Source organism: Chitinophaga tropicalis, from assembly GCF_009758205.1.
GTDB lineage: Bacteria > Bacteroidota > Bacteroidia > Chitinophagales > Chitinophagaceae > Chitinophaga > Chitinophaga tropicalis.
On sequence record NZ_WRXN01000017.1, the window covers coordinates 57672 to 115342 of the forward strand.

Annotated in this window: 46 protein-coding genes (2 of these 46 cut by a window edge); 43 read left to right on the forward strand and 3 right to left on the reverse strand. The window is 46.3% G+C overall.

Going from position 1 to position 57671, the window contains the following annotated elements; all coding sequences use genetic code 11:
- From GO493_RS26930 to GO493_RS26965, 8 genes are all read left to right on the forward strand, one after another.
- Window positions 1-2234 carry the 3' portion of a beta-mannosidase gene (locus GO493_RS26930; protein ID WP_232539127.1) on the forward strand. Its footprint begins 337 nt before the window's first position, so only the last 2234 of its 2571 coding nucleotides appear in the window; its start codon lies beyond the left edge, outside the window; it ends in the stop codon at window positions 2232-2234.
- Window positions 2235-2236: 2 nt separating this feature from the next.
- Entirely contained in the window at window positions 2237-3694 is a 1458-nt protein-coding gene (locus tag GO493_RS26935) for an alpha-L-fucosidase (RefSeq protein WP_157309341.1), read from the forward strand.
- A gap of 287 nt (window positions 3695-3981) precedes the next feature.
- A complete protein-coding gene (locus GO493_RS26940) occupies window positions 3982-4701 on the forward strand; it encodes a response regulator transcription factor (RefSeq protein ID WP_157309342.1) in 720 nt (239 codons plus the stop codon).
- A gap of 71 nt (window positions 4702-4772) precedes the next feature.
- The gene (locus GO493_RS26945; RefSeq protein ID WP_157309343.1) at window positions 4773-5498 is read left to right on the forward strand and encodes a 2'-5' RNA ligase family protein; all 726 of its coding nucleotides are present in this window, start codon (window positions 4773-4775) and stop codon (window positions 5496-5498) included.
- A 207-nt stretch (window positions 5499-5705) separates the two neighbouring features.
- A complete protein-coding gene (locus GO493_RS26950) occupies window positions 5706-7958 on the forward strand; it encodes a RelA/SpoT family protein (RefSeq protein WP_157309344.1) in 2253 nt (750 codons plus the stop codon).
- Window positions 7959-8171: 213 nt separating this feature from the next.
- Entirely contained in the window at window positions 8172-9461 is a 1290-nt protein-coding gene (locus GO493_RS26955; RefSeq protein ID WP_157309345.1) for an adenylosuccinate synthase, read from the forward strand.
- A 143-nt stretch (window positions 9462-9604) separates the two neighbouring features.
- The gene (locus tag GO493_RS26960; protein ID WP_157309346.1) at window positions 9605-10057 is read left to right on the forward strand and encodes a hypothetical protein; all 453 of its coding nucleotides are present in this window, start codon (window positions 9605-9607) and stop codon (window positions 10055-10057) included.
- A 111-nt stretch (window positions 10058-10168) separates the two neighbouring features.
- Window positions 10169-11374: an anthranilate synthase component I family protein gene (locus GO493_RS26965; RefSeq protein WP_232539128.1), complete on the forward strand. Its 1206-nt coding sequence runs from the start codon at window positions 10169-10171 to the stop codon at window positions 11372-11374.
- 10 nt (window positions 11375-11384) lie between these two features.
- Here the strand turns inward: GO493_RS26965 and GO493_RS26970 are convergent, their stop codons facing one another.
- A complete protein-coding gene (locus tag GO493_RS26970) occupies window positions 11385-12302 on the reverse strand; it encodes a TIGR01777 family oxidoreductase (RefSeq protein ID WP_157309348.1) in 918 nt (305 codons plus the stop codon).
- A 208-nt stretch (window positions 12303-12510) separates the two neighbouring features.
- Here GO493_RS26970 and GO493_RS26975 point away from each other — a divergent pair, with 208 nt between their 5' ends.
- The 19 genes from GO493_RS26975 (at window position 12511) to GO493_RS27065 (ending at window position 40255) form a co-directional block, all read left to right on the forward strand.
- The gene (locus GO493_RS26975) at window positions 12511-14019 is read left to right on the forward strand and encodes a hypothetical protein (RefSeq protein ID WP_157309349.1); all 1509 of its coding nucleotides are present in this window, start codon (window positions 12511-12513) and stop codon (window positions 14017-14019) included.
- A 71-nt stretch (window positions 14020-14090) separates the two neighbouring features.
- Window positions 14091-14555, forward strand: a complete 465-nt coding sequence (locus GO493_RS26980; protein WP_157309350.1) for a hypothetical protein — start codon at window positions 14091-14093, stop codon at window positions 14553-14555.
- A gap of 209 nt (window positions 14556-14764) precedes the next feature.
- Complete coding sequence (locus GO493_RS26985) at window positions 14765-15322, forward strand: RNA polymerase sigma-70 factor (protein ID WP_157309351.1); 558 nt, start codon at window positions 14765-14767, stop codon at window positions 15320-15322.
- A gap of 96 nt (window positions 15323-15418) precedes the next feature.
- Entirely contained in the window at window positions 15419-16381 is a 963-nt protein-coding gene (locus GO493_RS26990; RefSeq protein WP_157309352.1) for a FecR family protein, read from the forward strand.
- Between the two features lie 206 nt (window positions 16382-16587).
- A complete protein-coding gene (locus tag GO493_RS26995; protein WP_157309353.1) occupies window positions 16588-20178 on the forward strand; it encodes a SusC/RagA family TonB-linked outer membrane protein in 3591 nt (1196 codons plus the stop codon).
- Window positions 20179-20198: 20 nt separating this feature from the next.
- Window positions 20199-21809 carry a SusD/RagB family nutrient-binding outer membrane lipoprotein gene (locus GO493_RS27000; RefSeq protein WP_157309354.1) on the forward strand — a complete coding sequence of 537 codons (1611 nt, stop codon included), beginning with the start codon at window positions 20199-20201 and terminating at the stop codon, window positions 21807-21809.
- A 21-nt stretch (window positions 21810-21830) separates the two neighbouring features.
- Window positions 21831-22454 (forward strand): hypothetical protein, encoded by a 624-nt coding sequence (locus tag GO493_RS27005; RefSeq protein WP_232539129.1) that lies wholly within the window; start codon window positions 21831-21833, stop codon window positions 22452-22454.
- A gap of 22 nt (window positions 22455-22476) precedes the next feature.
- Window positions 22477-23787, forward strand: coding sequence for a M20/M25/M40 family metallo-hydrolase (locus tag GO493_RS27010; RefSeq protein ID WP_157309355.1), 1311 nt, complete (start codon window positions 22477-22479; stop codon window positions 23785-23787).
- Between the two features lie 9 nt (window positions 23788-23796).
- Window positions 23797-26529, forward strand: coding sequence for a M14 family metallopeptidase (locus GO493_RS27015; protein ID WP_157309356.1), 2733 nt, complete (start codon window positions 23797-23799; stop codon window positions 26527-26529).
- Window positions 26526-27968 carry an amidohydrolase gene (locus GO493_RS27020; RefSeq protein ID WP_157309357.1) on the forward strand — a complete coding sequence of 481 codons (1443 nt, stop codon included), beginning with the start codon at window positions 26526-26528 and terminating at the stop codon, window positions 27966-27968. Before GO493_RS27015 ends, GO493_RS27020 begins: the two co-directional genes overlap by 4 nt.
- Before the next feature lie 5 nt (window positions 27969-27973).
- Entirely contained in the window at window positions 27974-30733 is a 2760-nt protein-coding gene (locus tag GO493_RS27025; protein ID WP_157309358.1) for a M14 family metallopeptidase, read from the forward strand.
- A 15-nt stretch (window positions 30734-30748) separates the two neighbouring features.
- Window positions 30749-31417 carry a DNA-3-methyladenine glycosylase gene (locus GO493_RS27030; RefSeq protein WP_232539130.1) on the forward strand — a complete coding sequence of 223 codons (669 nt, stop codon included), beginning with the start codon at window positions 30749-30751 and terminating at the stop codon, window positions 31415-31417.
- A gap of 36 nt (window positions 31418-31453) precedes the next feature.
- Window positions 31454-32575 carry a tetratricopeptide repeat protein gene (locus tag GO493_RS27035; RefSeq protein WP_198315844.1) on the forward strand — a complete coding sequence of 374 codons (1122 nt, stop codon included), beginning with the start codon at window positions 31454-31456 and terminating at the stop codon, window positions 32573-32575.
- A gap of 11 nt (window positions 32576-32586) precedes the next feature.
- Window positions 32587-33204 carry a hypothetical protein gene (locus GO493_RS27040; RefSeq protein ID WP_157309359.1) on the forward strand — a complete coding sequence of 206 codons (618 nt, stop codon included), beginning with the start codon at window positions 32587-32589 and terminating at the stop codon, window positions 33202-33204.
- A 91-nt stretch (window positions 33205-33295) separates the two neighbouring features.
- Window positions 33296-34279, forward strand: a complete 984-nt coding sequence (locus tag GO493_RS27045; protein ID WP_157309360.1) for a hypothetical protein — start codon at window positions 33296-33298, stop codon at window positions 34277-34279.
- A 161-nt stretch (window positions 34280-34440) separates the two neighbouring features.
- Window positions 34441-35133, forward strand: coding sequence for a phosphoribosylformylglycinamidine synthase subunit PurQ (gene purQ / locus GO493_RS27050; RefSeq protein WP_157309361.1), 693 nt, complete (start codon window positions 34441-34443; stop codon window positions 35131-35133).
- Window positions 35134-35199: 66 nt separating this feature from the next.
- On the forward strand, window positions 35200-35655 hold the full coding sequence (locus tag GO493_RS27055; RefSeq protein WP_157309362.1) for a protein-disulfide reductase DsbD domain-containing protein: 456 nt from the start codon (window positions 35200-35202) through the stop codon (window positions 35653-35655).
- Window positions 35656-35761: 106 nt separating this feature from the next.
- Entirely contained in the window at window positions 35762-37738 is a 1977-nt protein-coding gene (locus GO493_RS27060) for a protein-disulfide reductase DsbD family protein (protein WP_157309363.1), read from the forward strand.
- 168 nt (window positions 37739-37906) lie between these two features.
- Window positions 37907-40255, forward strand: a complete 2349-nt coding sequence (locus GO493_RS27065; RefSeq protein ID WP_198315845.1) for an ABC transporter permease — start codon at window positions 37907-37909, stop codon at window positions 40253-40255.
- A gap of 28 nt (window positions 40256-40283) precedes the next feature.
- On the opposite strand, the gene hisS is transcribed toward GO493_RS27065, so the two are convergent.
- Window positions 40284-41633 carry a histidine--tRNA ligase gene (hisS, locus tag GO493_RS27070; protein WP_157309365.1) on the reverse strand — a complete coding sequence of 450 codons (1350 nt, stop codon included), beginning with the start codon at window positions 41631-41633 and terminating at the stop codon, window positions 40284-40286.
- Window positions 41634-41677: 44 nt separating this feature from the next.
- On the reverse strand, window positions 41678-42115 hold the full coding sequence (locus GO493_RS27075; RefSeq protein WP_157309366.1) for a low molecular weight protein-tyrosine-phosphatase: 438 nt from the start codon (window positions 42113-42115) through the stop codon (window positions 41678-41680).
- A 675-nt stretch (window positions 42116-42790) separates the two neighbouring features.
- Here GO493_RS27075 and GO493_RS27080 point away from each other — a divergent pair.
- From GO493_RS27080 to GO493_RS27155, 16 genes are all read left to right on the forward strand, one after another.
- Complete coding sequence (locus tag GO493_RS27080) at window positions 42791-43717, forward strand: substrate-binding domain-containing protein (protein WP_157309367.1); 927 nt, start codon at window positions 42791-42793, stop codon at window positions 43715-43717.
- Window positions 43718-43754: 37 nt separating this feature from the next.
- The gene (locus GO493_RS27085; RefSeq protein ID WP_157309368.1) at window positions 43755-45470 is read left to right on the forward strand and encodes a tetratricopeptide repeat protein; all 1716 of its coding nucleotides are present in this window, start codon (window positions 43755-43757) and stop codon (window positions 45468-45470) included.
- 165 nt (window positions 45471-45635) lie between these two features.
- Complete coding sequence (locus GO493_RS27090) at window positions 45636-46028, forward strand: NADH-quinone oxidoreductase subunit A (protein ID WP_157309369.1); 393 nt, start codon at window positions 45636-45638, stop codon at window positions 46026-46028.
- 96 nt (window positions 46029-46124) lie between these two features.
- Window positions 46125-46688 (forward strand): NADH-quinone oxidoreductase subunit B, encoded by a 564-nt coding sequence (locus GO493_RS27095; RefSeq protein WP_157309370.1) that lies wholly within the window; start codon window positions 46125-46127, stop codon window positions 46686-46688.
- Window positions 46689-46754: 66 nt separating this feature from the next.
- Window positions 46755-47276: an NADH-quinone oxidoreductase subunit C gene (locus GO493_RS27100; RefSeq protein WP_157309371.1), complete on the forward strand. Its 522-nt coding sequence runs from the start codon at window positions 46755-46757 to the stop codon at window positions 47274-47276.
- Window positions 47277-47295: 19 nt separating this feature from the next.
- A complete protein-coding gene (locus GO493_RS27105) occupies window positions 47296-48513 on the forward strand; it encodes an NADH-quinone oxidoreductase subunit D (RefSeq protein ID WP_157309372.1) in 1218 nt (405 codons plus the stop codon).
- Window positions 48514-48538: 25 nt separating this feature from the next.
- The gene (gene nuoE / locus GO493_RS27110) at window positions 48539-49024 is read left to right on the forward strand and encodes an NADH-quinone oxidoreductase subunit NuoE (RefSeq protein WP_157309373.1); all 486 of its coding nucleotides are present in this window, start codon (window positions 48539-48541) and stop codon (window positions 49022-49024) included.
- A 48-nt stretch (window positions 49025-49072) separates the two neighbouring features.
- On the forward strand, window positions 49073-50437 hold the full coding sequence (gene nuoF / locus GO493_RS27115) for an NADH-quinone oxidoreductase subunit NuoF (protein ID WP_157309374.1): 1365 nt from the start codon (window positions 49073-49075) through the stop codon (window positions 50435-50437).
- A gap of 21 nt (window positions 50438-50458) precedes the next feature.
- On the forward strand, window positions 50459-51550 hold the full coding sequence (locus tag GO493_RS27120; protein WP_157309375.1) for a 2Fe-2S iron-sulfur cluster-binding protein: 1092 nt from the start codon (window positions 50459-50461) through the stop codon (window positions 51548-51550).
- An 87-nt stretch (window positions 51551-51637) separates the two neighbouring features.
- Window positions 51638-52675, forward strand: coding sequence for an NADH-quinone oxidoreductase subunit NuoH (gene nuoH, locus GO493_RS27125; protein ID WP_157309376.1), 1038 nt, complete (start codon window positions 51638-51640; stop codon window positions 52673-52675).
- A gap of 24 nt (window positions 52676-52699) precedes the next feature.
- Window positions 52700-53203 (forward strand): NADH-quinone oxidoreductase subunit NuoI, encoded by a 504-nt coding sequence (gene nuoI, locus GO493_RS27130; RefSeq protein ID WP_157309377.1) that lies wholly within the window; start codon window positions 52700-52702, stop codon window positions 53201-53203.
- A gap of 50 nt (window positions 53204-53253) precedes the next feature.
- Window positions 53254-53760, forward strand: a complete 507-nt coding sequence (locus GO493_RS27135; RefSeq protein WP_157309378.1) for an NADH-quinone oxidoreductase subunit J family protein — start codon at window positions 53254-53256, stop codon at window positions 53758-53760.
- 40 nt (window positions 53761-53800) lie between these two features.
- Entirely contained in the window at window positions 53801-54118 is a 318-nt protein-coding gene (gene nuoK / locus GO493_RS27140) for an NADH-quinone oxidoreductase subunit NuoK (protein ID WP_157309379.1), read from the forward strand.
- A 45-nt stretch (window positions 54119-54163) separates the two neighbouring features.
- Window positions 54164-56074, forward strand: coding sequence for an NADH-quinone oxidoreductase subunit L (nuoL, locus tag GO493_RS27145; RefSeq protein WP_157309380.1), 1911 nt, complete (start codon window positions 54164-54166; stop codon window positions 56072-56074).
- 58 nt (window positions 56075-56132) lie between these two features.
- Window positions 56133-57569, forward strand: a complete 1437-nt coding sequence (locus GO493_RS27150; RefSeq protein ID WP_157309381.1) for a complex I subunit 4 family protein — start codon at window positions 56133-56135, stop codon at window positions 57567-57569.
- 27 nt (window positions 57570-57596) lie between these two features.
- Window positions 57597-57671 carry the 5' end (the start) of an NADH-quinone oxidoreductase subunit N gene (locus tag GO493_RS27155; protein ID WP_157309382.1) on the forward strand. It continues 1302 nt past the right edge of the window, so the window shows 75 of its 1377 coding nt (coding positions 1-75); the start codon lies at window positions 57597-57599; its stop codon lies off the right edge, out of view.

Here is a 57671-nt window from a genome sequence, read left to right on the forward strand (position 1 = left end):
ACGTTTATGTAAACGAACACCTGGTGCTGCAGAGTCATAATATGTTTGTGCCTGCAAAGGTAAATGTGAAAGAATGGCTGCATACCGGCAGTAATCACCTGCGCATTCTTTTTCATAGTCCGATTAATCAGAATATGCCTCAATTCCTCCGGGATAACCTGGTCTACCCGGCAGGGAATGACGCCAGCGATATTCCACTGAGCATTTACGCCCGTAAAACGCCCTATCATTTTGGCTGGGACTGGGGTCCGAGAATAGTGACCAGCGGTGTATGGCAGCCGGTATACCTGCGTGCCTGGAGCCGTACCGATATACAGGACGCCTGGCTGCAGCAGCAATCGCTTACAGATAAAGCAGCTGTTATCAATGCAGCTGTGACATTCAATACCACACGTGCAGGGAATTATATCATTAAGATAGAAAGCCCGGACAAAGCCTTTCCGGCCGCCACGCTTAATGCGGCCTTACAGACAGGTAAACAGACTGTAAATCTTCCTTTTAATATCAGTAAGCCCCGCCGCTGGTGGCCTGATGGCTTAGGCGATCCTTACCTGTACCAGGTAAAGGTTGCTGTACTGGAAGGAAAACAGGTGATTGCCACCCGTTCCCTGAAAATAGGCCTGCGTACAGTAGAAGTGATCAACGAGCCGGACAGCATGGGCATAAGCTTTTATGTAAAAGTGAACGGAAAGCCGGTATTCATGAAAGGAGGTAATTATATTCCGCAGGATAATTTCCTGCCCCGGGTTACAGATAACCAATACCGCAAACTGTTCAGCGATATGAAAACATCCCATTTCAACATGGTGCGCGTATGGGGAGGCGGTGTTTATGAGAAGGACCTTTTTTATGACCTGGCTGATGAAAATGGTATACTGGTATGGCAGGATTTCCTTTTTGCCTGTTCTTTTTACCCCTCAGATACGGCTTTCCTGGAAAACGTAAAACAAGAGGCCGTGGCGAACATCACCCGGTTACGCAACCATCCTTCCCTGGCCCTGTGGTGCGGTAATAATGAAATAGCCGTTGCTATTAAGAACTGGGGCTGGAAAGATAGCTATGGATATACAGAAACCCAGTGGCAGCAGCTGGTACAGGGTTATGACCGCCTGTTTAAAGAATTGTTGCCGCAGGAAGTAAAAGCCTATGATCCGGGCCGTTTCTATTTTCATTCTTCCCCTATCAGCAACTGGGGAACACCGGAAGATTTCACTAAAGGAGACAATCACTACTGGGGGATATGGCATGGCATGGAATGGTTTGACGCCTTTAACACACATATACCCCGTTTTATGAGTGAATATGGTTTTCAGTCTTTCCCTGATATCCATACGGTACGCCGTTTTACGACAGAACAGGAAAGGGATATCTATTCACCTGTGATGCTTTCCCATCAGAAAAGCTCAACAAGAGGAAATACTGCCATCAAAACTTACCTGTTGCATTATTACCGCGAGCCGAAGGATTTCGAATCGCTGCTGTATGTGAACCATGTACTGCAGGCTGAAGGAATGAGAATAGGAATAGAGGCCCATCGCCGGGCTATGCCTTATTGTATGGGCACGTTGTACTGGCAGGTGAATGACTGCTGGCCTGGCCCTTCCTGGTCCGGCCGTGATTATTATGGCAGATGGAAGGCGTTGCAGTATTTTGTGAAGAAGGCCTTTTCTCCTGTGCTGGTATCAAATGTTGTGGAGAAAGGTGATCTCCGGACTTTCCTTATTTCCGACCTGCCGGCCAATGAGAAGGTGACATTACAGATGCAACTCCTGGATTTCGGTGGGAAGGTGTTATGGCAGAAAGAATTACCGGGAATCACTGCTTTTGCAGGTAAAAGTATGTCAGTACATGACATTGCTCCGGCAGAGCTGCTGAAGGGAGCAGATACCGGAAAGGTAATATTCTACACAAAAGTGGTAAAGGACAATAAGTTATTGACGGAGAATGTTTTTTATTTTGCTAACGTCAGGGAAATGGAATTGCCGGATCCGGATATCCGGACCACCGTAACAGCCGGCACATCCGGAACAATAGAAGTGAGGGTCAGCACCACAAACCTGGCCAGGAATATTTACCTGCTGCTGGATAAGGACCAGGATTCTCATTTCAGTGATAACTATTTTGATCTGTTGCCGGGACATGAAGCCACGATCACGTTATCAACCAGAATGTCAGCAGAACAGGTGAAAGAACAGCTAAAGGTTATTAGTCTCAGAGATACATTTAAAAATTAATCATGCGAAAACTTTTTATGTTATTCAGCAGCGCATTACTGGCCTTTTCCACAGCCAGCGCGCAGGATCACGGTCTGGAACAGCCCTATGTACCTGAAACCGACAAAGCCGTGCTCCAGAAACTTGAAGATTGGCAGGACTGGAAGTTCGGGATGATCATTCACTGGGGCGCTTATTCCCAGTGGGGAGTAGTGGAATCCTGGAGTATCTGTCCGGAAGATGAAGGCTGGACACAGCGTAATCCTTATGGTATTCCCTATTATGATTATGTGAAGAAGTATGAGGCCCTGGCCACTACTTTCAATCCGGTAAAGTTTGACCCTTCCAAATGGGCCAAAGCTGCTAAAGGAGCAGGCATGGAATACGTTGTATTCACTACCAAGCACCATGACGGTTTCTGTATGTGGGATACTAAACAGACAGATTACAGCGTAGCGGGAACAAAGAGCCCTTTCCGCAATGATCCCCGTGCCAATATTGCCAAAGAGGTATTTGATGCGTTCCGTAAGGAGGGTATTCATGCCGGCGCTTATTTCTCCAAGCCGGATTGGCATAACGAGAATTATTGGTGGCCCTATTTCCCGCCAAAGGACAGGAATGTGAACTACGATGTGACACGATACCCTGAACGCTGGAAGAAGTTCCAGGAATTTACCTATAATCAGATAGAAGAACTGATGACCACCATGGGTAAGATCGAGATACTCTGGCTGGATGGCGGATGGGTACGTGCCCGCAAGCAGGCTGAGAAAAAAGCGGCTGATATTACTGCTGCCGAAAATGATGGTAAAGTGGTTAAACAGAACCAGGATATCAACATGGCAGGTATTACCGCTATGGCCCGCAAACACCAGCCTGGTCTGATCGTAGTAGACCGTAGTGTACATGGTCCGTTCGAGAACTACCGTACGCCTGAGCAGCAGATACCTGACAAACCATTGTCTTATCCCTGGGAAACCTGCATGACAATGGCCAACTCATGGTCTTATGTACCGGACGACAAATACAAATCAGTAAATACGCTTATCCATAACCTGGTAGATATTGTAGCCAAAGGCGGTAACTACCTGCTGAACGTAGGCCCTGGCCCTGACGGACAGCTGCATGATGAAGCATATACTACTATGGCCGCTATCGGTGAATGGATGAAGGTGAATGGCGATGCCATCTATAGCACCCGCTCCGTAGCGCCTTACAAAGACGGAAAAGTTTGCTTTACCAGGAAAAAGAATGGCAATATATATGCTATCTACCTGCTGGATAAAGATGAAAAACTGCCCGCCACTATTTCCTTCAATGGCCTGAAACCTGCCAAAGGAGCAAAAGTGACCGTACTGGGAGCTAAAGAGAAAATATCCTGGAAAGCCACCGGTACCGGTACCCAGATCAGCATACCTGCCGCTGTACAGTCAAAGAACTGGCAGCATGCCGTAGCTATACAGATCTCTGCTGTTGAGTAAAACGCGGAGATCGGTTAATAGACTGTGAACAAAAAAGAAGGCTGCCTTTGAACAGGCAGTCTTTTTTTTTGTTGTCTATTTTAGTAGTGATGACTTTTTAACGTAAGATCTTATGAATAACCTCTAAGTTGTATCAGCTCAGGATATGAAGTCACGTTTATCTGTCCCGGTAAGAAAAATTCTTTCAATAACTAATTATTAACTAAAATCAGCGGTTTATTTATCAATATTGTAATCGGGGCATTAGAAATTGTTTTGTTAACAAAAACTAGGAAAAAAAATTAGGCATGGTAAGCAATGTACAAATTCTCCTGGCAGAAGATGATTATCAATTTGGCAATATAATCAAGAAGCAGCTGGAAGCAGAAGGCTACACGGTTGTGCTCTGTTTTGACGGCGAGGTAGCCTGGAAGAAGTTTCAGCGGGACGACTTCGATCTCTGCATACTGGACGTAACGATGCCAAAAAAAGATGGTTTTACACTGGCACAGGATATCCGTAAAAAGAACGGCATGATCCCCATTCTTTTTATCTCTTCCAAGGTAAGGGATGAAGACCGACTGCACTCTTTCCGTATAGGCGGGGATGATTTCCTGACAAAACCTTTTAGTGTAAGGGAGCTCGTGATGCGTATCCGGGTATTTCTCAGGAGAACCTTACCCAAAGATGTACCGGGCGATGGCATTTACAAGATAGGGGATGTACGCTTTAACTATGAAGAGAAAGAGCTGACAAGAGTAGGAGGAGAGCCCGTTGCTTCTCTTACAAAGAAAGAGGCTAAAGTGCTTCGTTATCTTGTTGAGAACAGTAATAAACTTGTAAAAAGGGATGAGATCCTGTTAAAGATCTGGGGGAACAGCAGCTTTTTCTCCAGCAGAAGTATGGACGTATTTATTGCACGCTTACGAAAGCATTTCAGGCTGGAACCGAATATTGATCTTGAAACATTGCATAACGTAGGCATCAGGCTTAACATCCCTATAAACGACAACCAAAACGGAGAATAACATTTTTATTATTATATACGAATAAAGATATTTTAACCTCAACAACGTGTTGAACCCCATAACTGATCACAATGACTTACGACAGAAACGACCACCGGCCGGCGCATAGTGGCGGACCGGAAGGGAATGGGCCTGCCCGCCAGAAACAGAGACACAGTAACAACCAGCTGCGTGGCAACCGCTCCAGGTCTCCCTTGCCTTTGCGAAAGAGAAAACCTCCCAAAGAGGAACGCAAGATCTATTTTATTGCCCTGCTGCCAACGGCCGAGGTAGGGAAGGAAATTATCCGTTTGAAGCAGGAGTTTGCGGAAAATTATGAGTCACGAAGGGCATTGAAAGTACTGCCGCATATCACCCTGCAAACACCTTTTACCACCAGCGCCACAGTAGAGCGGGAGCTTTGCCAGGGACTGACAGATTTTGCAGCTTCCATGGCTCCTTTTGAGATCCGGCTGGACGGTTTTGGAGGAGTATTGCTCAATCACAGGAAGGTCTTATATATTAATGTATGTAAGAATGAAGGAATTACACGCCTGCACCAGGAAATGGTGTCCTTCCTGCGGAAGAATTTCGGGTTCAGTCCCATGCTGGCCCGTCACGGGTTCAATCCGCATATCTCCCTGGCTTTCAGAGATCTGACAGAAGATGAATTTGCCGAAGCGCTGGCTGAATACAGCCAGAAAGAGTATGAGGCGTCTTTCAGGGTCAGGAACCTCTACCTGCTCAGGCATACCGGCACTTCCTGGGAAGTGTTGCACAAATGCCCCCTGGGTGTAGGTGGCAAAGTTCGGGTCTGAGAACAGGCCAAATATACCCCCCGGATACCATATGGATACTCCTGCTCAAAGCCTACTATAAAGTATGGATAGTGTATGGATAGTGTATGGACTGCGGTATCACTTTAGCGCCACAGTACTTCCCAAAAGAAAGTGCCAAAAACTGGTACATCATCCCTCCTTTCCTCCCCAATATTCTTATGCAATAAAATTGTAACTTTATTGCTGATGGAAACAGTGACAGTTAAACAATATAATCTGGACGAGGAACAGGAGAAAAAAGAGATCGTTCGTCACTACCGCGCTTTGCTTCGGTCCCTTAAACCCCGTTTAAAGAAAGGAGACCGTGAACTGGTCCGTACCGCCTTTGAAATGGCGGCAGATGCGCATAAGGAAATGCGCCGCAAATCAGGTGAACCGTATATCTTACACCCTCTTGCTGTAGCGCAGATCTGCGTTGACGAGATCGGTTTGGGAGTACGTTCCGCTATCTGCGCCCTGCTGCATGACACAGTAGAAGATACTGAGGTGACCCTGGAAGATGTAGACAGGGCCTTTGGACCTGAGATTGCCCATATAGTGGACGGTCTCACCAAGATCTCCACCGTTATAGACTCGAATACCAGCACCGCCCAGGCGGAAAACTTCAAAAAGATACTACTCACCCTGGCAGATGACCCCAGGGTGATCCTGATCAAACTGGCCGACAGGATGCATAATATGCGTACCCTGGACAGTATGAGCCGGGAAAAACAACTGAAAATAGCTTCAGAAACCGTATTTATCTACGCTCCCCTGGCCCACCGTCTTGGCTTGTATAACATCAAGTCAGAGATGGAAGACCTGGCCATGAAATATACCGAGCAGCAGACATACCGGGATATTGCCCGCAAACTGAAGGAAACCAAGCGTGAGCGCACCCGTTATATCAACGAGTTTATCAAGCCTATAAAAGAAGTACTGCAGGAAGAAGGATTGGCCTTCGATATTTACGGTCGCCCGAAATCTATTCATTCCATCTGGAATAAGATCAAGAAGAAAGGCGTGACCTTCGAAGAAGTGTATGATCTTTTTGCCATCCGTATTATCCTGGACTCTCCGATAGAAAGGGAAAAGTCAGATTGCTGGAAAGTATATTCCATCATCACTGACTTTTACCATCCAAGCCCGGAAAGGACGCGCGACTGGCTCAGCAACCCCAAATCCAATGGCTATGAGGCGCTGCACGTAACTGTAATGGGCCCCCAGGGAAAATGGGTGGAAGTGCAGATCCGTACCAAGAGGATGAACGATTATGCGGAGAAAGGCCTGGCTGCCCACTGGCGCTATAAAGAGGGCAGTATCCAGAATACCAGTACAGAAGCCAAATTTGACCAGTGGTTCACCCAGATCAGGGAAATACTCAATAACCCTGATTCCAACACACTGGACTTCCTGGCCGATTTCAAAAGTAACCTCTTCACAGAAGAGATCTATGTTTATACGCCTAAAGGCGACCTGAAGATTCTCCCGGTCAATTCCACCGCCCTGGACTTTGCATATGCTATTCACAGTGCTGTGGGTAACAAGTGTATAGGCGCCAAGGTGAACTATAAGCTGGTGCCTATCAGCCATAAGCTGCGTAGCGGCGACCAGGTGGAGATCATTACTTCCAACAAGCAGAAGCCTACTGAAGACTGGCTGAATTATGTACTGACTGCCAAGGCCAAATCCAAGATCAAGGACGCCCTGAAGGAAGAGAAGCGGAAAGTGGCCATGGATGGTAAAGAGCTGCTGGAAAGGAAGCTCGATCATCTGAAAATATCCAACAGCCAGCATAATATCAATGAGCTGGTACAGTTTTATAAACAACCCTCATCACTGGACCTGTACTATCAGATTGCTGTTAAGAATATCGATCTGAAAGAACTGAAGCAGTTTTCGGTACTGGGCGATAAACTGGAAGCGCCCAAGCCGCTGCCGGTAAAACAACCGGAACATATTTCAGAAGAGCATCTGAAGCACCAGATACCATCCAAGAAAGATGCAGAACTGATCATTTTCGGAGAAAGTTCTGATAAGATAGCTTATAAGCTGGCTAACTGCTGCCGGCCTATTCCCGGAGATGACGTATTTGGCTTCATTACCGCCAGCGAGGGGTTGAAGATACACCGTACCAATTGTCCCAATGCCGCCCAGCTGCTGGCCAATTATGGTCACAGGGTAGTAAAGACCAAGTGGGTGAAGAACAGGGAGATCTCCTTCCTGACCGGTTTGAGGATCATTGGTATGGACGATGTGGGGGTTATTCATAAGATCACCAATATTATTTCCGGTGAATTGAAGATCAATATTGCAGGTCTGACCATAGAATCCAGGGAGGGCCTGTTTGAAGGGCTTATCAAGGTGTTTGTGCATGACAAGGAAGAGCTGGAAGAGCTGTTTGAACGCCTTAAAAAGCTGGATGGCATACAGTCTGTCAGCCGTCTCGAAGACGAATAGATCATTTTAAATTCTTAGCCGGCCGCAGGCCCCAAAAAATACCCTCAAAAAATCGCTTCTACCGAAGGTAAAAGCGATTTTTTGAGCAGTTTCCTCGTACTGAGTCTGATACAAAGCTCCAAACAGGTGTACTGCCTGTTTTTATATAAATTGCATTTCTTCCTTTTTCCCCGTAATTTTGCCACTTCTTTTTAAAAATCAATATCAACTCTTATGGTAGATGTTTTGCTGGGCCTGCAGTGGGGCGACGAAGGCAAAGGAAAGATTGTGGATTACTTTGCAGGTAAATACGATGTCATAGCCCGCTTCCAGGGTGGGCCTAACGCAGGGCATACCTTATATGTTGAGGGCCAGAAGGTAGTCTTACATACCATCCCTTCCGGGGTTTTTCACAGCAATACCATTAACCTGATCGGGAACGGTGTGGTGCTGGACCCTGTTACCTTCAAAAAGGAATGCGACAAGATCTCATCACTGGGTGTAGACCTGAAAAAGAATCTTTTTATTGCGGAAAGAACGCATATTATCGTACCTTCTCATCGTGCACTTGACAAGGCTTCCGAAATCTCAAAAGGAAGTGAAAAGATAGGTTCTACCCTGAAAGGTATTGGCCCTGCTTATATGGATAAAACAGGCCGTAATGGTCTCAGGGTAGGAGATGTGCTTCGCTCTGACTTCAAAGAGCGTTATACCCGGCTGAAAGAAAAGCATCAGCATCTGCTAGCCGGATACGACTTTGAAGCCGCTGTAAAAGCCGAGATTGAGAAAGATATAGCTGAATGGGAAGCTGAGTTCTTTGATGCCGTGGCTTACCTGAAAGAGATGAATATTGTGAATGGTGAGTACTTTATCAATGAAAGACTGAAAGCCGGTCAGAAAATACTGGCGGAAGGTGCTCAGGGTAGCATGCTGGATGTAGACTTCGGTACTTATCCGTTTGTTACTTCTTCAAGTACTATTTCTGCCGGCGTATGTTCCGGACTGGGCGTAGCGCCAAAATGGATAAAAGAGGTGATAGGCGTTACCAAAGCATATTGTACCCGCGTGGGTAGCGGACCGTTCCCTACAGAACTGCATGACGCCACCGGCGAAAAGCTGCGTGCTGAAGGTAATGAGTTTGGCGCCACTACCGGCCGTCCCCGCCGTTGCGGATGGATTGACCTGGTAGCCCTGAATTACACCTGCATGTTAAGTGGTGTTACTCAGTTGGTCATGACAAAAAGCGACGTACTGGATGCCTTTGATGAAGTATATGCCTGCACCGCATATGAAATAGATGGAAAGCAGACAAAAGCAATGCCTTTCCAGCTGAACGAAGCAGAAGTAAAGCCAATCTGGGAGAAGCATAAAGGATGGAGTGACGAAACAGCTGCCAAAAGCAAGCATTTCAATGAGTTGCCGGCAGAAATGAAATCGTTTGTAAAAGCTGTGGAAACTTATCTCGAAGTACCCGTGAAATTTGTATCAAACGGACCGGGAAGGGATCAGATACTGGAACAGTAAAATACCGGTATACAGCAAGGAATTAGCAGTGGCCAAATAGCAAAAAATTACAAAAAAAAATCGGCAAAAAAAATTTGGCTAATACAAAAAACTGTTAAAACTTTACGCAAAAGAAATACGCTAAAGACTTAAGTGAACCTATTATGAAATCAAAATCTGATAACGAAAAAGAGACCAAAAAGACGAGTTCTCCGAAAACGCCTAAAGCCGCGCCTAAAGCTGCTAGTAAGCCAAAGAAAGAAGAGGAGGACGATGATGATGAGGATGAGGAGGAAACTCCCCGTAAGTCTGCTGCTTCAAAAAAATCAGATAAGCCGGCCTCAAAGTCAAAGAAGAAAAATGACGATGACGATGACCTGGATGATGACGAGGATGATGATCTGGAAGATGATGATGATAGTTGGGGAAAAAGTGATGATGAGGATTACGATCCTGATTTCGAAGAGTTTGACATGCCTAAACCTAAGAGCAAACGCGGTCGTCCCGGCAAGAAAAGCGCTGATGACGATGACGATCTGGGAATAGATGACGAATTCAAAGATATGGGCCTGTTTAACGACAGGGGCGGGTTTGATGATGATGACGATGATTTCTAAGAATTAAAAAGTAACGTTATCAGGACATTTCACCATTTCCCGGTTAATGATCCAAAGTTATTTAAACAGCAAATGTTGAATTGGGGTAACCAGTTCAACATTTGTTGTTTTTTGGACAATAATAATTACGCTTCCTCCTACCACCAAAACGAAGCTATACTGGCAGCAGACGCACTGGACACACTTTCCTGCAATGCAGGAAATGCCTTTCCTGCCCTGCAACAGTTTCATGATCAGCATCGTGACTGGCTCTTTGGTCACCTCGCATACGATCTCAAAAACGAGACCTTTCCCATCCTTCACTCAGATAATAAAGACGGACTTCATTTTCCCGATCTGTTCTTCTTCAGGCCCCGTGTTGTCATGCTCCTGCAACAGGACCATGTAAAGATAGGCGGATGGAACATGGATGCTGCAGATGCAGAGAAAGTATATACGCAATGTATCTCCCTCACTTCACAGGTTGTACCACATACTCCCATAGGAGCACTGAACGCTCATCTTGACAGGCAGCAATACCTCCATGCAGTGAAACAACTGCAATGGCATATTCACAGAGGAGATTGTTATGAAGTGAATTTCTGCAGAGAGAATTTTATTGAAGATATTAACGTACACCCACTGACGTTATTCAGCAGACTGAATGCATTATCACCTTCTCCGTTTGCCGCTTACTACCGTGCAGATCACCTGTACATGGCATGTTCCAGTCCTGAACGTTTCATGCAGAAAAAAGGACCGCTGGTCATCTCACAACCTATTAAAGGTACTATCCGCCGGGACGCTGATGCCGCCACCGATGCACTGCGGCGTGAAGAGCTGTTCCGTAACAGTAAAGAGCGTGCAGAGAATGTGATGGTGGTAGACCTGGTCAGGAATGACCTGGCGCATACTGCTACAAGAGGTAGTGTACAGGTGGCAGAGCTGTTTGGCATTTACTCTTTTGCACAGGTGCATCATATGATATCTACAGTAACGGCTACGCCTGACCCGGCATTACCATTCACAGAAGTGATCAGGCAGGCATTCCCTATGGGCTCTATGACAGGGGCACCTAAACTGCGCGTGCTGCAATTGATAGAAGAATATGAGCAATCCCGCCGGGGTCTTTTTTCCGGCGCATTAGGATATATTACGCCTGAAGCTGATTTTGATTTTAATGTTGTGATACGCAGCATTCTGTATAATGCTGGTCGTAAATATCTCTCTTTCCAGACCGGTTCGGCCATTACTTCCTATGCAGACCCGGAAAGGGAATGGGAAGAATGCCTCCTGAAAGCCGAGGCTATGAAAAAGATACTGGAGAGTAAGGAATAGGCAACTATTATCAGGATTTGAATAGTTTTTCCATGGCCGATTTAATATCAGGGTAAGAGAATACGAACCCCGTTCCCTGGATCTTTGCAGATGAGGCCCTGCAACTTTTCAATACTTCAATACTCATTTCCCCCATTGCCAGTTTTAAGGCAAAAGCAGGTACATATACGGGCAGGAAACTCTTGCCTTTGGCCGCCTGCGCCATGGTAAGCACCAGCTCTTTGTGCTTTACTTCCTGCGGTGCTACAGCGTTATAAATACCTTCCAGGTCATGATTTACAATGGCGCTCAGGTAGATCCTGACAAGATCATGAAGATGGATCCAGCTTACATATTGTTCACCGCTGCCCAGGATAGTGGCAAAACCGAACTGCAGCGGTTTATAAAACTCTTTTAATGCGCCGCCTTCCCTGCTAAGAGCCAGACCGGTACGGAGAATAACTACCTTTTTGCCCAGCTGCCGGATTTTCAGCACGCTGTTCTCCCAGGCAAGGCATGTAGTGCCCAGGAAATCTTCAGCAGGCGGGTCATTTTCGGTGAACGGGCGACCCTGGTCCGGGCCATAGAACCCGATACCGGAAGCGCTGATCACTTTTTTAACCTTATTCGGATATTTTTCCAGCGATGTATACAATAGTTCCGCACTTTGAGTACGGCTGTTCAGGATCTCCTTTTTACGTGAAGAGGACCAACGTTTATCCGCTACATTGGCGCCTGCCAGGTGTACAATATAATCAGCCTCTCCGATAGCTTTCTCATCAATCGATTGCCTGTTTATATCCCAGTGGGCATAGCTTACCAACCCATTATCAGAAGAGCGGCCGGGATTCCGGCTCAGGATAATGACCTTATATCCAACCTCAGTGAGCAATTGTGTAAGCGCCCGGCCTATCAGGCCTGTACCGCCGGTAATTAACACGCTGTCCATATGCATAAAAGTACGTAATTGCTGAGCAATCTCAATACAAAAACGAAGGCGTAAGTGAATGGTGGTAATCTGTAATTGCTTATTTTTAACGTAGGTTTGGCCGCAAAGGGGAAAATGTCTCCACGTTTCTGTTGATATTTACAATGAATGACAGCAATTTACCGTTAAATCTATATCCTTGAACTTGCAACCTTTTAAATTATAGATAATGCGCGTTTTATATCTCTATGCTTTACTGGTTCTGTGGAGCGGGGCATTGATGGCCCAGAAGATCTCCTATTCGGAGCCGGAAAGGGACGATTACAAAAGCACGGAATTTGAGATCATTGGTAAGGTATCTTCCAACATCCTGGTGTATAAAAGTGACAAAGGCGATTATGTCGTTTCTGTATACGATAACGCCATGCAGCTGAAGGAAAGGGTAAAACTGGACTTCCTGCCAAGAAAACTCATCAGTGCTGATTTTGTAGCTTATCCTGATAAAGTATTCATGCTGTACCAGTTTCAGCGCAAAGACGCTGTTTACAGCTTCTGTGCCACTATGGACGGGAACGGCCATTTTACAGAAGCTCCCATCATGGTAGACTCTACCAGGATAGGTTTTTATTCCAAAGAGAATAAAGTGTATTCTGTAGAGTATTCAGAAGACAAGAGCAAGATACTGGTGTACAAGATCAACCAGGATAAGGAGAACGATAATGTGTTCTATACCTTCCTGTATGACAGTGCCTTTCAGCTGATCAACAACAGCAGGGTATCACTGCCCATGGAATCAAAGAAGTCCTTCCTCAGTAACTTCAACCTGTCTAACGAAGGGGACCTCATTTTCAATAAACTGGAACGCACCAACAACCGCGACTATATAGTAAGCGGCAGCCTGGTAATCAAAAAAGCAGCAGTAGATTCCTTCGAGACAGTACCTATGCAACTGAAATCCCAGTTGCTGGACGAAGTGAAAATGAAACTGGATAACAATAACCATCGTGCACTCGTTACCGCTTTCTATTACAAACAGAAAAGGGGCAACGTAGAAGGGCTGTATGTTACCAAATATGACTATGCCCAGAAACAACAGCTGTACGAAAAGGAAGTAGTTTTTACACCTGAGCTGAAAGGTAATGCCAGGGGAGAATCCAGCACCAACGCGGCATTTAATGATTACTTCATCAAACGTATCATCAATACCAAAGACGGTGGTTTCATCCTGACCGCAGAATCGTTCTACACCACTTCCCGGTACCAGCCATGGAACAGGTGGAATTATATGTATGGTCCCTACGGCATGTATACACCATATTACTATTCCCCGTATTCTCCTTTTTACTACAATCCCTGGTATAATAATTATAATTCACAGAACCGTTACCATTATGACAACGTAGCTGTGATGAACCTGGATAATGAAGGCAATCTGCTGTGGACCAACTTCGTACATAAAAGCCAGTACGATGATGGTTCTGATCTTTACCTCTCTTTCATGATGGTGAACATCGGCAGTGAACTGCGTTTCCTGTATAATGAACTGGACCGCAGGAATTATATGCTGACAGATAACAGCGTAGAACCTGACGGACATAGCAGCCGTAAACCTACCCTTCGTAACCTGGATAAGGGCTTTACCTGGATGCCCCGTTATGGTAAGCAGATAAGCGCCCGTTCTGCACTGATACCCTGTGTATACAGGAATTATATCTGCTTTGCCAAAATAGATTTCTGATCCTTCCAATATTAAGTCTATAAACCAAAGACCTCTATCTGCGGTTTATAGACTTAAACCCAATACCTACTATGAAATACCTTTACCTATGTGTTTGCTTCCTGCTGCTTGGAAGCGTAATCAGTTGTGTGGTACAATACTTCAACCAGAAAACAGACTCCCGCAAAGTAGCCGCCTACACGAGCCTTGTTCAGAGAGGAAAAGAGACCGTTGCAGAATACGCTCCCGAGTATAAAGAGACTACCGTTACAGTAATGAAGGTGCCGGTTAAGACTTACACTATGACCTACAGCTTTACTGTAAGCGGGCGCCGTTACCAGGGAGAACGCGTGTTGCATGAACCTCCTTCCAGCCTGACCACTAAAGTCTGGTACGACCCACAGGATCCATCTGTGTTTTCAACTGACCCGAAGGCTTCCCTGAAGCAGGAGCAGGAAAGGGGCACTTCCAAAACAGTATTGTGGGTAGCTGGTTTTTTGGCCTTTATGTCACTCGGAGCATACGGGAAATATGATGATCTTAAAAAGAAAGGTTAACATAAAAAAAGGCGGTAGTAACACTACCGCCTTTTTATTAGCATTTTTTAACTCTATTACTCAAATACGTAACTAGTCGTAATATATATGTATGATTTATAGTAAAGTGGGCATTTATTTTAAAGTTGGATATAAAATCTTGCAGATTTTTGTTAGTTTAAAGGTATCAACCGCTCTCTAATATATAAAAAGCCAACATTATTAAAAGTTTGAATGTATATAACGAGGCTGACCTGATCGCATTATTACAATCCGGCGATATGGAAGCTTATGCATGCATTTATAACGAATATTGGACTAAATTATATGCCTACGTCTACAATCGTCTGAAAATAAAAGAGGTAACGGAAGAGATCATACAGGACGTATTTTTCTCTCTCTGGACACGCCGTGAAGAGCTGCAGTTAGATCATTCCCTTTCAGCTTACCTGTATTCAGCTGTTAAATACCAGATGTTCAACTACATAAAAGCTGATAAAGTACGGAAGACCTATGCCAGCTCTTTTGCGCGTTTTGATAAAGCGGCTGAAGATAACTCCAGCCAGGAATATATTGATTGTGTAGACCTGGCCAATGCAGTAGAAAAAGAAGTATCCCGCCTGCCCGAAAAATGCCAGCAGGTATACCGGATGAGCCGTCACCAGCACCAATCTATACAGGACATTGCGGCCACATTGAACATTTCCCATAAGACCGTGGAAAACCATCTTACCAAAGCCCTGAAACATCTTCGCCTTGCATTCAGGGAATATTTCTGGTTCCTGTAAAAAAATTTCTCTTCAGGATAGGTGTTTGCCCTTTCTCAGTTTACTTATATATAGAAGCACGTTGCTGACATACACTAAAACAAGCCGCAGACACAGATGGACCAGAAAGAATTTAACATCTTACTTGATAAATACGCTAAAGGGCTGCTCAATAAGCAGGAAGCAGAGCGCCTGGAATTGTGGCTGGACTCCCTGGAAGATAAATCAGCATTCAGTACTATTCCGGAAGAAGAACTGAATGCCTCTAAGACTGCCATGTTTGAACGGCTTACAGCGCGCATCAATAATGTTCCTCAAAAGAAGACGCCTGTATACAGGATGTGGCCATTCAGGATAGCTGCTGCTGTAGCAATACTGGTTATAGCCGGTTTCATATGCCGTGAAAGTGTTCTGAACATAGTAGCACCGCATAGAACAACTTATGCGGTAAGCGTGAAAGGCCGTGTAACTAAACAGATACTTTCAGATGGTACCATCGTGTGGCTGAAAGGCAACAGCCGGCTTGCCTTTCCGGCAAAGTTCGGCAACGGGAAACGAGAAGTAACGCTGGAAGGAGAAGCCTTGTTTGAAGTAGCAAAAGACGAAAAGCATCCGTTCAGGATCTATTGCGGAACACTGACTACTACAGTGCTGGGTACCAGCTTTAATATCTGCGATACAGGAGAAGAGATTGCCGTATCTGTGCTAACGGGCAAAGTGTCTGTAACATCAGATAAAACCAGGCAACGCATTATTAATGCTGACGAAAGCATAGTATACTCTGAAACTGATGCTACCGTAAAACAGGCGCATCCTACACAAACAGCTGTTCACGAATTTACGAAAGGTACTGAATATGATATGGCGTTCAATGACGCCGGCATGGCTGAAGTGATACAAAGAATAGAAAAGAAATTTGAAGTAAATATCAACCTGGAAGATACCGCTATACTGAAAAGCCTTATAACAGCGGACATGACAGACCAATCTTTAGAGAACACAATGGGAATGATAGGCCAGGCGCTCAGTCTGGATGTAGAAATCAAAGGAAGGACCGTTGTACTGCAACCAAAAAAATAAATTAGAACATGAACAGGTATTCAACCAAAATCAGAAGTATCACACTTAAAAGAAGTTGCCTATGAGGAGAGTAAACACCATACAGAAAAGCAGGAGGTGACAGCCTCCCGCTGAGAATTGATAGCCCTTTCTATCACCGCGTGACAGCGCGGTAAGGGAATTCCTTTGTCTTATTCAACCAGAAATCTAACAAAGAAACGAGGTCTATGTATATAAATGTAAAGACAAATGCTTTTATTACAAAATTAGTCACTATCTCCGCCTGTTGCACCGCCTGGCTGTTCTTCTCGGCCATGACAAACAATATAGGTGCAGCGTTTTCACAAGGTATCCTTAATCGTAAAATTTCGCTGCAGGCAGACGATGTAAGCCTGAAAATGGCGTTGAACCAGATCAGCAGCAAGGCTGATGTTAAGTTCGTTTACAGCTCCAATCACATTGCTATGGACAAAAAAGTGACAGCCATTGCAAAGCAGGAAGAGCTGGGTAAAGTACTGGATAAGGTACTGGGTACACTGGACATAAACTTTGTAGTGAACGATGGTTTTATTATCCTGAAGGATAACAGTGAACAGAATAATATTAACAGCCTGTCTAAAGCTATAGCTCCGGCAGCAGATACCATCATCAAAGGAAAAGTATTAAGTGAGAACGGTGAGCCCTTCCCTGGTTCCACTATCGTAGAGAAAGGCACCAGTAATGGCGTGACCTCAGGCGGTGATGGTTCTTTTACATTAAAAGTTAAACAGGGCGCTACATTGGTGATCACTGCAATTGGCTACCATGTAACAGAGATAAATGCTGCAGATGCCGGTACTATCCGCCTGAAAGCTGCCGTAAAACAACTGCATGATATTGTGGTTACTGCTGCAGGTATTGCACGTCAGAAGAACAGCCTGGGTTATTCCGTCAGCACTGTATCGTCAGATAAGCTGGCGCAGAAATCCGAACCGGACCCGGTACGTGCGCTGACAGGGAAAGTAGCCGGTGTGAATATACAGTCCGCCGGTGGTGTGGCGGGTGGTGGCACCAACATCACCATCCGTGGTAACTCATCTTTAAATGGTAATAATCAGCCGCTGTTTGTAGTGGATGGAGTACCTTTTGATAACTCCACTTTTGCAAATGTAGGCGCTTCTACTGTTGGCGGGGTAGGTGTAACCAACCGTGCCTTCGATCTTGATCCTAACAACATCCAGAGCATGACAGTGCTCAAAGGCGCAGCAGCGGCCGCTCTGTATGGATCCAGGGCGGCCAATGGCGCCATCATCATTACCACAAAAGCAGGTAAGAAGAAAAGCCGCAAAGGCACAGAGATCACGTACAACACTTCTTATGCAATAGAAGAAGTGGCAGGCCTGCCGGAGTACCAGACCCGCTATGGACAAGGTACCAACAACGATTACAGGCAGGGCGTATATGCTTCCTGGGGGCAACCCTTTGAAGGTGTAAAGAGCATGCTGCCCACCCGCTCTACCATTCCTCATCAGCTTACACGGCAGTTCAGTTCTGCAATATTCCCTGAGTTTTACGAGGCTGATGGTGTGACTCCCATCCAGGTGCCTTACCGGTCTTATGCAAAAGAGAATGCGAAGAATTTCTTCAGAACAGGGAGTGTATATGAGAACGCCATCACCATCTCTTCAGGTAGCGAGAAAGGTAATTTCAACGCGGGTATTTCCAATACAGACAACAAAGGTGTGGTGCCGGGCAATGAGATCAAACGTACTTCTGTTAATATCGGCGGTAACATCAGACTGGATAATAAGATCTATGCCAGCGGCTCTATCAACTACGTGACTACCCGTCAGAAAACACCCCCTGTTGGCGGTCTGACCGGCTCTATCATGTCCACGCTCATGTATGTGCCCACCAGCTATGATCTTACACGATACCCATATGAGAACCCGGTAGATGGTAGTAACGTATACGACTATACAGGTGTTGATAACCCTTACTGGTCTGTTAAGCATAGTCCAAGCAAAAGTGATGTAGACCGTTACTATGGTAATCTCATCGTAGGATTTGATCCTTTCCCCTGGCTGAATGTACAGAATACCGTAGGTTTCAATGCCTACACAGACAGGAGAATGAGCGTACGTGGTAAAGGCTCTTCTTCCTATTCCAATGGCAGTATCACTACTGATAATATTTACCGGCAGGAGCTGGACAACACCCTGTTGCTGACAGCTACACATGCCATTCGCCCGGATCTCTCCATCCGCGCTATTGTGGGTAATAATGTGAACCAGCGTTTTACTGACAGGAAAGCTTTCTATGGAGATAATATCATTGTAGCTGACCTGCATGATATGAACAATACCAGCTCCATAACAGGCGTACAGCTAACCAACAACAGGAACCTGCTGAAGCAACGCTATTATGCCTTCTTCACAGACATCACACTGGACTATAAGAACTTTGCTTCATTGAACCTGGTAGGCCGTAATGACGTTTCTTCCACTCTGCCTGCTAACAACCGCAGTTATTTCTATGGTGGGGTGAACGGCTCTTTGGTATTCACAGAGGCGCTCCGCCTGCCTAAAGAAATACTGAACTTTGGTAAAATAAGGGCCGGTTATACCAGGGTGGGAAATGAAGCATCTCCTTACCAGACCGCCAACTTCTACCAGATCAATGCCATACTGGGTGGCAATGCCACGCCTTCCAATGTGGGATTGCCTTTCACACCTGCAGGCGGTACCGTCTACAACATTGTAACAAAATCCAACCTGCTTACCAATGCCAATCTGAAGCCGGAGTTTATCACTGAACTTGAACTGGGCGCTGAATTACAGTTCCTGCACAACCGTATAGGCATAGACCTGACCTATTATAACAAACGCAGTACTTCACAGATATTTGAAGTGACCGCTGCACCGTCTTCCGGTTATACTACGCAGATACTGAACCTGGGAGAGGCTACCAACAAGGGGATAGAGATAGGTTTTAACGCTGCTCCCATACAGACAAACAATGGATTTAACTGGGATATCAACGCCAACTTTACACGCAACAGGAACATGATCAAAGACCTGGGTGGCTATGAAAGCTTTAGCTATGGCGGTACCAATGGCACCAGCAGTGTACATATTGTTGGCCATCCATATGGCCTGATACAGGGTACTGCTTATGCCCGTGACGAAGAAGGTAATATCCTGATAGATCCCAGCTCAGGTAAACCGCTGGTATCAGGTGCATTGAAAGCTATTGGTAATCCGAACCCGGACTTCATACTGGGTATAAGTAATACTTTCCGTTTCAGAAACCTGTCACTTAACGTACTGTTTGATTGGAAACAGGGTGGCCAGATGTATTCCAACACCGTAGGACAGATGATGTCACGGGGAGTAACCAGGGATACCGAAGAACGCGAGTTCCAGATCGTTTCTCCCGGTGTAATGGGAGATATCAGCACGCTGACAGCATTGCGTGATGAGAACGGGAATAAGATACCTAATAATGTAGCCATCTCTTACGAAGATCATTTCTTTAACAGCGGGATGGGACCAGGTGGAGTAAATGAAGGCTCTGTCTTTGATGCAACTGTTTTCAGGCTGCGGGAGATATCATTGGCCTTTGACTTCCCTAAAAGCTTCCTGGGTAATACGCCTTTCGGATCTGCTACCATCTCACTGTCCGGCCGCAACCTCTGGTACAATGCACCGAACTTTCCGAAGTATTCCAACTTTGATCCTGAAGTAAGCTCATTGGGTGTGGGCAACTCACAAGGATATGATAACCTCTCCGTACCAACTACGAAGAGATTTGGCGTCAACTTAAGGTGTTCCTTCTGATTTAACCAATCTGAATCATTATGAAGTCTAAATACATTGCATATACGTTACTGATCTCCGGTGTAACATTTATTACCGGCGCCTGCAACAAGTTTGTAGATATCAATACAGACCCGAACAACCCGACTACTGCTCAACTGGCATTGCTGTTGCCATCTACAGAAGTTTCCATGGGTGCCAACATGTATGAGTTGAACAGCGGTACATCCACTTTCATGCAGCATACAGTTTCCAATGCAGACCTTAGCCGGTATCAGCAACAGGGTACCAGCTTTGATGAGAGCTGGGACGGATTTTACAGTCAGACCTTAAGCGATCTGCAGGATATCATAGCCAATGGCACAGCTTCCGGCGAGTGGGGCTATGTAGCCATAGCCAAGCTGGAAAAGGCTTACCTGGTAAGTATGATGGTAGATATGTGGGGAGACATTCCTTACTTCGATGCAGAGAAAGGGGAGGAAGCAGTAAGTCCTGGTCTTAATGGCGGACGGGAGATCTATGAAGATGTGCTGACACTTATAGACAGCGCTATTGAAGATGCAGGTAAAATAAACACAGCCACACTTGTGCCCGCATCGGCAGACATGATCTACAATGGCGTCAAGGCTTCCTGGTTAAGCATGGCCAACTCCCTGAAGCTGAAACTCTATAACCAGCTCAGGCTGGTAGATCCGGCCCGCTCCCTGGCTGCCATACAGACGCTGATTAACAATCCTTCTACCCTGATAGGGGGAACAACGAATACTAACGCTACCGACTATACATTTAAATTCGGTTCTGCGCAGAACCCTAACAACCGTCATCCATGGCACCGTTCAGAGTACCAGTCTGCCAAGAACTTCTACATGTGCCAGTCCTTCATGGACCTGCTGTTCAACAATGACGATCCCCGTCTGCGGTATTTCATTTATCGTCAGAATGCTACTGCCGGATTGAACAACTCCACCAACAGTAATGGTTATTATGGCCGTAACCCAGGCGATGGTACTGCTGCTCCGGCTGATCTGAACAGGCGTTCCACCTTTGGTGTTTACCCGGCAGGCGGTTTATATGACAATGCCAGCATCAACAATATTCCGGCTACTTACAGTTACCTGACCAACGCAGGAGCTACTTCCAGCCTCAAGGTAGTAGGAACTGCAGATGGTACAGGCGCTGGTCTGATACCGCTTATCACCAATGCTATGGTAAAGCTGATCCGTGCAGAAGCTGCTATGACTTTGAATACAGGAGATGATGCAAGACAGAATTTCAGTGATGGTGTTACTGCCCATCTTAATAGTGTAAGTGTCTTTGGTGCTTCAAATGGGGGAGCGGCTCTGTCGTCTGCTACCATCACCGGTTTTGTGAATAAGCTGCTGGCAGCATATGATGCCGCAGATGATGCCGGCAAACTGAATATGATCATGACGCAGAAGTATATTGCCTGTTATGGCAATGGTATGGAAGCATATACTGACTACAGAAGGACCGGATTGCCCGTGTTACGCACACCTTTATCACCCCTGAACACCTTTCCCCTCCGCCTGTATTATTCGCAGACGGAGCTATCTGCCAATACCAGCCTGGGAGAAGACGTAAGTGCGTTACAGATTGCACAGCAGACTACACCGGTTTTCTGGGACAAATAACCGTAGTAAAACAAAATATTTATGATGAAGCGTTTAATAGTTGCTATACTGATCATATCACTCGGAATACCTTCCTGTAAAAAAGCAAATTATGAATGGGAGGATTACCAGTACACCGCAGTACCGGTTGTTACAATAGATACTACCAAAACAGCATTGCCTACACGGCAGGCGGGCAAGGTGGCTTTCTTTAACCTGAAAGGCCCTGATGTAGCCAGCCAGGAGTTTGCATTTTCATTGGACTGGCAAGGGTTTAATAAAGCAAGCGTTACTTCCATTGAAGTATATACCAGTTATAACAAGGCAGAGTCCAGCGTACCTGCTTATCCGCTGGTGATCTCTTCTCCCGGCAACCAGTATACCAATATTGCACAGTTCCCGCTGCCCAGCATTGTTGGCACAAAGGATAAGCTGTATGAGACAGTAACTACTTTCCCTAAGGCTTATTCTTTTACTGCGGCTGAACTGGCTGCCCTGAATAATGTTAATTTATCAGCGGTAGCTGTGAATGACTATTTTCTTTTTAAGTTTATACTCAACCTGAGCGATGGCCGCCGGATAGTTACCTTTTTTAACAACATCTGTGACGAGTCCCGCGGAGAACCTGGCGATTGCAGGGTAGGCGTACGTTTCAAGAATCAATAGTTCCGTTAGTAAACATCCTATAATGAGCAAGATCAGAAAAGTAACACTATCATTCTCTCTGATGACCGCAAGCCTGGGCCTTCTGGCCCAGGACCGGCCTGCCGGGAATGCAGATAAAAAGTACCTGGCAGAGATAACAGCATTAAAAGAGCAGGTAATAGTAAAGAAGGCCTTTCAGACCATCGTTGACCTGGACCCGCAAACCTTAAGTGATCATCTTCTGCTTACTGAAATACCAGCGCCTCCATACAAGGAAATGGTAAGGGCAAAAAAATACGCAGAGATGCTGAAAGCCGCCGGCGCAGATACCGTATGGATCGATAATGTTGGTAATGTAATAGCCCGTCGTAAAGGTAAAGGAGGTGGTAAGAAAACAGTTGTGCTGGAAGGGCACCTGGACACTGTATTTCCTGAAGGTACTGACGTGACAGTGAAGCACAGGGGAGATACCTTATATGCTCCCGGCATAGCTGACGATACAAGAGCGCTGGCAGTTGTGCTGACTGTGCTGAAGGCAATGGAGAAGCACAGTATTGAAACAGAGGCAGACGTATTGTTCATTGGCACAGTAGGTGAAGAAGGACAGGGCGACCTGAGAGGAGTTAAGAACCTTTTCAGCAATAAAGGCCCCGGAAAGATAGATACTTACATCGCAGTAGATGGATGGCGCCGTGAGCACATTACCCATCGCGCGCTGGGCTCACATCGCTACCGTGTTACTTTCAAAGGACCAGGCGGCCATTCTTCCGGTGCTTTCGGACTGGGCAACCCGCATAATGCCCTGGGGCGTGCTATTCATTACTGGTCTGTAGCTGCAGATTCTTTCAGTCGTGTACCTGGTGCAAGAGTTACCTATAATGTTGGGGTGATAGGTGGTGGTACTTCTGTCAACTCTATTCCCTTTGAATCATGGATGGAAGTGGACATGCGTTCTGAAAACCCTGAAAGGGTAGCCGGTATTGATAAATTATTGCAGGACGCTGTACAGCGTGCGCTGGCAGAAGAGAATAAAATGAAACGTGCCGGTGCTGATCTGACTGTAGATGTAAAGCTGATAGGCGACCGTCCGCCGGGTGCCCTGGACCCTTCATTGCCACTGATACAGCGCGCTATAGCCGCTATTCAGCTGGGTGGTGATACCGCATCCCTGAGAGTAGGTTCTACTAATTCCAATATTCCTATTTCAAAGAATATTCCCGCTATCACTATCGGTACAGGCGGTCAGGGGGGGAATGCACATGCGCTGGACGAATGGTGGATGAACGATAAGGGATACCTGGGTGTACAGGAAGCTTTACTGATCTTACTGGCTGAAGCCGGTATAGCAAAATAAAGACGATTCATGAAAAGAAAATTCTACGGCATACTGGGACTGTTGATAGCATATCTGTCAGCTACCCATGCGCAAACGGTACCATCGCCCAAAGAACATTTCGGCTTTAATATTGGCGACGATTATCAACTGGCTACATATACGCAGACAGAAGCCTATTTTAAGAAACTGGCGGAATCAGATCGCGCTGAACTGGTAGATATTGGTTTAACAGAAGAAGGCAGGCATCAATATATGCTGATCGTTTCCAGCCCGGAGAACCTGCAGAAACTATCCCGCTATAAAGAAATATCCCGGCAACTGGCGCATGCTACTGGACTTACAGACGAAACGGCGCGTCAGCTGGCAGCTGAGGGTAAAGCTGTGGTATGGATAGATGGCGGATTGCATGCAACAGAGACAGTAGGTACACACCAGCTTATAGAAACAATGTGGCAACTGGTAAGTCGCACGGATGCTGAAACAATGGAGATACTGAAGAACGATATTATCCTGCTTACACATGCCAATCCTGACGGACAGGAGCTTGTTTCTAACTGGTACATGCGCTTTGCAGATACGAAGAAGCGTGCATTAAATATTCCCCGCCTTTATGAGAAATATGTAGGGCATGATAACAATCGTGATTTCTACATGATGAACATGAAGGAAAGTCAGAATATCAGTCGCCAGTTATTTGTAGAATGGATCCCGCAGATCATGTACAACCACCACCAGCGTGGTCCTGCTGGCTCTGTATTGGCAGGCCCTCCGTATCGCGATCCTTTCAACTATGTGTTTGACCCGCTGATAGTGACCAGCATAGATGCAGTAGGCGCTGCTATGAATAACCGTCTGAACGTGGAAGGTAAACCCGGTTATACACAGCGCCAGGGATCTACTTTTTCCACCTGGTGGAATGGAGGCCTGCGTACAACACCTTACTTTCATAACATGATAGGGTTGCTTACAGAGATCATTGGCGGACCTACGCCTGAAACAGTGCCTCTGGTACCAGATCGGTTGATCCCTAAAGGATCTACGCCTAACCCGGTGGCTCCGCAGATGTGGCATTTCAGGCAGTCTATCGATTATTCCGTATCGCTGAATTACGCAGTATTGGATTATGCTGCCCGTTACAGAACTGAACTGCTGTATAACATCTATAAGATGGGTAAGAATGCTATTGAACGTGGCAGTGCAGACCACTGGACATTCTATCCCCGTTATATTGATGCTATCAGTAAAGCGCATAAATTGGATAAAGCAAAGGACACCGCCAAAGAAGAGAATGAAGATGGAGAGTTTGCTTTTGGTAAAGAAGATACTATCGCATCAAAATATTATACCAGTGTGATGCAGGACCCTGCTTATCGTGATGCACGTGCATATGTGATCTCTTCCAGCCAGGCGGACTTTCCTACAGCTGTAAAGTTCATCAATGCGCTGAGCCGTTCCGGTATAGCTATTCACAAAGCCACGGCTGCATTTGCCGTTAACGGAAAGCAATATCCTGCCGGTTCCTATGTGGTGAAAACGGCGCAGGCTTTCCGTCCGCATGTGATAGATATGTTTGAACCGCAGGACCATCCCAATGATTTTCAGTATGCCGGCGGCCCTCCTATCCGTCCATACGATGCCGCAGGCTGGACGCTGGCTTATCAGATGGGCGTACAGTTTGACCGTATCCTGGATGTGGTGGACGGCCCTTTCACACAGATACCATATGGACAGATAGAAACGCCTCCGGCTACTTCACTACCTGTTGCTAAGAAAGGCTACCTGATCAGCGCTACCGTAAATAATGCTTTCATTACCGTGAATGACCTGCTGGCAGCTGGCGTAAAGGTATCGCGTACACCCAATGGTACTTTTTATGTGCCGGCCGGCTCCAAAGCTCGGGCTATTCTTACGAAGGCTGTAACAGAACTGGGTATTACGGTAGAAAGTGCAGACAATGTGCCCGGTCAGCTAAAAGCTCTGGCTCCCCTGAGAATAGGCATCTGGAATACTTACGGAGGCTCTATTCCTGCCGGTTGGCTGAGCTGGCTGATGGAGCAGTACCATTATTCCTATAAGATGCTCTATTCCCGGGAAGTGGATAAAGGAGATCTGAAGAAGAAATATGACCTGCTGATCTTTGTAGGTGGTGCTATTCCTGATACGGGTAAACCTAAGAAAGATAATTTTCCGTTTGGTAAACCACCCAAACCGGAAGACCTGACAGACGAGTTTAAACCCTGGCTGGGCAGGATCAGTAAAGATACTTCCATCCCTCAGCTGAAAGCGTTCCTTGAATCAGGAGGAAAGATCGTTACCATCGGTTCCAGCACCAACCTTGCTTATCATCTGAAACTTCCTGTGGAGAATGCTTTAACAGAGAAGAACAGCAAGGGAGAGATCAAACCTTTGCCCGGTACCAAATACTATATTCCCGGCAGCCTGCTCATTGCAGACCTGGATACCACCGCTGTAGAGAACTGGGGTATGAAGGCAAAGAACGATGTCTACTTTGAGAAAAGCCCTGTGTTCAGATTTACTGCCGATACAGCAGGAACAGGTATCCGTAAACTGATATGGTTCTCTACAGCCACGCCGTTGCATAGTGGCTGGGCCTGGGGACAAAGCTACCTGAAAGACGGCATTGCTGCTTTTTCAGTTCCTGTGGGAGCCGGTAAATTGTATGCCTTTGGACCGGAGATCACTTTCCGCGGACAATCACACAGTACATTCAAATTGTTGTTCAATCAATTATACAAATGAGAAGACTGATACTATCTGCCTGTTGTTGTTTACCATTGATGGCAACAGCACAGAATAAAGATAAGAAGGCTATTATGGCCAGCCTGGACCAGCAGGCGCCTGTATATTCCGGTATTGCCAAAAAGATCTGGCAGTTTGCAGAAGTGGGGTACCAGGAAGAGAAGAGCTCAGCATTACTGCAAAGCACATTACAGCAGGAAGGGTTTACTGTAAAGGCAGGTATTGCCGGTATTCCCACTGCCTTTATTGCCAGTTATGGCAGTGGAGAGCCTGTGATAGGCATCCTTGCTGAATATGATGCCTTGCCGGGACTGTCGCAGACAGAAGATCCGGAGCAGAAAGCTGTTGTACCAGGAGGTGCAGGGCATGGTTGTGGCCATAACCTGTTTGGAACAGCATCTGTAGCGGCGGGCATCAGTGTGAAGAACTGGATGAAGGCCCATAATATAAAAGGTACGCTGCGTGTATATGGTTGTCCGGCAGAAGAAGGAGGTTCCGGTAAAGTATATATGGTAAGGGAAGGATTGTTCAATGATGTTACTGCCGTGCTGCACTGGCATCCGGGCAATGACAACTCTGCCGGTATCGCTCCCTGGATGGCTAACAAGAATGCCAAGTTCCGTTTTTACGGTGCAGCGTCACATGCTGCAGGGGCTCCGGAAAAGGGACGTTCAGCATTGGACGGAGTGGAAGCGATGGATTATATGGTGAACATGATGCGGGAACATGTACCCCAGGACACGCGTATCCATTATGTGATCACCAAAGGAGGGGATGCCCCCAACGTAGTGCCTGCTTTTGCAGAGGTGTATTACTATGTGCGTCATCCTGACATGCAGGTGGTGAAAGATGTATGGGAAAGGGTGGTGAAGGCAGCAGAAGGCGCTGCATTGGGTACCGGCACCCGTATGCAGTATGAAGTGATAGGCGGTGTATATAATATGCTGCCCAATGAGACCTTGTCCAGGATGGTAGACAGTAACCTGCATATAGTAGGAGGATTTACTTACACAGCTGCAGAAAGGGAATTTGCAAAGAAGATACAGTCTACCTATGTGGATAAATCTCATATCCCGGATATAGACAAATCAACATCAACTGTACAGCCTTTTGTTATTGAAACATCTGGTGGCATTGGGTCTTCTGATGTGGCAGATGTGAGTTGGGTGGCGCCTACCGCTGGTATGTCTGCCGCTACGTTTGTACCCGGATCTTCCGGCCATAGCTGGCAGAACGTTGCTGCCGCAGGTTCTACAATCGGCGCAAAAGGTATGATGGTAGCAGCCAAAACACTGGCGCTGACAGCGTATGATCTGTTTAACAGTCCGCAGACATTGCAGGCTGCAAAAGCAGAACTGAAACAAAGACAAGGCCCGTCATTCAAGTATGAGGCTATGCTGGGCAGCCGCGCGCCGGCATTGGATTACCGTAAAAAATAATGCTTATGAGAAAATGTTTACCCGGCTGGCTGCTTATCGTAGCCATGCTTTATAACCCATTGTGTGCTGCCCAGACAGTACCTTCCCCTAAACAGCATTTTGGTTTTAATATAGGTGACGACTATCAGCTGGCCACCTATACACAAACCGCTGCTTACTTTCAGAAGCTGGCAGGTGCCTCTGACAGGGTAAAACTGACGGATATAGGACTGACGGAAGAAGGAAGGCATCAGTATATGCTGGTGATCTCATCTCCTGAAAATATCAAAAAACTGGAGCATTATAAACAGATATCGCAACAGCTGGCGCGCGCAGAAGGGCTGACAGAAACACAGGCGCGTGCAATGGCTATGGAGGGTAAGGCTGTAGTATGGATAGATGGCGGTTTGCATGCCACTGAAGTAGTAGGTACACATCAGCTGATAGAAACTGCCTGGCAGCTCATTAGCCGGAATGATCCTGAAACCATGCGTATCCTGGACAACGTGATAGTGCTGATGACGCATGCCAATCCTGACGGACAGGAGCTTGTAACCAACTGGTACATGCGTAATGCAGACACGCTGAAAAGAAGTACAGAACAACTGCCGGTATTATACCAGAAGTATATAGGGCACGATAATAACCGTGACTTCTATATCATGAACATGAAGGAAAGCGCCAATATGGGAAGACAACTTTTCCTTGAATGGATGCCACAGATCATGTACAATCATCACCAACGGGGGCCGGAAGGTTCTGTACTGGCAGGACCTCCGTACCGCGATCCTTTCAACTATTTCTTCGATCCTTTAATGATAACCGGTATTGACGCGCTGGGCGCCGCCATGTATAACAGGCTGAATGTAGAAGACAAACCCGGTTATACACGTCTTAATGGTTCAAGCTTTTCTACATGGTATAACGGAGGTCTGCGCACTACCACACAGTATCATAATATGATCGGGTTGCTGACGGAGATTATTGGTAATCCTACCCCGGAAAAGATACCGGTAGTGCCGCAAAGGCTTATACCTAACGGAGCCACGCCAAATCCTGTAACACCGCAGGCGGACTGGCGTTTCCGCCGGTCTATCGATTATTCTGTGTCATTGAACTATGCAGTGCTGGATTATGCTGCCCGTCAGCGGGATGAAGTGCTGTTCAATATCTATAAGATGGGTAAGAACGCTATAGACAAAGGGAATAAAGATACCTGGACACTATCGCCCAGTCGTGCAGCAGCTATCACTGCTGCTTATAAAAAAGGGGAGAATGATACCACTAAAGATGATGGCAGCGACCCTTATGGCTGGATGAAACGCGGTAGTAATATTTCTATGAATTATTACAATGCAGTATACAAAGCACCTGAAGGAAGAGACCCGAGAGGATACGTCCTTTCTTCTGCCCAGCCCGATTTTGGTACTGTTACAAGGTTCATCAATGCCCTGATCAAAGCGGGAATTGCCGTGCAGAAAGCTACTGAGCCATTTACCGTAGCAGGTAAATCATACCCGGCCAATTCTTATATTGTAAGGACCAACCAGGCTTTCCGGCCGCATGTGCTGGATATGTTTGAACCGCAGGACCATCCCAATGACTTCCAGTATCCAGGTGGGCCTCCCGTTCATCCATACGATGCTGCCGGCTGGACATTGGCTTACCAGATGGGCGTACAGTTTGACCGCGTGCTGGACGATTTTAGCGGCCCGTTCAGAAAGCTTACCTATGGCGAGCTGGAAATACCATTGAAGGCCGCTTTTACACCAGCAACCAGTGGCGGCTATCTGTTAAGTGCACACGAAAATAATGCTTTCATAACTGTGAATGACCTGCTGAAGGTCGGGGTAAAAGTGTATCGCCTGCCGGAAGGTACAGCCGGAGCAGTACCAGGTGCTTTTTATGTACCTGCGGGTACGGTGGCCAATGGTATATTGCAGAATGCCGCTGTACAATGGGGCGTTACAATCACGCAAGGTGGTAAATTACCGAAAAAGGCAAAGCAGGTATCTGCCTCCCGCATTGCACTGTGGGACAGCTATGGAGGGTCCATGCCATCCGGCTGGATACGCTGGATGATGGAACAGTATCACTTCCCGTTCAACGTAATCTATTCCGGGGATATTGATTCTGCTGATCTGAAGAAACAATACGACGTAATTATTTTTGTAGGCAGAGCCATTCCGCCGGTATCAGGAGAAGAACCTAACCGCTGGGGCTGGAGACAGGCTCCTCCCAAATCAGAAGAAATACCAGAGCAGTATCGCCGTATGTTAGGAAAGATCACAAAAGACACTTCTATCCCAAAACTGAAAGCTTTCCTGGAAGCAGGAGGTGCTATCATAACTATAGGCAGCAGCACCAACCTGGCTTATCACCTGGAATTGCCGGTAAGCAATGCATTGGTGGAAAATGAAAAGCCATTGCCGGGTACTAAATACTTTATACCAGGCAGTATCCTGCAGGTGGCATTTGATAGTACGTTGAGTGCTGCATGGGGAATGCCGGCCATCGGAGATGTAAACTTCGATAACAGCCCCGTATTTAAACTGGGTAGTAATGCTGCGGAAAAAGGCATAAAGCCTATAGCGTGGTTCACCACAGATAAACCCCTGCGCAGTGGCTGGGCATGGGGCCAGGCTTATCTTAAGGATGGTATAGCTGCGTTTGCAGCACCTGTGGGAAAAGGTACTTTATATGCCTACGGACCGGAAATAACTTTCAGGGCGCAATCACATGGTACTTTCAAGCTATTGTTTAATGACCTCTACAATTTAAAATAGATAAAGACTAACAGGATGACTGATCATAAACGTCCCGCTCCTGAGAGCGGGACGTTTTTTATTACATTTGTCATTATGCTGCCAATGAACTTTTATAACCGTCCGGATGTGCTGACCATTGCCCGGGAGTTGCTGGGTAAGATCATTGTAACACGTTTTGATGGTATACTGACCACTGCCCGTATAGTGGAAACCGAAGCCTATGCAGGTATTACAGACAGGGCCGCCCACTCTTACGGCGGCAGGCGTACCAACCGTACAGAGATCATGTTCGGGGAAGCAGGAAGGGCATACGTTTACCTGTGCTATGGTATTCATCAGCTGTTCAATATAGTGACGAACGAAAAGGATATTCCGCAGGCAGTGTTGATCCGCGCAGCAGAACCTATTGAAGGCATTCCTGCCATGTTGCAGCGGACAGGGAAGAAGAACGCAGATTTTACGCTGACCCGTGGGCCGGGCAACGTGTCAAAAGCCCTGGGCATAAGAACGGCCCATACGGGACATTCACTGATGGCGGATGAATTTCATATCACTGCCGATAACTATATGCCGGCCCGGATAATGATCTCACCCAGGATAGGGGTGGATTATGCAGGAGAGGACGCCCTGCTGCCTTACCGTTTCTTCCTGAAAGACAACAGGTACGTAAGTGGTAAAATGTCAGGAAATATATATCTTTAGTTGACATATCCTCACACATACACCTATACTATTGTCATGCGAATACTTATTTCATGTGTTATGACCGGCAGTCTTTTCTTTTCTGCTGCAAATGCCCAGACCATCAGTGAACAGGCCCTGGCTAAAGGCCGGGAAGCTACACAGCTGATGGATGACGGTAAAATAGAAGAATCTATTGTACTGCTGAAAGAAGCGCAGCAGATGGACCCTGAAAATAACCTTTACACCTACGAGATTGCATTGGCCAGGTACCGGCAGCAGAACTATAAAGCCGTAATTGACCTGCTGAAGCCGCTTACAAAAAAGAAGAACTGTGATGCCCAGATATACCAGATGTTGGGTAATGCTTATGATGATGGCGGGAATCCTGAAAAAGCAATAGCTACATATGAAAAGGGAATGAAGATATTTCCTGATGCAGGACGGCTGTATGTAGAAAGAGGGCTGATGGAAATGAAAGCAAATGATTACAATAAGGCGCTGAAGTTTTTTGAAATGGGTATAAAGGTAGATCCGATGTATCCTTCCAATTACTATCGTGCTGCAAAGATATTCCTGGATTCAGACCAGGAAGTTTGGGGGATGATATACGGTGAGATCTTTGTCAACCTGGAACGGAACACAAAACGTACGGAGGAGATCAGTAAGCTGTTGTATACTACATATAAAGGAGAGATCAAATTCACCAACGATACAAGTTTTGCCGTGAGTTTCTGTAAGAATAATACTACTATTTATCTTGACGATAAAGCTAAAAAGAAGGACAGGTTGGACAACCTGATGGCACAGATGACAGCGGCGCTGACATTATCTTATGGCTCCAGGTATGAATTGGCGATGGCGAAGGCAATAACGGGAGAAAAGATCATCAACCTGTCTTCCCTGAACAGGATACGCGACAGGTTCCTGGATGTTTACCAGGCTGACAGTTTGCAGTCGGTCGTATTGTTTGATTACCAGCGGAAGATCAGGGACGCCGGCCACCTGGAAGCTTACAATTACTGGATACTGGCGCAGGCCGGGGGAGAGGAAGCTGAGATGTGGATATCTGCGCATGAACAGCAATGGAAAGATTTTATTGAATGGTTCAGGAACAACAGAATTGATATCTTGCCGGAAAAGGCTTTTTACAGGCTGAAGTATATAGCCGCAAACTGACCTGTTAACAAATGAAAAGAAGCCTTTACATTTTACTGCTATGGATTGGCCTGATATTCCTCATGGCCTGCCGGTGGTCTGCTGCTGAGCGGGATGCCCGTTCTGCTTTTAAAGGGACTGTAGCCCCGGAGGTAAGTCAGCAGGTACTGGAGAAAGAAGTGCACCGGTTCCTGGACTGGTATTCCGGCGCAGTAGATTCTCTTGTCAGTATTCAGCTGGTGGATAACTCCGGTGTGGAAGATACCGGTTATTACCGGGTGAATGCAGATAGCGCCGAGGCCTACCTGGCCATTATTGAAGCTTCCGGCATCTTTACCAGTGAATATATAGCAGATAAGAGGGCCTATTTCAGGTTGTGTGATGAAGAAATGAAGAAGGACAGCCTGCGGCAGGGTGGGTTGTATGAGCTGGATGCAGACCTGATCCTGCTGAACCAGGAATATGAGGAGGACAGCTTTAACTTCGATACTGTGTCATTCAGCAATTATGTGGATACAGAGAATGGCGCTTCCATCGATGTCACCCTGTTATATACCCTGCGGATGGATTTTGTGATAAAGGGAGATAAGTTGCTGATAGACAGGATAGATGTAGTAGATACAGAAAATGGTCAGGCTGGGGATGAATGACCTTATACACGGTTTTCATAATATTTTGATTTTCTCCCGCTTTAAAATACCTTTGGAACGCTTTCAAAAGTTGAAAAGAGAATAACATATTGTGGTAAAGTTTTTCCGTTCCGGCAACCCCCTGACGGTATTGCTGTTGTTAATATATACATTGGTGGTGAAGTTTTACTACCTGATCCATCCATCTACATTCCTGGCAGACGGGTCTGAAGGACTGTTATATGATCTGTTGGTAAAATGGATGGTGATGATCTTCGGGAAAAGCCCGCTGGTGTTCACCTCCCTGGCAATACTACTGTTACTGTTGCAGGCCCTGCTCATCACGAAGATCGTGAACCACCAGCGCCTGTTTGCCAAGCCTACCTACCTGCCCGCTATGAGCTACATGCTGTTCACTTCCTTGTGGCAGGGCTGGAATGTGTTCTCTCCCGGGTTGCTGGTAAACCTGGTGATGCTGTGGGTGTTTTCCAGTATTACGCTTCTGTACACCCGTACTTCTGCGAGGGACGTGGTATTCAATATCGGTTTTGCATTGGGAGTATGCGGCCTGTTTTACTTCCCCGCAATTGTTTTCTGCCTCTTACTCTGGTTGAGCCTTCTTATTATGCGTCCGTTCCGCCTGGCAGAATGGATCATTGCCCTGCTGGGACTGATCTGTCCTATTTACCTGCTGGGCACTTATCTTTTCCTGACAGACCAGTGGGACCTGGTGACCAGGATACCGCGTATCGGTATTCATATGCCGGTAGCAGAGCATTATAAGGTTTGGGGAGCTATCATCATCAGCCTGTTCTTCTTCATTCTGGGATGGTTGTTATTACAGCGTATCCTGAAAAAGATGCTGATCCAGGGCCGTAAGATCTGGAATGTGCTGATAGTATATGTGTTTGTAGCTATGGTGGTGCCTTTCTTCAATGTACAATTCTCGCCCGATTACTGGGTGCTGGCTATATTGCCCCTTTCCCTTTTTGTAGCCAACGCTTACTGGTCTATTGTCAACAATACTGTGGCTAATCTGATCCATATACTGACACTGGCTTATGTGATAGTTATGCAGTATTTCAGTGGCCGCTGACCCTTGCTTTTGTTAAAACCGGATGAACGGCCATTGAAATGTGCGGACGGCGCAGTAATTTTGTGCCTTTTCCGGTAATTTCGTACAACGGTCAAAAGCTGTTACATAGCCGGATATAGCATGAAATAATATTTTAGACCGTAACACTCAATAAATTAGATATGAAATTTGGCGTTGTCACCTTTCCGGGCTCTAACTGTGATCATGATATGATAGATTCCCTGCGTAAAGACCTTGGGCAGGAAGTTATAGAGCTGTGGCATAAGGACAAAGACCTGAGCATGTTCAGCAAAGAAGACTGCATTGTAATACCAGGTGGTTTCTCTTATGGCGATTATCTGCGTTGCGGCGCAATTGCCCGTTTCAGCCCTATGATGCAGAGCGTGATCGAGTTTGCCAACAAAGGCGGCCGGGTAATAGGTGTATGTAACGGTTTCCAGATCCTGTGTGAAGCAGGCCTGCTGCCAGGAGCTTTGCTGCGTAACGCCAACCAGCAGTTTGTATGTAAGAACATTTTCCTGAAGAGTGAAAATACGGCGGCATCTATCACCAAAGATGTGACAGGCCGTCCGTTAATGATCCCTGTAGCTCATGGCGAAGGCCGTTACTATGCGGACGACGCTACTCTGGAACAGCTTTTTGCCAACAACCAGGTACTTTTCCGCTATTGTGATGAGTTTGGCAATATTGTTGACACTGCTAACCCTAACGGAGCGATCCGCAACATTGCAGGTATCTGCAATAAAGAACGTAACGTGTTCGGAATGATGCCGCATCCGGAAAGAGCTACCAGCAACGTATTAGGTAATACAGATGGCCAGCTTATCTTCCAGAGCCTCATCAACAATAACTAACCAGTATTTCGCCGCCCGGAAGAAGGGCATATTATAGAAATCAGCCAACCAATTAAAAAAACCAGTATGAGAAAATTATTAACAGCCGTCTTATTGTTAGCACTGCCCGTACTGGCAAGTGCGCAGGTAGAGGACCCGGTGAAATGGAACTTTACCTCAAAGAAGATCAATGCCACAACTTACGAGCTGCACATGACCGCTACAGTTGAAAGCGGATGGCACCTGTACGCACAGGAGGCCGGTGAAGGTCCTGTCCCCACTTCTTTTGAGATCAGCAAAAACCCGCTGGTTGTTCCGGTAGGAAAGATCCAGGAAGTAGGTAAGCTGCATAAAGCATTTGATAAGAACTTCGATTCCGAGCTGAAATACTACGAAAACCAGGTGAACTTCATACAGAAGGTGACTGTGAAAGGTAAAGCCGCTACCAAAGTAAAAGGTAAGGTACAGTTCATGGTGTGCGATGACCACCAGTGCTTACCACCTAAAGATGTGGACTTTGCCATCAGCGTAGGAGGAAAATAATCTGATATCAACGGTCATTCGCTATAAGCAATTGTTTGAACGAGTTCTCCACGAGAACTCGTTCATTGTTTAGAATGATCCATAGTCTCTAAAGCCTATTATTTATATGAAGCATTTGCTTGCGTTTATTATGCTCATAGCTGCTGTACTGGGTGTTAAAGCACAGGAACAACCTGCACCTGCAGTTGCTAAATGGGAATATACAGCAGAGAAGAAAGGAGAACAGGAATATATATTGCACCTGAACGGTACGGTGGAAAAAGGCTGGAAGCTGTTTTCCACTACCATGAAGGATGATGAGCCCAATACGCGCGTGGTGGTTGACAGTGCAGCCACTCTCACAGGCATTACCGAAGAAGGTAGCCTGAAAAAAGCGCCGGAGCCCCTGTTTGACAACATTGAGATAAAATATTTTGAAGATAAGGTTTCATTGCTGGTAACCGTAAAACTGAACGGTGCTGTGAAGAAACTGGAAGGTGCGGTGAATTATATGGCGCTGAAAGGCGAGGAAGTGACCGGGCCTGAAGAAGTGAAGTTCAAATTCAACCTGGATGCTTCCGGCAACCTTGTCACTGCAGCTGCCGGCTTGCAGGAATCTGCCACGGCAGGACAATCGCTGAAACGTACTACTATTGATATAGAACATCCTGTAAGCAATTGCGGCGGACAGGAGAACACGAAGAAAAGCCTGTGGGGCCTGTTCCTGCTGGGAATGATAGGTGGTTTTGTTGCATTACTGACACCCTGTGTATTCCCTATGATCCCGCTTACGGTTTCTTTCTTCACCAAGAAATCACAGGAGAGGAAAACAGGTGTGATTAATGCCAGCCTGTATGGTTTCTTTATCTTCCTGATCTATGTGCTGCTCAGCTTACCTTTTCACTTCCTTGATTCACTGGACCCGGAAATACTGAATAATGTTTCTACCAACGTATGGCTGAACCTGATCTTCTTCGTGATCTTCATTGTGTTTGCGCTGTCATTCTTCGGGCTGTTTGAAATAACACTGCCCAGCAGCCTGGCCAGCAAAGTAGATGCAAAGACCAGTGTTGGCGGTATTATCGGTATCTTCTTTATGGCGCTGACACTGGCACTGGTATCTTTCTCCTGTACAGGTCCTATCCTGGGCTCACTGCTGGCTGGCTCCCTGTCAACAGACGGGGGCGCAATGCAGCTCACCGTAGGTATGGGAGGTTTTGGTCTTGCACTGGCCCTGCCATTTGCCGTTTTCGCCATGTTCCCGAACATGCTGAAATCACTGCCTAAATCAGGCGGCTGGCTCACCTCTGTGAAAGTAGTGCTGGGATTCATTGAAGTGGCAATGGCGGTGAAATTCCTGTCCAATGCTGACCTGGTAAAGCACTGGGGACTGGTAAAAAGAGAGATCTTCTTTGCGGTATGGATCATCTGCGGTTTCCTGATAGTATTGTACCTGTTAGGCAAGATCCGCTTCCCGCACGATTCTCCGCTTAAGAAGATCAGTACTCCGCGTTGGGTGCTGGCGTTGATCTTCCTGGCTATGACCCTGTACCTGGTACCAGGTGTGACCAATACAAAATACGCCAACCGTTCCCTGATCAGCGGTTTCCCTCCACCGTTAAGCTATAGCATTTACGGTGATGATGCTGCGAAAGGCGTGGAAGCAAATGTGGTGAACGACTATGAAGCTGCCCTGAAGCTGGCCAAAGAACAGAACAAACCACTGTTGCTTGACTTTACCGGCTGGGCCTGCGTAAACTGCCGCAAAATGGAAGAGAACGTATGGCCGAAGGAAGAAGTCAAGGTGTTAATAGAGAAAGAGTATATACTGGTATCATTGTATGTGGACGACCGGAAACTATTGCCCGAAGACCAGCAATTCCTCTTTACTACCAATACCGGCCGCAAAAAGGAGATCAAAACTATCGGCGATAAATTTGCTACCATGCAGACAGAGAATTTTGTGAATAACTCACAACCGTTCTATGTGTTGATCAGCCCTGATGAAAAACTGCTGACAAGGCCCGTAGGATATACCCCGGTTGCAAAAGAATATGCCGCCTGGCTGCAATGCGGACTGGATGCGTTTAAGAAAAGCAAATAAGTAATTCAGTATAATTTACAGATGGCCGCAATCGTCCGATTGTGGCCATTTTTGTGTCATAACCGGACATAATAATATTTTATATATTCTTAATCCATTGCTTTTTAATAGCTTTTTTGATGGTATTGCATTTGGATGGGTACATCCGGCTTCATAAAATGTAATATCATGTTCAGAAACTACTTTCGTACCGCATGGAGAAACCTGTTGAATAACAAAGTTTTTTCAGCTATTAACATTGGTGGCCTGGCTATAGGGATAGCAGCATGCCTGGTTATACTGCAGTATGTGGGTTTTGAAACAAGTTATGACCGCTTTCATGTCAATAGTGACAATATCTGCCGTGTTACAAAACAGTTTTACCAGGAAGGGGTACTGGCAGATCACAGTGCTATGACTTACACAGCCAATGCGCCGGCTATGAAAGCCGCTTTTCCGGAGGTAATAGGCGCCACTACTGTGAGTTATGTTTATGGCAGTGCAGTAATGAGTTATGAGAATGTGAAGTTCAATGAAGAGGCGGTATTGTTTGCCGATTCTGCATTTTTATCAGTATTCACCTTTCCCTTGCTGAAGGGAGAAAAGAATATTCTCAAAGAGCCTCATGTAGCTTTTCTCACACAATCAACTGCCAGGAAATATTTTGGTAAAGCAGACCCACTGGGCAAAGTGATCTGGCTGAATAAAGAACAGTACTACACTGTAAAGGGCATTCTGAAAGATGTGCCTGCAAACTCCCATATCAAATTCGATTTTGTGCTTTCTGCAAAATATGATCGTAACTGGAATAATTACGACTATTACACTTACCTGCAGTTAGCCCCTGGTACAAACGTAAAGGCGCTCGAAGCAAAGTTTGGAACGTTTGTAAAGAATAACGGAATGGACAGTGTGGAAACAAAGTTTAAGCTGCAGGCATTAAATGATATTCATCTGCATTCCAATATCAGGAATGAGATAGAAGTGAATGGTAATGTACGGTCAGTTTATTTCCTGTTAACCATCGCAGCATTTATACTGGCTATTGCCTGGGTGAATTATATAAACCTGTCAACCGCCAAAGCCAATAAGAGGGCCAGGGAAATAGGCGTACGTAAAGTAGTGGGAGCAGGGAAAGGGCAGCTGGTAAAGCAGTTCCTGACAGAATCCTTTATGATCAATATAATAGCTGCTGTGCTGGCGGCACTGTTGCTGGTATTTGTATTACCTTATTATAAACAGCTGACAGGCCGTCCTTTATGGGTAGGAGGGAAGGCCGCTTACTGGTTTGTATTTATTGCTGTTTTCCTGTCAGGAGCATTCCTTTCAGGCCTTTATCCAGCGTTGGTACTATCTTCTTTTAAACCTGTTTTTGTTTTGAAGGGAGTGAGTAAATCACCCGGCGGACAACTGATGCGCAAGACACTGGTGACCATCCAGTTTGCCGCTTCTGTGATCCTGCTGATAGGAACGTTCACCGTTTTTCACCAGCTGCAGTACATGCGTAGTCAGGACCTGGGTATGAATATGGAACAGGTGCTGGTAGTGATAGGCCCTAAGACAATTGATAACAGTAAGATCAAAGCGTTCAGAAATGAAATGTCCAGGCAGAAGGATGTGAGCGGGGTCTGTGTTTCCTCCAATGTGCCAGGTAAAGAGATATGGTCTGCCAATCCGGCGTTGCGCCTGGGACAGGAAGAGAAGGAAGGAGTGAATGTGAAGCGTATCATTCTTGATCAGGAATTTATTAGAACATTTAAAATACCACTGATAGCCGGCAGGAATATATCTGAGAATGGCACGGCAGATATAAGGGATGCTGTTATGCTGAATGAAGCGGCCTGCAGGGCGCTGGGGTTCAGGAATCCTGAAGCTGCTATTAATGAGCGTATTGTTACCCAGGGTGATACGCTGAATGTTGTAGGTGTATTGAAGAACTACCACCAGGTATCATTACAGAAGAATATAGAGCCTATCGTGTTCACTATGGGAGGTTCATACAATAACTTCTTCTCCATGAAGATAAACACCCGGAACCTTGATAATATTATGCGTTCCGTTAAAACAACCTATGCAGGTTTCTTTCCGGACGATCCTATTGAGTTCTTTTTCCTGGATGATTTTTTTAACCGGCAGTATCAGGCAGATCAGCAGTTGGGCAGTATTTTCCTTTGCTTTGCATGCCTGGCTATTTTAATTGCCTGTTTAGGTTTGTTTGGGCTGGCTTCCTTCACTATTACGCAGCGTACCAAAGAAATAGGTGTACGTAAGGTATTGGGGGCTTCTGTAGGTAATATTGTATTGTTACTATCAGGCGAGTTCCTGAAGCTGGTGTTGATCTCTTTTGTGATAGCATTGCCGCTGGCAGCTTATGTTATGCATTTATGGCTGCAGGATTTTGCTTACAGGGTAACGCTGGCATGGTGGATCTTTGTACTGTCTGGCGGGATTGCGTTGCTGATAGCAGCTTTGACAGTGAGCTTCCAGGCGGTGAAGTCTGCGTTGGCCAACCCGGTAAATAGTTTAAAAAAGGAGTGACCGGCTTTGCCGGCCACTCCGGGTATTTTTAGAACTGATAGTTCACTAATTCAGGTACAGCTATTTTTTCCTGCGTACCCGTCACCATATTTTTTACACTTACCATATTCTCTGCCATCTCACTTTCACCCATGATGATCACATAGGGGATATTGCGTTTATTGGCATATTTCATCTGTTTGTCCATTTTTGAAGGCTCATGGAACAGTTCAGCTGAAACACCTTTTTCACGCAGTTGCATGAGCAGTTTAAATAAGGTGCCGGTTACTTTCTCATCCAGGTTGAAGAAAAGTACCTGGGTGCCTTGCTGTGCAGTAGCGGGGAAGAGTTGTAGTTCTTCAAGCACATCATAGATGCGGTCTACGCCGAAGGAGATACCTACACCGGAGAGACCTGGCAGGCCAAATAAACCGGTAAGGTCATCATAACGGCCGCCACCGCCGATACTGCCCATTTTAACAGCAGGTGGCGCTTTTACTTCCACAATCATACCTGTGTAGTAGTTCAGGCCGCGGGCCAGTGTTACGTCCAGGATAGGAGTGGTGTGGAAAGCGTCAGGCTGTGTATGTAATACGTAGGATAATTCTTCTATGCCTTTGAGGCCGGTGGCTGAGTCTTTGAAGAGAAGGGCAAGTTGTTGCAGTTTCTCCTCATTGGTTCCGCTGATATTAAGGAAGTTTTCAATAGTAGTTATTTCCGGATCTGATAATCCACGTTCCTGGAGTTCTTGTTTAACACCATCAAGTCCTATTTTATCCAACTTATCTATGGAAATTGTGATATCAGTCAGTAGAGCAGGTTGGCCTACTATTTCTGCCAGCGCTCCAAGTATTTTACGGTTATTGATACGGAGCTCATACCCTTCCATTCCCAGCTTAGTGAAAACGGTATCATATATGAGTAACAGTTCTATCTCATTAAGTAATGAATTGCTACCTACCACATCGGCATCGCATTGATAGAACTCTCTGTAACGACCTTTAGCTGGACGATCACCTCGCCATACCGGCTGCATCTGGTAGCGTTTGAAAGGTAGCGCCAGTTCATGCTGGTTCATCACTACATAACGGGCAAACGGAATGGTGAGGTCATACCGGAGTGCTTTTTCACACAGCAGTATTCCCAGTTCACGGCTATCTTTGGCCTGTTGCGCACGGCCCAGGATATCTCCGTTGTCCAGTATTTTAAAGATCAGTTTATCTCCTTCTTCTCCGTATTTACCGGTGAGGGTATCCAGATTCTCCATAGTAGGGGTTTCCAATGGCTGGAAGCCAAACCGCTCAAATGTTTCGCGGATGGTCTGGAAGATATATTGCCTTTTTCTTACCACTACAGGCCCAAAATCGCGGGTACCCTTCGGTATACTGGGTTTGATCATTCTTATTCAGTTATGCTGTAAGATATTTATATTATGCTTATCGGTTACTTTTTGCCGGCCAGGATCTTTTCACATGCCTCATATATCATATGATATACGGGTTCGAAAAGAGCGTCATCGTACCAGGGATCTGGTACCGGTTGCTGATTATCCAGCAGTAGCTGTACTTTATCCCTGTCTGCCGTTGTTCTGGCTTTGAGCAATACGTCCCTGTAATTGTTCAGGTCCATGACAAAGATCCTGTCGAAGTTATCAAAATCTTCCTGCTGGAATTGCCTGCCCCGGAGCCCGGAAATATCCACACCATGCCGGTGACCTACTTTCACGGAGCGGTGGTCTGGCGGGTCTCCCACATGCCAGTTACCTGTTCCTGCTGAATCTATTTCCCAATCCAGCCCTTTCTCTGCTGCCAGGTGTCTTAAAATGCCTTCTGCCAGGGGCGAACGGCAGATGTTGCCCAGGCATACCATCAGTATTTTCATAATTTCCGCAAACCTACAAGATTTTAACATTATTTTATCCTGCCGCTGAAAATCGCTTCCCGCGTGGCCAATGCCCGGTTTGCCGCAACGACGGTTTATGGAATTATTCTTTTTTTGCATCTTATAGTAAAGGGAAACCTGATACTATACTTTCATTTTCTGCGTATATATTCACATGATAATCCAGCAGATAGCATAAGAAAGGAAGTATTTAACAACCCTTTAACAAGTTCTTGTTTAATTAACTGTAGATTGAATATGAAAAAATGTGTGTATGCCCGACGCTTATAAAAGCTGCTGTAGTGGCTGCTTTTAAGTAGCAGTAACGGTATAGTTGGCATGTTTTTTTAACAATCCTCTAAAAGAACAGGTATTTGTTTGGAAATTTTTTTTTGTATACTTGTAATTCGCTAACAATGCTAATGCAACAAAAGGAATTTGGAAACGGACGGACCCGGGTAAATTATCGTTCACTGGGAGAATTGATCAGAGGTATATTTTTTCTGCTCTTTGGCCTATATGCAATTTTCGCGCAGAAATATAATCTTGGTCGTTTTGATTTCTCGCAGACTGTTCTGAATATTTTAGGAGGAGTACTAATTGCGTATGGCCTTTTCCGTGTATATAGAGGGGTAAGGTACTTATTTACTAACAGGGATTAAGATAGACGAGCATATGTTTTTCAGGATAATCAGAATAACCCGGTTTTCTGTTTTCACGTTAGCAGCAATCGCTTTACTGGCATCATGCGGACCAGCCAACAAACCAGGCGAAGAGCGGGATACGCCAACATCCGGCACCATTCGTATCAGTGTCGATGAAACTTATAAGCCATTGATAGAAGCTGAAATTAAGGTGTTTGAATCCTTATATAAAAAGGCTCATATCATTGCAGAATATAAACCTGAAGCAGAATGTTTCAGGGACCTGCTGGCAGACAGCTCACGACTGATCTTTGTAACACGGGATTTCAGCGATAAAGAAAAAGCGTATATAAGAGAAGAAAAGAAGATAAAGCCGGAAAGCCTGTTACTGGCTTGGGATGGGGTAGCACTTATTGCCAATCACAGTAATCCTGATTCTATCCTCACTTTAGACCAGGTGCGGAAAATTATGGACGGCTCCGACACAGAAAGAAAATGGCAGGTTGTTTTCGATAATCAGAATTCAAGTACTGTAAGATATATCCGCGATTCTATCAATAAAGGTAAACCGTTACCAACAGATGTGATGGCCGCGAATACCAATCCTGAAGTGGTTGATTATGTGGCGAAAATGAAGAATGCATTGGGAGTGATAGGAGTAAGCTGGATCTCTGATCCAAATGACTCCACGACTATTGAATTTACGAATAAAGTGACGGTGGTAAAGGTGCGTGCTGATTATGGTTCGGAATTTGTAAAACCATATCAGGCGTACATTGCTCTCGGCTCTTATCCGCTCAAACGTGGTTTATTCTACTGTTTAAAAGAACCATATAACGGATTGGGATCTGGGTTCGCCACTTTCCTGGGAAGTTATGAAGGACAGATGATCATTGGAAAATTCAGACTGTTCCCTGCGAGGTTGAATATCGTGTTCAGGGAAGCGAACATTAAGTAAAAAACTAACACAACTAAAATTTAAAACCGGATTGCTCATGAACAGACGGAAAAGTTTAATTGTTGCAATGCTGTGCGTCGCGAATGGCGTTATGGCCCAATCTGTTGAAGATGGATTGAAAGACCTGTATTATGGCAAGTATGAAACAGCCAAACAAAACCTGGAGAAAGTAATTACTGCTAAACCTACTGATGACAGAGCATATTATTACCTCGGGATTGCGCAGCTGGGTATGCATGATGATGCCGGTGCAGCTGCTACCTTCGCAAAAGGATTACAGGCAGTTCCTACCTCTGCTTTATTGCAGGCAGGTCTGGGCCGTATTGACCTGATGAAGGGCGATGCTGCTGCAGCAAAACAAAAATTCGAAGCCGCTTCTACTACCACTGAAGGACGTAATGGTGATGTTGCACGTGCTATAGCTGATGCAAACACTGAGATTAAGGGCGGTGACCGCGGTTATGCACTGACAGTAATGGAGAAATTACTGAACAACGAAGGCCGTAAAAAGAAAGAAGTATATACTCCGAAAGCAGTAGATTATATCGAGCTGGGTGACGCTTACCGCCTGCTGGGTGGTGAGAACGGTGGTAAAGCCATCACTTCCTACGATAAAGCGCTGGAACTGGAACCAAACAATGCTGAAGCTGTAATGAAGCAGGGTCTGGTAAACTATAACGCTAAACTGCTCCAGGACGCGGTGAATGATTTCACCAAAGCCACTAACATGGACCCGCAGTATGCTCCTGCTTTCTATGAACTGTACCAGTTCTATATCACGCCAACCAAAGCGCAGTTCTCCCTGGAGAATGCAGCTAAATATCTTCAGCAGTATATGGCTGTTGTAGGTGAAGGTGCTGGTAAAATGGAAAACGAGTATAACCTGGCTGCTATCTCTTTCTACAAAAAAGACTATGATGCAGCTATCAGCAAAGCTAAAAGCGTACTGCCTCAGACCACAGAAGGTAACAAAGGTAAATTTGTACGTCTGCTCACAGATGCTCACCTGCAGAAAGGTGATACCGCTACCGGTAAAGCAGTGATCGAAGAATATGCAAAAAGCGTTGGCGAATCCAAACTGCAGCCAAACGACTATAAACTGCTGAGCGCTGTTTACCAGGCTTATACTCCTGATTCAGCACAGGCAGAGATCAATGACTCCCTGGCTTCACTGTACCTGGAGAAATATGCACTGGCCGACACCGCAAAAGATGTTGAAAAATACAGGAACGTAGCTGAAACATTCAAGAATATGCGTGATTTCAAACGCTCTGCTGAATGGTATGGCCACCTGATCAACGACTTCACTGACGAGCAGAACACCGGTAAGATCCAGGACATGTTCTACAAAGGAACATGGGAGATCTATGCAAAACAATATGACAAAGCTGATTCTACCTGGGGTGCTTTCGCTGCAAAATATCCTGCACAGGAAGCACTGGGTACTTACTGGAGAGGCCGTGCAAACATGGCAAAAGATCCGGAGGCAAAAGCAGGTACTGCCATTCCTTACTTCACCAAGTTCTTTGAGCTGAAAGGTGATGAGAAAATGAAGCCAAATCAGCTGATGTTCCCTTATCAGTATATGATGATCTACTACTACAATAAGGATGATCAGGCAAATATGAAGATCTGGATGGACAAAGTATTGTCTATCGATCCTAATAACGCTACTGTAAAAGCTATCCAGGAAAACCAGGATAACAAGAATAAAGCTGCCCAGGTAAAACCTGCTCAGGGCAACAAAAAATAATCAGGACTGATTACAGTCATAAAAAGGCCTCCTGCCCACGGCAGGAGGCCTTTTTTATTGCCGATTGGCGAAAAAAGATAATATTTTAATTCCTCATAGATTTGATTTTTACGATAGTTAGCCTATTTTTGCTCATTCGGAGAACGTTATTTATCAGGGAAGCTTATGTTTACAGACACAGTATTATTGTCAGCAACTACTCCTTTCAGCTATTTTCCCATTGTATTGCAGTTATGCGCTGCATTGGGCTTTGTAGGTCTCACAATGTTCGCTACCCACTTTCTGGGGCCAAAACGTAAAACCAGCGACAAACTTGTTACCTTTGAAAGTGGAATTGAACAAAAGGGTAATGCCCGCCAGCCAGTAGCCATTAAGTACTTTCTTACCGCCATTTTGTTCGTACTTTTTGACGTTGAAGTCATCTTCTTTTATCCTTATGCGGTGAACTTCAGGGAATTAGGTTGGGATGGCTTCCTGGCCATGCTGCTCTTTGTAGCGTTCTTTCTGGGCGGTTTCTTCTATATTCTGAAGAAAGGAGCACTGAAATGGGAAGACTGATTTTTATATAATTGCGGATACAGCCTTGCCAACGGCTGGCAAAGGTGTGTGCGTTTAGGTCAAATCTGAATCTGAAATCTTTAAATCTGACATGGTATGGCACGTCCGGTCCAGTATAATGAAAAAGTGAAGACGGTTGAAATACCCGATGGGTATTCCGGGGAAGGATTTTTTGCTACTTCTTTTGACAAAGCAATAGGTCTGGCGCGTAAGAACTCCATATGGCCACTGCCCTTTGCCACCTCCTGCTGTGGTATCGAGTTCATGGCAACGATGGCCTCTACATATGATATGTCGCGTTTTGGCTCTGAAAGGATGGCATTCACTCCCCGTCAATGTGACCTGTTGATGGTAATGGGCACAATTTCCAAGAAAATGGGCCCGGTTTTACGCCAGGTATACCTCCAGATGGCGGAACCCCGCTGGGTAATGGCCGTTGGCGCCTGCGCCAGCAGTGGTGGTGTATTTGATACCTATTCTGTGTTACAGGGGATAGACCAGGTAATACCTGTAGATGTATATGTTCCAGGTTGTCCTCCGCGTCCTGAAGCCATTATAGACGGCTTTATGCGCATCCAGGAACTGGTAGGCCAGGAAAGCCTGCGTCGCCGTAATTCAGACAAATACAAGGAATTACTGAACTCCTACGGTATTCAGTAAATAAGGTTATAACAGAAAGGTCATATCCGCGAAAAGTCAAATCTGAAATCACAAATTGGAATCGTAATGTCTTTGACAAGCGACTATATAAAACAAAGGTTAACAGACAAGTTTGGTGAGTCAATCAGCCAGGTAGAAGAGTCCTTTGGAGTCTTAGCCTTTACCGCACCTAAAGACCTGAACCTGAAAGTAATGCAGTTCCTGTACGATGATGAGGAGCTGCAATTTCGTTTTTTAACAGACCTCACTGCTGTTCATTATCCCGACAGAACAGGAGAGGAGCTGGCAGTTGTATATCACCTCTACAATTTCAAAGAGCGTGTAAGACTGCGTTTAAAGGTATATACCAGTGTGGAAGATCCCCGTGTATTTACGGCAACCAGGCTGTATGAATCTGCTAACTGGATGGAAAGGGAGACATATGACTTCTTCGGGGTGAACTTTGTAGGACACCCTAACCTGAAAAGGATCCTGAACGTGGACGAAATGACCTATTTCCCCATGCGTAAGGAATTTCCGCTGGAAGATCAGACCCGTACCGATAAAGATGATGAAATGTTCGGCCGCGGCGGGCATATTGGCATATAATTAATTTATTCGTTTGAACATGTCAGAGCAGCAACATATAACACTGCCGGAAGGCTCCATAGAGAGACAGACACAAACCCTTAACCTGGGCCCGACCCACCCCGCCACTCACGGGGTGTTCCAGAATATCCTGGAAATAGACGGTGAACGTGTAGTCAGTTCAGAATCCACTGTAGGATATATTCACCGTGCATTCGAAAAAATAGCTGAACGCAGGCCTTACTACCAGATCACTCCACTGACAGACAGGCTGAACTACTGTTCATCCCCTATCAATAACATAGGCTGGCACCTGACAGTAGAAAAACTGCTGGGTATACAAACACCTAAACGTGTCGATTACCTGCGCGTGATCATCATGGAACTGGCCCGTATCTGCGACCACCTTATCTGTAACGGTGTGGTAGGTGTAGATACCGGCGCTTTTACCGGCTTCCTCTATCTCATGAAATACCGTGAGCTGGCTTATGAGATCTATGAAGAGATATGCGGCTCCCGTCTTACCACCAACATTGGCCGTATAGGCGGTTTTGAAAGGAACTTCACACCTGCCGCCTTCGAAAAAATAGAACGTTTCCTGAAAGAATACCCGGTTGCACTGAAAGAGTTTGAAAGCCTCATGACCCGCAACCGTATCTTCATGGAAAGGACCCAGGGCGTTGGACCTATCTCCGCAGAAAGAGCCATGAACTATGGCTTTACCGGTCCTAACCTGCGTGCTGCAGGCGTTGACTATGACTTGCGCGTAGCCCACCCTTACTCCTCTTACGAAGATTTTGACTTTACAATACCTGTTGGCACTACGGGCGACTGCTACGACCGTTTCCTGGTGCGCAACGCTGAAATGTGGGAAAGCCTCAGTATTATCCGCCAGGCAATGGATAAGCTGAAAGACCTGCCCTCAGATGTATATCACGCAGATGTACCTGCCTATTACCTGCCTGAAAAGAAAGATGTATACACCAAAATGGAAGCACTGATCTATCACTTCAAAATAGTGATGGGTGAGTCCGATATCCTGCCTGGTGAAGTATACAATGCCGTTGAAGGCGCTAACGGCGAATTAGGGTTCTACCTGATCAGCGATGGCGGCCGTAGCCCTTACAGACTGCACTTCCGCCGGCCCTGCTTTATTTACTACCAGGCTTATGCTGAACTGGTGAAAGGAGCCATGCTGAGCGATGCTATCATCTGTCTGAGTAGTCTGAACCTGATTGCAGGTGAACTGGATGCTTAATTATTAAATTTTTTCTTTCATAGTTATGTTTTCTGAAGAGAAGCTGAATAAAGTAAAAGAGATCATCGCCCGCTACCCGCAAGGAAAGCAGAAGAGTGCATTGATTCCCGTGCTGCACCTTGCACAGGAGGAATTTGGCGGCTGGCTGAGCTCGGAAACCATGGATTACGTGGCTTCCCTGCTGCAGATCACGTCCATAGAAGTGTATGAAGTGGCTACCTTTTACTCGATGTTTAACCTGCAGCCGGTAGGCAAGCATGTATTTGAAGTGTGCCAGACAGGCCCCTGCATGCTGCGTGGCTCAGATCAGATCATTGACTATATCAAAAAGAAACTGGACATCGGTGTAGGTGAAACTACAAAAGATGGCCTGTTCACCCTCAAGACAGTGGAATGCCTCGGCGCCTGCGGATATGCTCCTATGATGCAGCTGGGTAAACACTACCGGGAACACCTGACACCAGAGAAGGTAGATGCCATTATCGAAGAATGCAGGGCTAAAGCAAACTAAATTATTGAATGACCAGGCCCGGCCTGGTCTGCAATCATAAAAAGTAAGATGGGACGCAAACTACTTTTTGACAAAGCGCACATAGAAGGTATCCGTTATTATGACGTATACCGTGCCAACGGCGGTTATGGTTCGGCTGAGAAGGCGCTTAAAAGCATGACGCCTGAACAGGTGCTGGACGAAGTGAAGAAGAGCGGTCTGAGAGGCCGTGGCGGCGCCGGTTTCCCTACCGGTATGAAATGGAGCTTCATTGCTAAACCGGAAGGCGTACCCCGTTACCTGGTATGCAATGCCGACGAATCTGAACCAGGTACGTTCAAAGACCGTTACCTGATGGAGTTTATCCCTCACCTGCTGATAGAAGGTTTGCTGATATCCAGTTATACCCTGGGCTGTAACAGCTGCTATATCTATATCCGTGGTGAATACGCCTGGATCCCTGATATACTGGAACAGGCCATCGCTGAAGCTAAAAAGAACGGCTGGCTGGGTAAGAATATCCAGGGCACCGGCTTCGATCTTGAAATATATGTACAACGTGGTGCCGGCGCTTATATCTGCGGTGAAGAAACTGCCCTGATAGAGTCCCTCGAAGGTAAACGCGGCAACCCACGTATCAAACCTCCGTTCCCCGCCGTAAAAGGTCTGTGGGATTGCCCTACCGTGGTGAACAACGTTGAAACACTGGCCACCGTAGTACCTATCCTGCGCATAGGAGGTGATGAGTACGCAAAATACGGTACCGGCAAATCTACCGGTACAAAACTGATCTCTGCCTGTGGTAATATCAACAAACCAGGAGTGTACGAGATAGAAATGAACATCTCTGTAGAAGAATTTATCTACTCTGACGAATACTGTGGCGGCATTGCCAACGGCAAGCGCCTGAAAGCCTGCATCCCCGGCGGTTCTTCCGTACCTATCCTGCCTGCCAACCTGCTGCTGAAAACAGCTAAAGGTGAACAGCGCATGATGACGTATGAAAGCCTGGCAGACGGCGGCTTTGCTACCGGTACCATGCTGGGTTCCGGTGGTTTCATTGTACTGGATGAAGACCAGTGTATCGTGAAGAACACACTTACCTTTGCCCGTTTCTACCATCATGAAAGCTGCGGACAATGCAGCCCCTGCCGCGAAGGCACCGGATGGATGAAACGTGTGCTGCATAATATTGAGCACGGTAAAGGTAAAATGAGCGATATAGACCTGCTGTGGGATATTCAGCGTAAAATAGAAGGTAACACCATCTGCCCGCTGGGCGATGCTGCTGCCTGGCCGGTAGCTGCTGCTATCCGCCATTTCCGTGATGAGTTTGAATGGCACGTGCTGCATCCTGATGAAGCTACCAAACGTAATTACGGTCTGGCACACTATGCCGACCCATTAGAAATTGCTGCTCCTGCCGCTGTATAAGAATCATTTAAGCGAAGCAAAATGGCTGAAGAAAAGAAACTCTTTAAGGTTAAGATCGATAATATCTCCGTGGAAGTGGAGCCTGGCACAACCATCCTCAACGCTGCCCGGCAGATCGGTGGAGATATCGTGCCTCCTGCAATGTGTTACTATTCAAAACTGAAAGGCAGTGGCGGTAAATGCCGTACCTGCCTGGTGAAAGTAACCAAAGGGTCTGAAGCAGATCCCCGTCCCATGCCTAAACTGGTGGCCAGCTGCCGTACTACCGTAATGGATGGTATGGAAGTAGCCAATATCACCTCTCCCGAAGTGCAGGAAGCACGTAAGGGGGTAGTGGAATTCCTGTTGCTGAACCACCCGCTGGATTGCCCTGTATGCGATCAGGCCGGCGAATGCCACCTGCAGGACCTGGGCTACGAGCATGGCGCAGACGGCACCCGTTACGAATTTAAACGCCGTACTTTCGAAAAGATAGATATCGGCGATAAGATACAACTGCACATGACACGCTGCATACTCTGCTACCGTTGTGTGTTCACTGCCGACCAGCTGACAGAAAAACGTGAGCATGGCATACTGGGACGCGGAGAAGCTGCAGAGATCAGCACTTACATTCATAAAGCGCTGGACAATGAGTTTATCGGCAACGTTATAGACGTTTGCCCGGTAGGCGCACTGACAGATAAAACCTTCCGCTTCAAGAACCGCGTATGGTTCCTGAAACCTGTAGATGCTCACCGTAACTGTGAGAATCCCAAATGCTGCGGCAAGACCGTACTCTGGATGCGTGGCGATGAAGTGTTCCGCGTTACCGCCCGCAAGGACAAATACGGCGAAGTAGAAGACTGGATCTGTAATACCTGCCGCTTCGATAAAAAAGAAGCGAAAGACTGGGTGATAGAAGGACCACGTGCAGTAGAACGCCACAGTGTAATTTCCCAGGGCCACTACGTTGGCGTTACCAAGCCCAAAGATACACTGACAGAAGTACTGGACGGCCGTAAGCCTAAGCTGTTGATGGACATTCACAATGTCAGTGAAGTGAACAGGCCGGGAATAGACCTTTCAGCTATACAGGGACCGGCACACTCTGACGACTTTAACAAGAAATGATTAAATAATTAACTGACGGCAGCTTTTCTTCGCCCCGGCGGAAAATCCCGGACAAGTTCAAGCAGCTAACCGTAATTGATAATTTGTATGACAATAGACTGGTTCTTTATCCTTGAAAAGATCTTGCTGATATCAGGCGTACTTGCAATATCGCTGATAGTAGCCATGTATTCCACATGGGGTGAGAGAAAGGTGGCAGGTGTAATGCAGGACAGGATCGGCCCTAACAGGGCCGGCTTCATGGGATTGCTGCAACCGCTCGCAGATGGTGGAAAACTGTTCTTTAAGGAAGAGATCATACCCGGCAGTTCCAACCGTTTTCTTTTCATATTAGGCCCTTCCCTCGCCATGATGGTGGCCTGTATGACCAGCGCGGTAATACCCTGGGGAGATACACTGACCATTGCAGGACGTACTATATCCCTGCAGGTGGCAGACATCAACATCGGTATCCTCTATATTTTCGGCGTAGTGAGCTTAGGCGTTTACGGCATCATGCTGGGCGGCTGGGCTTCCAACAATAAATACTCCCTGCTGGCATCTGTGCGTGCAGCATCCCAGATCATTTCCTACGAACTGGCAATGGGCCTGTCCCTCATAGCACTGCTGATGATGACCGGTACACTGAGCATTAAAGAGATAGTAGAACAACAGCGTCACAGCTTGTGGAACGTACTGTACCAGCCACTTGGCTTCCTGATCTTCCTGGTATGTTCTTTCGCTGAGTGTAACCGTACTCCGTTTGACCTTCCCGAAGCTGAGAATGAGCTGAACGGCGGTTATCACCTGGAGTATTCTTCCATGAAGCTGGGCTTTTACCTGTTTGCTGAATATATCAACATGTTTATCAGCTCTGCGCTGATGTCCAGCCTGTACTTTGGTGGATACAGCTTCCCTTATATGGACAGCCTGGGCCTGAGCCCTAACCTGACCACCATACTGGGTACAGTGGCGCTGTTCGTGAAAATCATTTTCTTCCTGTTCTTCTTCATGTGGGTACGCTGGACCATCCCGCGTTTCCGTTATGACCAGCTGATGCGTCTGGGTTGGAATATCATGATCCCGCTGGCGCTGGCCAATATGCTGATAACAGGTGCGATCGTATTATATCGCAGCACACATTAATTGACGACTTTTAAAACGCATGATATGCAAGCTTTAACGAATAGGGCAAAACCGGTAGACCGCAGGCCCATGACATTTATGGAGAAGATCTACCTGCCGGCTATTGCGAAGGGAATGGGTATCACTCTCAAACATATATTCCAGAAGAAGGAAACAGTACGCTATCCTGAACAGAAGAGGCCTTTCAGCCCTGTGTTCCGCGGATTGCACGTACTGAACCGTGACGCGGAAGGACGTGAGAACTGTACCGCCTGTGGATTATGTGCTGTAGCCTGCCCCGCTGAAGCTATCACTATGGAAGCAGCCGAAAGAAAACCAGGTGAAGAGAACCTGTACCGCGAAGAGAAATATGCTGCCCGTTATGAGATCAACATGCTGCGTTGCATTTTCTGCGGTTTTTGTGAAGAGGCCTGTCCTAAAGATGCTATCTATCTGACAGAAACATTTGCACCCGCTCACTACAAACGTGAAGGGTTCATTTATGGCAAAAAGGATCTGCTGGTCCCAATGCCCGGAGAAAAGAAATAAGCATTAAAAAGAAAGAGCATAAATCACAATAGTTTTATATAGCAATGGGAATGAGTTTACAACAAATCGTTTTCGGGGTACTTTCCATCATCTCTATTATATCCGCCCTTGGCGTGATACTCAGCAAGAATCCCGTAACCAGCGTCCTTTGCCTGATCGTAACCTTTTTCACCATAGCAGGGCATTATATCATGCTCAACGCGCAGTTCCTGGCCGTGGTGCACATCATAGTATATGCAGGCGCTATCATGGTACTGTTCCTGTTCGTGATCATGCTGATGAACCTGAATGCAGAGATAGAACCTCAGAAACGAAGCTGGCTTAAATACGCCGGCGCAATCAGCGGTGGTGCATTATTGCTGGTATTGCTGGCTGCTCTCCGTGAAGCCAGCGTTTCTTCCCTGCAGCCCGGAGCTGTTGAAATAGGGCTGATCTCCAATCTTGGCAAAACATTATTCAGTACATACGTTCTTCCTTTTGAAGTGAGCAGTATCCTGTTCCTCAGCGCAATGGTAGGCGCCGTGGTGATCGGGAAGAAAGAAGGTCATGAATCATAAGTAAGATACCATATTCTGAAAACTAACAATCCAATATAAAATGCCTGTTCAATATTATATTTTCTTAAGCATTGTGCTCTTTTGTATAGGAGTGATGGGAGTGCTGATGCGCAGGAATGCCATCATCATTTTCATGTGTGTGGAGCTGATGCTGAATGCTGTAAACCTCCTGATGGTAGCCTTCTCTAAAATGTGGGCAGACGCAGGCCGTGTAGACGCTGCAGGGGCACAGATCTTTGTATTCTTTATCATGGTGGTAGCTGCGGCAGAAGTGGCGGTAGGCCTGGCCATTATTGTAATGGTATACAGGAAATCGCAATCAGTGGATATAAATATCATGAACAGGCTGAAGAATTAATAGCCTGATCGTAATTGTTGTAAATCGTAATTAGTATTTGAATAGATGATACATCTAGTTTGGCTGGTACCATTTTTACCATTATTAGGATTCCTGGTGAATGGATTGGGAAGAAGATACCTTTCCAGATCACTGGCGGGTATTATAGGAAGCGGGGCCGTCCTGGCTGCTTTTGTTGTTAGCTTACTGATCTTCCTGGATGTTGTGAAACAGCCGGAAGAGTGGACAGGCCAGGTGGTTACATTGTTCGACTTTATTTCGGCAGGCACGCTGCATATCCCTTTTGCTTTCCAGGTAGACCAGCTGAGCGCTTTATTCCTCCTGATCATTACAGGCGTAGGCTCCCTGATCCATATTTACTCTACTTCTTACATGCATGATGAGACCAGCGAAGGGTTTGCACGTTACTTTGCTTACCTGAACCTGTTCGTCTTCTCTATGCTGATCCTGGTACTGGGCGCCAACTACGTGATGATGTTCATCGGCTGGGAAGGTGTAGGCCTTTGCTCTTATCTCCTGATAGGCTACTGGTTTAAGAATACCAATTATGGCAATGCCGCCAAGAAAGCTTTCATCATGAACCGTATCGGTGACCTCGGCTTCCTGCTGGGTATCTTTACCATGATAGTGGCCTTCGGCAGCGTTTCTTTCTCAGAAGTGGCTGATAAAGCTGCAGTACTGGGACCCAACAATAACACAATAGCTATTATAGCACTCCTGCTTTTTGTAGGTGCGGCAGGTAAATCCGCTCAGATACCTTTATATACCTGGTTACCGGATGCGATGGCGGGTCCTACCCCCGTATCTGCACTGATCCATGCTGCTACGATGGTGACTGCCGGTATCTATATGATAGCCCGCAGCAACATGCTTTATACCCTGGCTCCCTGCATACAGACCGTTGTAGCTGTAATAGGCCTGGCAACTGCTGTACTGGCGGCTACCATAGCCCTGAAACAGGATGATATCAAAAAAGTACTGGCCTATTCTACCGTGAGCCAGCTGGGTTACATGTTCCTGGCGCTGGGTGTAGGTGCCTATACCACCGCTGTGTTCCATGTAATGACACACGCATTCTTTAAAGCATTATTGTTCCTCGGTTCCGGCTCTGTGATCCACGCAATGGGTGGCGAGCAGGATATCAAAAAAATGGGGGGACTTAAAAAATATATGCCGGTTACCCATGTAACCTTCCTGATAGGTTGCCTGGCCATTGCCGGTATACCGGGTCTTTCCGGTTTCTTCTCCAAAGATGAAATACTGGCGCATACATTTGTCTCAAATAAGCTGATGTACGCTATCTCGCTGCTCACAGCGCTGATGACCGCCTTTTACATGTTCCGTTTATACTTCATCACTTTCACCGGCAAATTCCGCGGTACGCACGAGCAGGAGCATCATTTGCATGAAAGCCCTGCAGCAATGACCATTCCGCTGATAGTACTGGCTATCCTTTCTGTGATAGGTGGTTATGTTGGCTTACCGGAAGTATTTGGTATGGGTAACAAGCTGGAAGAATACATGGCGCCGATCTTTAAACTTTCCGCGCCTTTTGCCCATGTGCATGAGCATTTGTCGCACAACACCGAATGGCTGCTGATGGCGCTCAGCTCCGTACTGGTGATCATCACCATCTTCTTTGCACGCAGTCAGTTCCGTAATTATGAAGATAACGGTGAGGTACGTACCGGCCTTGCCAAAGTGCTGGAAAACAAATGGTATGTGGATGAACTGTACGATGCTATCATAGTAAAACCTCTCGGGTTATTGAGTAAGTTCTTTGAAGACGCAATAGAAAAGTCTGGTATAGACAGGCTGGTGAACGGGGCAGGACGTCTGGTGCATTGGGGTAGCCAGCAGGCACGCTTGCTGCAGAACGGACAGGTAGGTTTCTACATATTCGCCATGGTTATCGGAATGGTAGTTTTATTCGTGATTGGTTTTCTATTTAAATAGTAAATAGCTTGTTTGCCTCCGGGCAAAGGAACAGAAAAAGACAAGTTTAAGATAAGTTATGTTGACAGTATTACTCATATTGATCCCTTTGGTTGCCGGCCTCATTACGTTTGGTCTGAAGGGGTCCGGCCCTAAGGCGCTGGCGTTGATAGCGTCTATTGCATCGCTGGCAGTGACGGTTGCAGCTTTGTTCCAGTTTCGCACTGCCCCTGAGGCATTGCAGCTGACAGCCAGCTGGATACCGCAACTGGGAGCTCAGTTCAGCGTTGGCCTGGATGGCATGGGCATGATGCTTTGTTTGCTTACAGCTATTTCTTTCCTGCTGATCTTCATCGTTATCAATAACAGGAATTATGAGCGCGCCAATAGTTTCTATGGCCTGATGCTGCTTTCACAGGCAGGCCTGATAGGTGTATTCTCTGCCTATGATGCACTGTTGTTCTACGTATTCTGGGAACTGGCACTGATCCCTGTATATTTCCTCTGCTCTCTGTGGGGCGGAGAAAAGAGGATCCCGGTTACCTTCAAATTCTTCGTTTACACGTTTGCAGGTTCCCTGCTGATGCTGGTGGGCCTGATCTATATCTACCTGCAGTTACCTGACAAATCTTTCAGCTATGCTGCTTTCACCAGTGGCGTACTGTCTCCGAAAGACCAGTCATGGCTGTTCTGGCTTTTCTTTGTGGCATTTGCCATCAAGATGCCGGTGTTTCCTTTCCATACCTGGCAGCCGGATACTTATGAACAATCTCCTACACCTGTTACAATGGTGCTTTCCGGTATCATGGTGAAAATGGGTCTGTTCGGTGTGATCCGCTGGTTGCTGCCGGTGCTGCCATCAGGCGCTTATATGTGGTCTGAAGTAGCAATTGTGCTGTCAATTATCGGTATCATCTATGCTTCCTGCATTGCTATCGTACAATCTGATTTCAAACGCCTGATCGCTTATTCTTCCATCGCGCACATCGGTCTGATGAGCGCCGCGATCTTCGCCAATAATGAACAAAGTCTCCAGGGTGTACTGATCCAGCTGTTCAACCACGGTATCAACATTATCGGGTTGTGGATCATCGTAGAGATCATCCAGCAACGTCTGAAAGTGAAGAACATGAATGAGCTGGGTGGTATAGCTACATATGCTCCGAATATAGCGATCTTCCTGGTGATCATCAGTTTAGCCAATGTTGCATTGCCGCTTACCAATGGTTTCATCGGGGAATTCCTGATGTTCAGTGGTTTGTTCCAGTATAATGTATGGTTTATGGCAGTTGCCGGTCTGGGTATCATCCTTGCCGCTGTATATACGCTGAACATGGTGCAGAAGGTGATTTTCGGAGAGGCAAATACGCTTACGTCCACTACTACTGATCTGACAGGAAATGAGCTGCTTGCACTGAGCGTGATAGTGGTGATCATCATCGCAATGGGTGTATATCCCAAACCGATGCTGGACCTGGTAAGCAGCACTACTGAATTGGTTAATAAGGTTTATTAAAAAGTTGTTCTTTCGTAACACAGGAATATGAATGCATTAATATCTACTGCTTTAGCGGGTGTTGTAATGATGTTTGCGGGGTTATTTATTCGTAATAAGCAG

Coding starts and splice junctions, on each gene's coding strand:
- nuoF (WP_157309374.1), top strand. CDS start 49,073: ATGGGACGCAAACTACTTTTTGACAAAGCGCACATAGAAGGTATCCGT.
- GO493_RS26960 (WP_157309346.1), top strand. CDS start 9,605: ATGAAATCAAAATCTGATAACGAAAAAGAGACCAAAAAGACGAGTTCT.
- GO493_RS27005 (WP_232539129.1), top strand. CDS start 21,831: ATGATGAAGCGTTTAATAGTTGCTATACTGATCATATCACTCGGAATA.
- hisS (WP_157309365.1), bottom strand. CDS start 41,633: ATGATCAAACCCAGTATACCGAAGGGTACCCGCGATTTTGGGCCTGTA.
- GO493_RS26940 (WP_157309342.1), top strand. CDS start 3,982: ATGGTAAGCAATGTACAAATTCTCCTGGCAGAAGATGATTATCAATTT.
- GO493_RS26990 (WP_157309352.1), top strand. CDS start 15,419: ATGGACCAGAAAGAATTTAACATCTTACTTGATAAATACGCTAAAGGG.
- GO493_RS27020 (WP_157309357.1), top strand. CDS start 26,526: ATGAGAAGACTGATACTATCTGCCTGTTGTTGTTTACCATTGATGGCA.
- GO493_RS27035 (WP_198315844.1), top strand. CDS start 31,454: ATGCGAATACTTATTTCATGTGTTATGACCGGCAGTCTTTTCTTTTCT.
- GO493_RS27105 (WP_157309372.1), top strand. CDS start 47,296: ATGTCAGAGCAGCAACATATAACACTGCCGGAAGGCTCCATAGAGAGA.
- GO493_RS27055 (WP_157309362.1), top strand. CDS start 35,200: ATGAGAAAATTATTAACAGCCGTCTTATTGTTAGCACTGCCCGTACTG.
- GO493_RS27120 (WP_157309375.1), top strand. CDS start 50,459: ATGGCTGAAGAAAAGAAACTCTTTAAGGTTAAGATCGATAATATCTCC.
- GO493_RS27135 (WP_157309378.1), top strand. CDS start 53,254: ATGAGTTTACAACAAATCGTTTTCGGGGTACTTTCCATCATCTCTATT.
- GO493_RS26935 (WP_157309341.1), top strand. CDS start 2,237: ATGCGAAAACTTTTTATGTTATTCAGCAGCGCATTACTGGCCTTTTCC.
- GO493_RS27060 (WP_157309363.1), top strand. CDS start 35,762: ATGAAGCATTTGCTTGCGTTTATTATGCTCATAGCTGCTGTACTGGGT.
- GO493_RS27085 (WP_157309368.1), top strand. CDS start 43,755: ATGAACAGACGGAAAAGTTTAATTGTTGCAATGCTGTGCGTCGCGAAT.
- nuoK (WP_157309379.1), top strand. CDS start 53,801: ATGCCTGTTCAATATTATATTTTCTTAAGCATTGTGCTCTTTTGTATA.
- nuoE (WP_157309373.1), top strand. CDS start 48,539: ATGTTTTCTGAAGAGAAGCTGAATAAAGTAAAAGAGATCATCGCCCGC.
- GO493_RS26955 (WP_157309345.1), top strand. CDS start 8,172: ATGGTAGATGTTTTGCTGGGCCTGCAGTGGGGCGACGAAGGCAAAGGA.
- GO493_RS27025 (WP_157309358.1), top strand. CDS start 27,974: ATGAGAAAATGTTTACCCGGCTGGCTGCTTATCGTAGCCATGCTTTAT.
- GO493_RS27100 (WP_157309371.1), top strand. CDS start 46,755: ATGTCTTTGACAAGCGACTATATAAAACAAAGGTTAACAGACAAGTTT.
- GO493_RS27080 (WP_157309367.1), top strand. CDS start 42,791: ATGTTTTTCAGGATAATCAGAATAACCCGGTTTTCTGTTTTCACGTTA.
- GO493_RS26970 (WP_157309348.1), bottom strand. CDS start 12,302: ATGGACAGCGTGTTAATTACCGGCGGTACAGGCCTGATAGGCCGGGCG.
- GO493_RS26950 (WP_157309344.1), top strand. CDS start 5,706: ATGGAAACAGTGACAGTTAAACAATATAATCTGGACGAGGAACAGGAG.
- nuoL (WP_157309380.1), top strand. CDS start 54,164: ATGATACATCTAGTTTGGCTGGTACCATTTTTACCATTATTAGGATTC.
- GO493_RS27030 (WP_232539130.1), top strand. CDS start 30,749: ATGACTGATCATAAACGTCCCGCTCCTGAGAGCGGGACGTTTTTTATT.
- GO493_RS26980 (WP_157309350.1), top strand. CDS start 14,091: ATGAAATACCTTTACCTATGTGTTTGCTTCCTGCTGCTTGGAAGCGTA.
- GO493_RS27075 (WP_157309366.1), bottom strand. CDS start 42,115: ATGAAAATACTGATGGTATGCCTGGGCAACATCTGCCGTTCGCCCCTG.
- GO493_RS27095 (WP_157309370.1), top strand. CDS start 46,125: ATGGCACGTCCGGTCCAGTATAATGAAAAAGTGAAGACGGTTGAAATA.
- nuoI (WP_157309377.1), top strand. CDS start 52,700: ATGCAAGCTTTAACGAATAGGGCAAAACCGGTAGACCGCAGGCCCATG.
- GO493_RS27150 (WP_157309381.1), top strand. CDS start 56,133: ATGTTGACAGTATTACTCATATTGATCCCTTTGGTTGCCGGCCTCATT.
- GO493_RS27000 (WP_157309354.1), top strand. CDS start 20,199: ATGAAGTCTAAATACATTGCATATACGTTACTGATCTCCGGTGTAACA.
- GO493_RS27010 (WP_157309355.1), top strand. CDS start 22,477: ATGAGCAAGATCAGAAAAGTAACACTATCATTCTCTCTGATGACCGCA.
- GO493_RS27040 (WP_157309359.1), top strand. CDS start 32,587: ATGAAAAGAAGCCTTTACATTTTACTGCTATGGATTGGCCTGATATTC.
- GO493_RS26975 (WP_157309349.1), top strand. CDS start 12,511: ATGCGCGTTTTATATCTCTATGCTTTACTGGTTCTGTGGAGCGGGGCA.
- GO493_RS26995 (WP_157309353.1), top strand. CDS start 16,588: ATGTATATAAATGTAAAGACAAATGCTTTTATTACAAAATTAGTCACT.
- GO493_RS27015 (WP_157309356.1), top strand. CDS start 23,797: ATGAAAAGAAAATTCTACGGCATACTGGGACTGTTGATAGCATATCTG.
- GO493_RS26945 (WP_157309343.1), top strand. CDS start 4,773: ATGACTTACGACAGAAACGACCACCGGCCGGCGCATAGTGGCGGACCG.
- nuoH (WP_157309376.1), top strand. CDS start 51,638: ATGACAATAGACTGGTTCTTTATCCTTGAAAAGATCTTGCTGATATCA.
- GO493_RS27065 (WP_198315845.1), top strand. CDS start 37,907: ATGTTCAGAAACTACTTTCGTACCGCATGGAGAAACCTGTTGAATAAC.
- GO493_RS27090 (WP_157309369.1), top strand. CDS start 45,636: ATGTTTACAGACACAGTATTATTGTCAGCAACTACTCCTTTCAGCTAT.
- purQ (WP_157309361.1), top strand. CDS start 34,441: ATGAAATTTGGCGTTGTCACCTTTCCGGGCTCTAACTGTGATCATGAT.